Annotated in this window: 54 protein-coding genes and 1 pseudogene (2 of these 55 only partly in view); 16 read left to right on the forward strand and 39 right to left on the reverse strand. The window is 71.5% G+C overall.

The genetic code is table 11. The features are described 5' to 3' along the window. Both ACGFY5_RS09185 and ACGFY5_RS09190 read right to left on the reverse strand, forming a co-directional pair. Nucleotides 1-345 carry the 5' end (the start) of an FHA domain-containing protein gene (locus tag ACGFY5_RS09185; protein ID WP_392719068.1) on the reverse strand. 3,492 nt of this gene lie to the left of the window's left edge, so only the first 345 of its 3,837 coding nucleotides appear in the window; its start codon is at nt 343-345; its stop codon lies off the left edge, out of view. Beyond that, on the reverse strand, nt 345-770 hold the full coding sequence (locus ACGFY5_RS09190; RefSeq protein ID WP_392719069.1) for a CBS domain-containing protein: 426 nt from the start codon (nt 768-770) through the stop codon (nt 345-347). The genes ACGFY5_RS09185 and ACGFY5_RS09190 overlap by 1 nt, the downstream gene beginning before the upstream one ends. A 173-nt stretch (nt 771-943) precedes the next feature. Between ACGFY5_RS09190 and ACGFY5_RS09195 the strand changes: the two genes are divergently transcribed. Next, nucleotides 944-3,574, forward strand: a complete 2,631-nt coding sequence (locus ACGFY5_RS09195) for an Hsp70 family protein (protein ID WP_392719070.1) — start codon at nt 944-946, stop codon at nt 3,572-3,574. Nucleotides 3,575-3,648: 74 nt separating this feature from the next. Here the strand turns inward: ACGFY5_RS09195 and ACGFY5_RS09200 are convergent, their stop codons facing one another. Together ACGFY5_RS09200 and ACGFY5_RS09205 are read right to left on the reverse strand one after the other, a co-directional pair. After that, nucleotides 3,649-4,371 (reverse strand): TSUP family transporter, encoded by a 723-nt coding sequence (locus tag ACGFY5_RS09200; protein ID WP_392719071.1) that lies wholly within the window; start codon nt 4,369-4,371, stop codon nt 3,649-3,651. A gap of 9 nt (nt 4,372-4,380) precedes the next feature. Beyond that, nucleotides 4,381-4,806 (reverse strand): hypothetical protein, encoded by a 426-nt coding sequence (locus ACGFY5_RS09205; RefSeq protein WP_392719072.1) that lies wholly within the window; start codon nt 4,804-4,806, stop codon nt 4,381-4,383. A 155-nt stretch (nt 4,807-4,961) separates the two neighbouring features. On the opposite strand from ACGFY5_RS09205, the gene ACGFY5_RS09210 reads away from it, so the two are divergent. After that, nucleotides 4,962-6,608 (forward strand): dienelactone hydrolase family protein, encoded by a 1,647-nt coding sequence (locus tag ACGFY5_RS09210; protein ID WP_392719073.1) that lies wholly within the window; start codon nt 4,962-4,964, stop codon nt 6,606-6,608. A gap of 87 nt (nt 6,609-6,695) precedes the next feature. Here ACGFY5_RS09210 and ACGFY5_RS09215 read toward each other — a convergent pair whose 3' ends face one another. The 6 genes from ACGFY5_RS09215 to ACGFY5_RS09240 form a co-directional block, all read right to left on the reverse strand. Continuing rightward, the gene (locus ACGFY5_RS09215; RefSeq protein ID WP_392719075.1) at nt 6,696-6,890 is read right to left on the reverse strand and encodes a hypothetical protein; all 195 of its coding nucleotides are present in this window, start codon (nt 6,888-6,890) and stop codon (nt 6,696-6,698) included. Between the two features lie 39 nt (nt 6,891-6,929). Next, complete coding sequence (locus ACGFY5_RS09220; RefSeq protein ID WP_392719076.1) at nt 6,930-7,160, reverse strand: hypothetical protein; 231 nt, start codon at nt 7,158-7,160, stop codon at nt 6,930-6,932. A 98-nt stretch (nt 7,161-7,258) separates the two neighbouring features. Next, entirely contained in the window at nt 7,259-8,083 is an 825-nt protein-coding gene (locus tag ACGFY5_RS09225) for a hypothetical protein (RefSeq protein WP_392719077.1), read from the reverse strand. Between the two features lie 1,929 nt (nt 8,084-10,012). Further along, a complete protein-coding gene (locus ACGFY5_RS09230) occupies nt 10,013-10,954 on the reverse strand; it encodes a TAXI family TRAP transporter solute-binding subunit (protein WP_392719078.1) in 942 nt (313 codons plus the stop codon). Continuing rightward, complete coding sequence (locus ACGFY5_RS09235) at nt 10,951-12,312, reverse strand: sensor histidine kinase (protein ID WP_392719079.1); 1,362 nt, start codon at nt 12,310-12,312, stop codon at nt 10,951-10,953. Before ACGFY5_RS09235 ends, ACGFY5_RS09230 begins: the two co-directional genes overlap by 4 nt. Before the next feature lie 3 nt (nt 12,313-12,315). Then, complete coding sequence (locus tag ACGFY5_RS09240; RefSeq protein ID WP_392719081.1) at nt 12,316-12,969, reverse strand: response regulator transcription factor; 654 nt, start codon at nt 12,967-12,969, stop codon at nt 12,316-12,318. Between the two features lie 120 nt (nt 12,970-13,089). Between ACGFY5_RS09240 and ACGFY5_RS09245 the strand changes: the two genes are divergently transcribed. From ACGFY5_RS09245 to ACGFY5_RS09260, 4 genes are read left to right on the forward strand one after another with little or no spacing between them, the layout of a single operon-like run. Then, complete coding sequence (locus tag ACGFY5_RS09245; RefSeq protein ID WP_392719082.1) at nt 13,090-13,989, forward strand: DUF6282 family protein; 900 nt, start codon at nt 13,090-13,092, stop codon at nt 13,987-13,989. Then, nucleotides 13,986-14,855: an ABC transporter ATP-binding protein gene (locus ACGFY5_RS09250; protein ID WP_392719083.1), complete on the forward strand. Its 870-nt coding sequence runs from the start codon at nt 13,986-13,988 to the stop codon at nt 14,853-14,855. The genes ACGFY5_RS09245 and ACGFY5_RS09250 overlap by 4 nt, the downstream gene beginning before the upstream one ends. Continuing rightward, nucleotides 14,852-15,676 (forward strand): ABC transporter permease, encoded by an 825-nt coding sequence (locus ACGFY5_RS09255; RefSeq protein ID WP_392719084.1) that lies wholly within the window; start codon nt 14,852-14,854, stop codon nt 15,674-15,676. The genes ACGFY5_RS09250 and ACGFY5_RS09255 overlap by 4 nt, the downstream gene beginning before the upstream one ends. A 22-nt stretch (nt 15,677-15,698) precedes the next feature. Then, nucleotides 15,699-16,721 (forward strand): ABC transporter substrate-binding protein, encoded by a 1,023-nt coding sequence (locus ACGFY5_RS09260; RefSeq protein ID WP_392719085.1) that lies wholly within the window; start codon nt 15,699-15,701, stop codon nt 16,719-16,721. A gap of 41 nt (nt 16,722-16,762) precedes the next feature. Here ACGFY5_RS09260 and ACGFY5_RS09265 read toward each other — a convergent pair whose 3' ends face one another. After that, nucleotides 16,763-17,308 carry a TetR/AcrR family transcriptional regulator gene (locus ACGFY5_RS09265; protein ID WP_392719086.1) on the reverse strand — a complete coding sequence of 182 codons (546 nt, stop codon included), beginning with the start codon at nt 17,306-17,308 and terminating at the stop codon, nt 16,763-16,765. A gap of 70 nt (nt 17,309-17,378) precedes the next feature. Here ACGFY5_RS09265 and ACGFY5_RS09270 point away from each other — a divergent pair, with 70 nt between their 5' ends. Then, the gene (locus ACGFY5_RS09270) at nt 17,379-18,239 is read left to right on the forward strand and encodes a mycofactocin-coupled SDR family oxidoreductase (protein ID WP_392719087.1); all 861 of its coding nucleotides are present in this window, start codon (nt 17,379-17,381) and stop codon (nt 18,237-18,239) included. A 19-nt stretch (nt 18,240-18,258) separates the two neighbouring features. Beyond that, complete coding sequence (locus ACGFY5_RS09275; RefSeq protein ID WP_392719088.1) at nt 18,259-19,242, forward strand: LLM class flavin-dependent oxidoreductase; 984 nt, start codon at nt 18,259-18,261, stop codon at nt 19,240-19,242. Here ACGFY5_RS09275 and ACGFY5_RS09280 read toward each other — a convergent pair. The 7 genes from ACGFY5_RS09280 to ACGFY5_RS09310 form a co-directional block, all read right to left on the reverse strand. Next, on the reverse strand, nt 19,232-20,797 hold the full coding sequence (locus ACGFY5_RS09280) for a cellulose binding domain-containing protein (RefSeq protein ID WP_392719090.1): 1,566 nt from the start codon (nt 20,795-20,797) through the stop codon (nt 19,232-19,234). The two genes, ACGFY5_RS09275 and ACGFY5_RS09280, sit on opposite strands and share 11 nt — an antisense overlap. A gap of 129 nt (nt 20,798-20,926) precedes the next feature. Beyond that, nucleotides 20,927-22,099: an OmpA family protein gene (locus ACGFY5_RS09285; RefSeq protein WP_392719091.1), complete on the reverse strand. Its 1,173-nt coding sequence runs from the start codon at nt 22,097-22,099 to the stop codon at nt 20,927-20,929. Next, nucleotides 22,096-22,893: a hypothetical protein gene (locus ACGFY5_RS09290; RefSeq protein ID WP_392719093.1), complete on the reverse strand. Its 798-nt coding sequence runs from the start codon at nt 22,891-22,893 to the stop codon at nt 22,096-22,098. The genes ACGFY5_RS09285 and ACGFY5_RS09290 overlap by 4 nt, the downstream gene beginning before the upstream one ends. Further along, nucleotides 22,890-23,201, reverse strand: coding sequence for a hypothetical protein (locus ACGFY5_RS09295; RefSeq protein ID WP_392719094.1), 312 nt, complete (start codon nt 23,199-23,201; stop codon nt 22,890-22,892). The genes ACGFY5_RS09290 and ACGFY5_RS09295 overlap by 4 nt, the downstream gene beginning before the upstream one ends. Then, complete coding sequence (locus tag ACGFY5_RS09300; RefSeq protein WP_392719095.1) at nt 23,198-23,848, reverse strand: hypothetical protein; 651 nt, start codon at nt 23,846-23,848, stop codon at nt 23,198-23,200. Before ACGFY5_RS09300 ends, ACGFY5_RS09295 begins: the two co-directional genes overlap by 4 nt. Nucleotides 23,849-23,931: 83 nt before the next feature. After that, on the reverse strand, nt 23,932-24,570 hold the full coding sequence (locus tag ACGFY5_RS09305) for a response regulator (RefSeq protein ID WP_392719096.1): 639 nt from the start codon (nt 24,568-24,570) through the stop codon (nt 23,932-23,934). Beyond that, on the reverse strand, nt 24,567-25,649 hold the full coding sequence (locus ACGFY5_RS09310; RefSeq protein WP_392719097.1) for a sensor histidine kinase: 1,083 nt from the start codon (nt 25,647-25,649) through the stop codon (nt 24,567-24,569). The genes ACGFY5_RS09305 and ACGFY5_RS09310 overlap by 4 nt, the downstream gene beginning before the upstream one ends. A 142-nt stretch (nt 25,650-25,791) precedes the next feature. Between ACGFY5_RS09310 and ACGFY5_RS09315 the strand changes: the two genes are divergently transcribed. After that, complete coding sequence (locus ACGFY5_RS09315) at nt 25,792-27,873, forward strand: MMPL family transporter (RefSeq protein ID WP_392720446.1); 2,082 nt, start codon at nt 25,792-25,794, stop codon at nt 27,871-27,873. Between the two features lie 6 nt (nt 27,874-27,879). Here ACGFY5_RS09315 and ACGFY5_RS09320 read toward each other — a convergent pair. The 5 genes and pseudogenes from ACGFY5_RS09320 to ACGFY5_RS09340 form a co-directional block, all read right to left on the reverse strand. Then, nucleotides 27,880-28,713: pseudogene (locus ACGFY5_RS09320) on the reverse strand (polysaccharide deacetylase); the annotation flags it as partial. After that, a complete protein-coding gene (speB, locus tag ACGFY5_RS09325; RefSeq protein ID WP_392719098.1) occupies nt 28,710-29,675 on the reverse strand; it encodes an agmatinase in 966 nt (321 codons plus the stop codon). The pseudogene ACGFY5_RS09320 and the gene speB, both read right to left, overlap by 4 nt. Then, nucleotides 29,672-30,481 carry an SDR family NAD(P)-dependent oxidoreductase gene (locus tag ACGFY5_RS09330; RefSeq protein ID WP_392719099.1) on the reverse strand — a complete coding sequence of 270 codons (810 nt, stop codon included), beginning with the start codon at nt 30,479-30,481 and terminating at the stop codon, nt 29,672-29,674. The genes speB and ACGFY5_RS09330 overlap by 4 nt, the downstream gene beginning before the upstream one ends. Next, on the reverse strand, nt 30,482-31,174 hold the full coding sequence (locus tag ACGFY5_RS09335) for an SDR family NAD(P)-dependent oxidoreductase (protein WP_392719100.1): 693 nt from the start codon (nt 31,172-31,174) through the stop codon (nt 30,482-30,484). Beyond that, nucleotides 31,171-32,625 carry an amino acid permease gene (locus ACGFY5_RS09340; RefSeq protein WP_392719101.1) on the reverse strand — a complete coding sequence of 485 codons (1,455 nt, stop codon included), beginning with the start codon at nt 32,623-32,625 and terminating at the stop codon, nt 31,171-31,173. Before ACGFY5_RS09340 ends, ACGFY5_RS09335 begins: the two co-directional genes overlap by 4 nt. A gap of 131 nt (nt 32,626-32,756) precedes the next feature. Here ACGFY5_RS09340 and ACGFY5_RS09345 point away from each other — a divergent pair, with 131 nt between their 5' ends. After that, nucleotides 32,757-34,178, forward strand: a complete 1,422-nt coding sequence (locus ACGFY5_RS09345; RefSeq protein WP_392719102.1) for a PucR family transcriptional regulator — start codon at nt 32,757-32,759, stop codon at nt 34,176-34,178. On the opposite strand, the gene ACGFY5_RS09350 is transcribed toward ACGFY5_RS09345, so the two are convergent. Continuing rightward, nucleotides 34,175-35,014, reverse strand: coding sequence for a LysR family transcriptional regulator (locus ACGFY5_RS09350; protein WP_392719103.1), 840 nt, complete (start codon nt 35,012-35,014; stop codon nt 34,175-34,177). The two genes, ACGFY5_RS09345 and ACGFY5_RS09350, sit on opposite strands and share 4 nt — an antisense overlap. 87 nt (nt 35,015-35,101) lie before the next feature. Here ACGFY5_RS09350 and ACGFY5_RS09355 point away from each other — a divergent pair, with 87 nt between their 5' ends. Continuing rightward, nucleotides 35,102-36,460, forward strand: a complete 1,359-nt coding sequence (locus tag ACGFY5_RS09355; protein WP_392719104.1) for an MFS transporter — start codon at nt 35,102-35,104, stop codon at nt 36,458-36,460. On the opposite strand, the gene ACGFY5_RS09360 is transcribed toward ACGFY5_RS09355, so the two are convergent. Continuing rightward, complete coding sequence (locus ACGFY5_RS09360) at nt 36,396-37,439, reverse strand: Lrp/AsnC family transcriptional regulator (protein ID WP_392719105.1); 1,044 nt, start codon at nt 37,437-37,439, stop codon at nt 36,396-36,398. The genes ACGFY5_RS09355 and ACGFY5_RS09360 overlap by 65 nt on opposite strands. A gap of 70 nt (nt 37,440-37,509) precedes the next feature. Here ACGFY5_RS09360 and ACGFY5_RS09365 point away from each other — a divergent pair, with 70 nt between their 5' ends. Continuing rightward, entirely contained in the window at nt 37,510-38,157 is a 648-nt protein-coding gene (locus ACGFY5_RS09365) for an SDR family NAD(P)-dependent oxidoreductase (RefSeq protein ID WP_392719106.1), read from the forward strand. Between the two features lie 16 nt (nt 38,158-38,173). Next, nucleotides 38,174-38,803 (forward strand): LysE family translocator, encoded by a 630-nt coding sequence (locus tag ACGFY5_RS09370; RefSeq protein ID WP_392719107.1) that lies wholly within the window; start codon nt 38,174-38,176, stop codon nt 38,801-38,803. On the opposite strand, the gene ACGFY5_RS09375 is transcribed toward ACGFY5_RS09370, so the two are convergent. Next, entirely contained in the window at nt 38,800-39,765 is a 966-nt protein-coding gene (locus tag ACGFY5_RS09375) for a LysR family transcriptional regulator (RefSeq protein WP_392720447.1), read from the reverse strand. The genes ACGFY5_RS09370 and ACGFY5_RS09375 overlap by 4 nt on opposite strands. Nucleotides 39,766-39,837: 72 nt before the next feature. On the opposite strand from ACGFY5_RS09375, the gene ACGFY5_RS09380 reads away from it, so the two are divergent. Both ACGFY5_RS09380 and ACGFY5_RS09385 read left to right on the forward strand, forming a co-directional pair. Beyond that, nucleotides 39,838-40,884 carry a zinc-binding alcohol dehydrogenase family protein gene (locus ACGFY5_RS09380; protein ID WP_392719108.1) on the forward strand — a complete coding sequence of 349 codons (1,047 nt, stop codon included), beginning with the start codon at nt 39,838-39,840 and terminating at the stop codon, nt 40,882-40,884. 9 nt (nt 40,885-40,893) lie between these two features. Further along, nucleotides 40,894-41,385, forward strand: a complete 492-nt coding sequence (locus tag ACGFY5_RS09385; RefSeq protein ID WP_392719109.1) for a hemerythrin domain-containing protein — start codon at nt 40,894-40,896, stop codon at nt 41,383-41,385. Between the two features lie 3 nt (nt 41,386-41,388). Here the strand turns inward: ACGFY5_RS09385 and ACGFY5_RS09390 are convergent, their stop codons facing one another. The 7 genes from ACGFY5_RS09390 to ACGFY5_RS09420 form a co-directional block, all read right to left on the reverse strand. Next, nucleotides 41,389-42,366 carry an ABC transporter substrate-binding protein gene (locus tag ACGFY5_RS09390; protein WP_392719110.1) on the reverse strand — a complete coding sequence of 326 codons (978 nt, stop codon included), beginning with the start codon at nt 42,364-42,366 and terminating at the stop codon, nt 41,389-41,391. Nucleotides 42,367-42,546: 180 nt separating this feature from the next. Then, nucleotides 42,547-43,320, reverse strand: coding sequence for an ABC transporter ATP-binding protein (locus ACGFY5_RS09395; protein WP_392719112.1), 774 nt, complete (start codon nt 43,318-43,320; stop codon nt 42,547-42,549). Beyond that, nucleotides 43,317-44,132 (reverse strand): ABC transporter permease, encoded by an 816-nt coding sequence (locus ACGFY5_RS09400; protein ID WP_392719113.1) that lies wholly within the window; start codon nt 44,130-44,132, stop codon nt 43,317-43,319. Before ACGFY5_RS09400 ends, ACGFY5_RS09395 begins: the two co-directional genes overlap by 4 nt. A gap of 25 nt (nt 44,133-44,157) precedes the next feature. Continuing rightward, entirely contained in the window at nt 44,158-44,925 is a 768-nt protein-coding gene (locus ACGFY5_RS09405) for an ABC transporter permease (RefSeq protein ID WP_392719115.1), read from the reverse strand. 188 nt (nt 44,926-45,113) lie between these two features. Next, complete coding sequence (locus ACGFY5_RS09410; RefSeq protein ID WP_392719117.1) at nt 45,114-46,199, reverse strand: TauD/TfdA family dioxygenase; 1,086 nt, start codon at nt 46,197-46,199, stop codon at nt 45,114-45,116. 328 nt (nt 46,200-46,527) lie between these two features. After that, nucleotides 46,528-46,656: a hypothetical protein gene (locus tag ACGFY5_RS09415; RefSeq protein ID WP_392719119.1), complete on the reverse strand. Its 129-nt coding sequence runs from the start codon at nt 46,654-46,656 to the stop codon at nt 46,528-46,530. Nucleotides 46,657-46,971: 315 nt separating this feature from the next. Next, nucleotides 46,972-48,855 (reverse strand): AMP-binding protein, encoded by a 1,884-nt coding sequence (locus ACGFY5_RS09420; RefSeq protein ID WP_392719120.1) that lies wholly within the window; start codon nt 48,853-48,855, stop codon nt 46,972-46,974. 41 nt (nt 48,856-48,896) lie between these two features. Here ACGFY5_RS09420 and ACGFY5_RS09425 point away from each other — a divergent pair, with 41 nt between their 5' ends. After that, nucleotides 48,897-49,526 carry a TetR/AcrR family transcriptional regulator gene (locus ACGFY5_RS09425; protein ID WP_392719121.1) on the forward strand — a complete coding sequence of 210 codons (630 nt, stop codon included), beginning with the start codon at nt 48,897-48,899 and terminating at the stop codon, nt 49,524-49,526. A 4-nt stretch (nt 49,527-49,530) separates the two neighbouring features. On the opposite strand, the gene ACGFY5_RS09430 is transcribed toward ACGFY5_RS09425, so the two are convergent. The 6 genes in view from ACGFY5_RS09430 to ACGFY5_RS09455 are tightly spaced (at most 11 nt apart) and all read right to left on the reverse strand, a layout consistent with a single transcriptional unit that may run on beyond the window. Continuing rightward, on the reverse strand, nt 49,531-50,280 hold the full coding sequence (locus ACGFY5_RS09430; protein WP_392719122.1) for a CoA-transferase subunit beta: 750 nt from the start codon (nt 50,278-50,280) through the stop codon (nt 49,531-49,533). Next, nucleotides 50,277-51,164, reverse strand: a complete 888-nt coding sequence (locus ACGFY5_RS09435; protein ID WP_392719123.1) for a CoA transferase subunit A — start codon at nt 51,162-51,164, stop codon at nt 50,277-50,279. Before ACGFY5_RS09435 ends, ACGFY5_RS09430 begins: the two co-directional genes overlap by 4 nt. A gap of 11 nt (nt 51,165-51,175) precedes the next feature. Beyond that, on the reverse strand, nt 51,176-52,378 hold the full coding sequence (locus ACGFY5_RS09440) for an acyl-CoA dehydrogenase family protein (protein WP_392719124.1): 1,203 nt from the start codon (nt 52,376-52,378) through the stop codon (nt 51,176-51,178). 3 nt (nt 52,379-52,381) lie between these two features. Continuing rightward, nucleotides 52,382-53,344, reverse strand: coding sequence for an acyl-CoA dehydrogenase family protein (locus tag ACGFY5_RS09445; protein WP_392719125.1), 963 nt, complete (start codon nt 53,342-53,344; stop codon nt 52,382-52,384). Beyond that, nucleotides 53,341-54,561 carry an acyl-CoA dehydrogenase family protein gene (locus tag ACGFY5_RS09450; protein WP_392719126.1) on the reverse strand — a complete coding sequence of 407 codons (1,221 nt, stop codon included), beginning with the start codon at nt 54,559-54,561 and terminating at the stop codon, nt 53,341-53,343. Before ACGFY5_RS09450 ends, ACGFY5_RS09445 begins: the two co-directional genes overlap by 4 nt. After that, nucleotides 54,558-55,246 carry the 3' portion of an enoyl-CoA hydratase gene (locus tag ACGFY5_RS09455; protein WP_392719127.1) on the reverse strand. 196 nt of this gene lie beyond the right edge of the window, so 689 of the gene's 885 nt are visible here — the last part of the coding sequence; its start codon lies beyond the right edge, outside the window — the gene reads right to left on this strand; the stop codon is at nt 54,558-54,560. The genes ACGFY5_RS09450 and ACGFY5_RS09455 overlap by 4 nt, the downstream gene beginning before the upstream one ends.

Consider the following 55,246-nt stretch of genomic DNA (forward strand, 5'->3'; position numbering starts at 1 on the left):
CGTCATGCCCGCGCCGATGCGCGTCTCGTCGGTGAGCGCCTCCGGCGTCTCGACGAGCGTCCATTCGACGTTGCTCGAGCCGATGCCGAGGCGGTCGCCGGGGCGCAGCACGTGCGCGCGGATCCAGCTGCCGTTGACGAACGTGCCGTTCGAGCTGTCCAGGTCCGTGACGACCAGGTCGCCACCGTCGAGGTCCAGCCGCACGTGTCGGCGCGAAACCGACCGGTCGTCGAGCGCGACGTCGCTCTGCGTGGCGTCGCGCCCGACAGTGAGCGGCAGATCGCCGGTGTGCTCGGTGACCGCGCCGGTCCGCCGGTTCGTGAAGACCAACCGTAGGCGCGTCATCAGGCGTGGTAGATGACGGCGCGGCAGATGTCGGAGCGGGCTACCGTGCCGTGGAGTGTTCGTCCCTCGACGACCGGCAGGCGGCGGATCTGTTTCTCGGTCATCACGACAGCGGCGCGGGCGACGTCGTCGTCCGGCTGGAGCGTGATCGCGTTACGGACGACGAGTGGATCGATCGGTCGGTCGGCGAGGTCACGGGCCTTACGGCTCAGGTCGCCGAACGCGTCGTTCAGTGATCCCCCCGCGCGCAGGGCCTCGTCGTAGCTGGGCAGCACCGCGCGGATCAGGTCACCCTCGCTGAGCGCGCCGATGAACGCGTCGTCGTGGTCGAGGACCATCAGTTCGCTGATCTGGGAGACGCTGACGAGTTCGGCGGCGCGGCGGATGTCCGCTCCGAGATGGATACAGGCCGGAAATCTGGTCATGACGTCCCGCACCAGCACGTTTCCCCCTGGACGGCCCGGACTGTCGGGGTGTGGCCGGTCTAGCGTGGTACGTCGACCGCGCGTCGGCAAGCGGCCTTTCGGACGAGACCCGGCTGTTACTTGCCGTGGCGTCAGTGAAAGAAGTGCAGCGTGTAGTCGATAAGCTGCCCACTATGCCGTTATCCGGATACTTGATCGGAATCGACTTCGGAACGTCGAACACCGTCGGTGTTCTCCGATACCCCGACGGCCGAAGCGAATCCTTGCTGTTCGACGGATCGCCGATGTTGCTGTCGGGCGTCTGTCTGGACGAGAACGGCCACTTCCTGACCGGCCGGGACGCCGCGCACGTCGCGCGCACCCGGCCGGAGGCGTTCGAACCGAACCCGAAGCGGCGGATCGACGACGGCACGGTGCTGCTGGGTGGCCACGAGGTGCCGGTGCCGCAGCTGCTCGCCGCGGTGCTGTCGCGGGTAATGGCCGAGGCACGGCGGGCGAAGGGCCGCCAGCCCGAGCAGGTCGTGCTCACCCACCCGGTGGCATGGGGGCCGCGCCGGCTCGACCTGCTGCGGCAGGCCGCCGCGATCGCCGGGATCCCGTCGGCGCTGCTGGTGCCGGAGCCGGTCGCCGCGGCGTACAGCTTCGTCGCGCAGCCGCGGGTGTCAGTGGCCCCCGGGCAGAGCATGGTCGTCTACGACTTCGGTGGCGGCACGTTCGACGCCACTGTGGTGCGGCGTACGCCGATGGGGTTCGACGTCGTCGCCTACGGCGGGTTGGACGACGTCGGTGGGCTGGACGTCGACGCGGCGATCTTCGAGGCCGTGGGTGCGGCGCTCGGACCTGCCGGGGCGCAGGTCTGGGAGCGGCTGAAGATCCCGCAGACGGCGTCGGACCGGCGCGAGGCGCGACTGCTGTGGGAGGACGTCCGGCAGGCGAAGGAAACGCTGTCGCGGACGTCGACTGTGCACATCCACGTGCCCCTGCTCGACGACGACCTGTCGCTCGGGCGGGAGCAGCTCGAGGCCCTCGCGCGGCCACTGCTCAACCAGACCGTGGGGACCACGCTCGAGGCGTTGCGGAACGCGGCGACGCCGTCGGGTGGGTTGGCGGCGGTGTTGCTGGTGGGTGGATCCAGCCGCATCCCGTTGGTGTCGTCGTTGCTGCATCAGAACCTCGGGATCGCGCCGACGGTCGTCGAGAACCCCGAGCTCGTGGTCGCGCAGGGCGCGATCATCGTCGGCGCGGGGGCGCCGATGGCACCGCCCGTCTCACCGGGGGGCGCCGGCGAGCGCCCCGGCCGCATCTCCGATGCCCACAACATGGGCATGGGCCCCGGCGCGGTGCCCGGCCCGCAAAGCCCAGCCGCCCCGAGCCCACCGGGTCCCCGGCCGCCAGTGATCGCGAGGCCGCACGGCGCGGGCGCGCACGGCTCCGGGCCGCAGGGCGCGGGCGCGCACGGCGCTGCGGCGCACGGCTTCGGCGCGCAGGGCCACGGGGCGCCGGGGGCGGGAGCGCACAGCCCGGGGCCGCAGGGGCCGGGGGCGCACGGACCGGGGACCGGGCAGGGGACCGGGGCTCACGGGGTGGTCAGTGGGGCGGGGCCGGGGGCGGCGCCGCAGGTGGTGATGCCGCCGCGGAAGCGGGGCGCGGGCAAGATCGTCGCGATCATCGGCGGCGTGCTGGCCCTCGTGCTCCTGGCCTGCGGAGGACTGTTGATCCGCGGACTGCTCGCGGCCGACGAGTACGTCAGCGACGACGAGGCCGCCGCCCCGAGCTGCGCCGCACAGCTCGCGTTCGTCGGCGCCTCGACCGGCGAAGGCTCCGACCTGGGCACCCGCATCCGCAACGGCGTCGAACTCGCCGTCGCCGAACACAACGAGAAAACCACCGACTGCGACGTCACCCTCAACACCTTCGACACCGCAGGCAACGAGAAGAGCGCCGAGGAGTTCGCGGCGTCGGTCACCGACGACGTGACCACTGTGGGTGTGATCGGCCCCCTGCGCCCCGCGGAGCTGAACGCCGCCGCCAAGCTGTACGACGAGGCGGGCCTTGCCCAGATCACCCCGGTCGGCGACGCGAACGCGCTCGCCCAGTGGAAGACGTTCCACCAGGTCATCGGCGACGAGGACTCCCCGAACCTGGTCGCGCGCTCCTACCTGCTCGACACACTGAAGGCCACGAAGGTCTACCTCGCCGACGACGGGTCCGACCACGGACGCAAGCTCGCGACCTACATCCGGGAGGGTCTCGAGGAGGCCAAGGCGAGCGTCGGGAGCGAGAGCCTCACCGCGGAGAGGGTCCGCGAGTCCGCGATCACGATCGTGCGGTCCGAGGCGTCGGCGGTGCTTTACGTCGGTGCGCCGGACCTCGGCGGGAAGCTGCGGAAAGCGCTCACCGACGTCGGGGGGAACACGATCACGCTGGTGGGCACCGACGAGCTGGACAACCCCGCGTTCTTCCGCGAGGCCGGGGACTCGGCCGTGGGCACGAAGATCTTCGGACCGTACATGCCGATCAAGGAACTCCCCGCGGAGTTCCGGGCCGCGTACCAGGCGAAGTACGGCGAGGAGCCCGGGCGGTACGCCGCAGAGGCGTACGACGCGGCGAAGGTCGTTCTCGACGGCATCGCGGCCGGGAAGGTCGACCGCAAGTCCATGCTCGACTACGTCAACAAGTACGACGCCGACGGCGTCACCAAGCACCTCAAGTTCAACGAACTCGGCGACCTCGCAGTCCCGACCATGTGGCTCTACGAAGCCGGCAAGAACGCCTTCACCAGTACCACCAAGCTGACCGGTTGACGCCGTCAGCCCTACGCGCCGGGCCGGGCTGCGCGCCGCGCTGTGCCGCCGCGGGGCGGCGATGCTCCGCGGATTCAGCCGAGTAGGGCTCGGGTGAGGAGGAGGAGGGCTGCTGCGGCGGAGACGCCCAAGGTGGCTACGCGCTGGGTGGTTGGGGGGATGGCGTCGGGCGAGCGGTGGGCGGCGAACAGGCCCAGGGCGGCGCCCGGGATGAGGACGGGGAGCCAGCGAAGGGTGGAGAGGGCGGTGGGGTGGGCTATCGCGCCGCACGCCAGGGTGAGCGCGGTGAGTACGGCGCCGCTGGCCGCGACCGCCGCCCGGCGTCGGGCGGGGGGTTCGGCGCCCAGGGCCAAGGCGACCGGTGGGCCGGTCAGAGCCGTCGTGCTCGCCAGCAGCCCCGCGGCGAACCCCGCGACCCCGACGGTCGCAGGACGGGCGCGCACCACGGGTTCATGCACACTCAGCGCGACCGCCACGAGCACGAACACCCCTCCGCACACCGCGAGCGGTCGTGCGCCGATTATCGTCGATAAAAAGACGCCCAGAACGACGCCGGGGAGCCCGGTGACGGTGAGCAACCACAGCAGACGGCGGTCGAGGTGGCCCCGATCGGTGCGGGCGACCAGGGCCGACACCGCGCCGTTCACGACGAGCGCGGGCAACGGCACCACGTGCGGCGCTAGCAGCAGCGCGAACGGCACGAGCAGCAGGTTCAGCCCGAACCCGATCGACGCCTGCACATAGGCGCCGGCCGCGACCACCAGCGTGAGTCCGACCAGAAGGACGAACACCGTCATTTCCCCAACCTAGGGGGCGCGGCGCCACCCGGGGCGACGGATCTCGGGCTTCTCGCCGAACGTGCGCCACGCCGTGTTCACCAGCAGCGCCCCGGCGACCGCGCCGACCGCCGGGTCGCCGACCAGCAGACACACCACGGTGACGACCAGACCCGCCCAGACGACGATCCGGACCGCGACGTCCACCACCACCACCACCCCGGTCAGGTGACCCCGGGTCCAGTACGGCAACCACAGCGACGTCACCGCCAGGCACACCGCACCGAGCACGGCGAACAGGATGACGACCGCCTGTGGCCACCCGATGTGACTGCTGAACGCGTACAGACCGGAGAGCAGGCAGCCGAACCAGACCTTCGCGAACACCCAGCGTCCGGCGCGTCCCAGCAGGTCATCACCCCGAGATTCGGGGTCGGAACGTAATTCGGTGCTCATCGCACTCCTCGGCGCGACCGCCCGGGAGTACCGAGCCGTCCTCACCGATGGTGACAGGAGCGTCAAGCCCTGATCGTTGTCCAACGGCCCGTGGCGCCGTCGATCCGCTCGCGGATGTCCGTCCCTCCAGGTGCCGTGGGCTACGGTCGCTTCTCGTGCGGGTGCTCGTGATGCTGGTCGTGGTGGCGCTGGGCTTAGGTGTGTGGGTGTCCGCCTCCGGCGGGGGAGCTCGGCACGTCGTGGTGGACGGGGTTCCGCTGGACGAGGTGCATCCGGCTGGCGAGGGGAAGCGCCCGGGTGTGGTGGTGGCACACGGATTCGCCGGGTCGGCGCTGCTGATGAGGCAGTTCGGAGACACGCTGGCGGCGCGGGGATACGTGGTCGTACTGCTGGATTTTTCCGGGCACGGGGCGAATACGCAGGTGCGGGATCTGCAGAGTGATCTGGACGTGGCGATGGCGCACCTGCGTGGACTGCGTGACGTCGACGCCTCGCGGGTGGCGGTGGTGGGGCACTCGATGGGGGCGGGGGCTGCCGTGCGGTACGGAGCGACGCATCCCGATGTGACCGCGACGGTCGCGATCTCGCTCCCGTCCGCTGCCGATGTGCGGGCCGGGGCTCCGCGACGGTTGCTGTCGCTGGTCGGTTCCGCTGAGTTCGCCGGCTTTCGCGACGCCGCGGAGCGGGCCGCTGTGGTGAGCGGCGGGGAGGTGGTGCGGGTGCCGTGGGTGGAGCACGTGTCGATCCTGTGGGCGCCGCGGACGCATCGCGAGGTGGTGGATTGGCTCGATGCAGCGTTCGGGGTGCAGTCGGGGGCCGGAGATCCGCCGTCGCCGTTCCGGCGTTTGGTGGGGGCGGGGTTACTGCTGGTGGCCTTCGCACTGGGGTTCGTGCCACTGACGCGACTCGCCCTCGGCGGGGGTGCCGCGCGGGGTGCGCTCGGCGGGGCTGCCGGAACTGCGCCGGCGGGTGGGGCGCCGCGGGGCGGGGCACTTGGGGGTGTGGCGCGATGGCGCTTGCGGGTTCGTGGCGGGTGGCTGCCGACCGGGTTGGGGCGGGCGGTGGTGGTGGCCGGCGTGGCGTCGGTGGTGGCCGCGGTGATCGCGGCGGTGCTGCCGACGGGCATGGTTCCGCTGGCGATCGCGGGTTTCCTGATCGCGTTCACGACGCTGATCGGGCTCGCGCTGATCGGATTCGCCGCGTGGCGTGCTCGCCGAACCGCCGACGCGACAGCCGGGAAGCGCGATGCTGCAGAGCCGGCGCGCGGAGACGCGAGGGCGGCGCACGGAGACGTGGGGCCGGTCCGCGGCCTCGGGGCGGCGGCGGGAGGTGCGGGGCCGGTCCGCCGACCCGAGGCGGTGGTGCGCGGCGGCGTCGGTGGGACAGCGCGTCGTGTGAGCGTAACGATCGTGCTCGTGGCGTACGCGGGGGCGGCTATTGCGGTGCCGTTGCAGGTCGGGGTGACACACGCGGTGCCGGTCGGGGCGCGGTGGTGGGTGCTCGCGCTGATCTGGGCGGGGTTCACCGTGCTGGCCTACGGCGCCGGCCGCCTCACCGACGGCAGCGGCCTAGGGCTGCTCGCCGTGTCGGCGGTGACCGCGCTCGTGCTCACCGTCGCCGCGGTCACCGGCCTGACGAGCGGCTTCGTGCTCCTCGTCGTGCCCCTGCTCGCGGCGCTCATGGTCTGGCAATCGGCCTGGACCGAGGTGCTCCGCCGCCACGCGGCACCGCTCTGGCTCGCCGCCCCGGTCGGCGCGATCCTCGTCGCCTGGCCCGTGGCAGTGACGCTACCGCTGACCTGACACCATCCATCCACACTGGAACGTCGGAACTTCGGTGTCGCCAGGACAACACCAGAGTCCCGCGGTTCCACATCGGACCAAAGTGTGTCAGCTGACGTACTTGCCGATCGTGTCGCGGAGCTGCTTGGCCGTGGGCCTCGAAACCTGCTCCGCAAGCGCTTGCCCCCCGAACGTCGTGATGAACTCCGCGCACTTTCGCTCCGCGCCGTGGAACTGCGCCCGGCCGAGCGACCTCCCCGACTGTGCCTCCCGAATCTGAACGACGTACACGGTCTCGCGCAACCGCTGCGTGATCCGCTTCTTGCCGTCGTTGCTGGCCTCCTACTCGCTCAGGTCACCGAGGTAGTCGTCGGCCTCGGGGCCCTTCGACGAGATGTCGATGACCGCCCGGTGTGGCGCTGCGCCCCCGTACGGCTCCGCACCGGCGTAACTCGCGCCGGTGCAGACGTCGACAAAGCCGTAGGTGGAGTCCGGCAGCAGCGACGGGTACGGGATCGCCGGGGTCTCGAGCGCGGGGTCGCTGTAGACGGGCGGCAGCGGCGAGTCGATCACCGTCGTGTAGGTGCCCCACCCCCACGACGAGCGCGGCGACGCGGAGCGGGACCCGCAGGCGGTTCCGGAAGACGCTGCCCGGCGGTCCGAGTCCGGCCTCAGCGGCGGCGGCGAGTGCTCGTGGAGGCAGGCTGGGGCACATCGGCGGCTCCGAAGGCCGGTCCACTCAGGACCCGGATTCTAGTGGGATCCGGTGGCCCCACTGTGTCGGATTCCGGTCGGTCGCGCCGTGCGATTGACCGCCGGGATGACCATGAGGCATGGCTGAGTGGCTTTTCGTGATCGTCGTGATCGTCGCTGCGGCAGTGGTGGTGGCATTCGCCATCGAGATGGCCCGATCGTCGCACCAGGCTGCGCGGGATCTGGGCGAGCAGGTCGACGCGCAGACCAAGGCGATCGAGAAGCTCGACCAACGCGTCGAGGCCTACTCTCGCGAGGTCGAGCGGCTCCGGACTGAGCACGCACGCGCATCCGGTCCGCCGATCGCCGATCGGCTTGACGACGTTCTCAATCAGACGTCGGAGTGGTTGAGGGCTTTTTCGACGGCGCATCGGGGCGAGCTGGCCGCTGTTCAGCGCGAGGCCGTGGCCGCGCTGGAGCGGGTCGAGGCGGCCCGTGTTGGGGAGTCTCAGAGGCTGCAAGTGGAGTTGGCGGAGCTCACCAGGCTGGTCACCGATCTGCGCACCCAAGGTCCGCAGCCGCCCCCGGCGCGTCCACTGGTCGCCCCCGACGCCCCTCGCGGCTCCGACGAGGACCAGTCCACCGCCGACCAGTCCACCGCCGACCAGTCCGACGAGGACCGGCCCGCCGACGGCGATCCAGCCGACGAGCAGTCCGACGACGAGCAGTCCGACGACGGGTCGTCGGACTACGGGTCGTCCGACTACGAGCAGCGCGATGACGGGTCGTCGGATAGCGGCCATTCGGATGGCGGCTCGTCGAGTGGTGGCCGATCCAGCGGCGGGCCGTCCGTTGTCGGGCCGTCCGGTGGTGGCGAGCTCAAGAACGGGCCACTCAGCGCCGGCCGTCCCGGTGGTGGCGAGTCCGGCGGCGTGCGGTCGGATGACGTCCCATCCGGTGACGACGGATCGCGCAGCGGCCGCACGAGTGGTGGGGAGTCGGCCGGGCCGAAGGTGCAGCTGACCTTCGTCGAGGAGTTCCGCGTTCGTGGGACCGATGCGCCCGGGCGGGCGCGTTCGGACGCGCAGAGCTATGTCGTGCTGCGCGCGAGTCAGTTGGAGTTCCCCGACGAAGTGACGATGCGCGCCGAGATCCAGCGGATCGCTCCGACTGTGGGTGCGCTACCCAGCGTCCCGACGGACGAGGGAGTTCCGCTGTCCCGCGAGGCGGCGGACATCGTCTACCGCGCTGCGGCGATTTACACGGTGAATGCCACCTGGTCGGTCACCGGTGTATGGGTCACGCCGGTGTCGGCGGACCTCGCCGATGCCGCGCAAGGCGTCGCGGACCTGAGGAAGGCCCTCCACGAGTCGCTGTGGGGTGCACCGGTCGGGCTCGGTGGCCTGGATGCGGCCATCGCCGTCGCTCTCGCGGCCGCTCTTCCCACGCCGGGCGACGCCACGCTCAAGAACGTCAAGCGAGGCATCCTCTACCTCGGGATCGTAGCCGGTCTGGCATCGGGTCAGCCGCTGCTTCTCAACGCCTGTCTGAAGCTGCTCCTGCGTGACCTGCTCATAGACGCGCTGACCCATGCCTACCGCACCATCGTCGAGTCCCCCGGTCGCTCCGGGCCCTCCACGCCCCAACCCGACGGCGACGGGCCTCAGGGGCCCGGTCGTGGTGGGCCGCACGGGTCCCATGACGATGGACCTCGGGGCCCGGGTGACGCTGGGCCGCACGGGCCTGGTGACGCTGGGCCTCAGGGGCCTGGTGGTGCTGGGCCTCAGGGGCCTGGTGACGCTGGGCCGCACGGGCCTGGTGGTGCTGGGCCTCAGGGGCCTGGTGGTGCTGGGCCGCGCGGGCCTAACCGTGGTGGGCCGCGGGGCGCGAGTCGAGATGCGTCCGGAACGCCTGACCACGGCGCGGCGCGGGAGAGCGATCGCACAGCGGCCGCCCGGCCCCGGCATGCATCCCCGGAGCCCGGTCGAACCAGCGAGAGCGTCGGCCCTCCGGCACACCTCCGCGTCGATCGCGAACGAATCGGGGCGACAGAAGGCCCGGCCTCCGTCGGCCGTCCGACCGAGTCACTCGACCGCCGAGGCCGGACGGACGATCGTGACCATCGTTCTGTCAGCGGATCCTCACCGAGTAACCAGCCACCTGCCCGGCCCAGAGCACGCGTCGACGCTCCGGAGCGCGAGGCCGCGCACCGGACTGCCCGCAGCCGACCCGGCCGCCCGCCTCGACCCTCCGAGCCGGACGCACCGACCGCGTCCCCTCTGCCCGCGCCGGCCGCCCCGGGTCGGTCCGTGCCAGCCGTGTCGGGTTCGTCCTCGCGGGCGGTGTCTCCTCGGTCCGCGCCGGCGCGGGCCGACGATCATGAGCCGAGCGCTGCAGAGGGACCGACCGAGCCTGCCCGACGCAGGTCTGCGGCGGCGCGTCCCAGCAGGCAGTTCGAGAGCACTGCCGGTCGGCACACCCGCGGAGCGAGGTCGCGCCTCGAACGCGGGGAAGACACGTCGAGAGACGAGTCTTTCGATTACGGCGCGGTAAGGCCCGGCGGCAAGTCGGACAGAACCGCCCCCTCCGATGAGAGATCGGCGCGACCAGGCTCCAGCGAGAGCACGAGTCGGCCTGGCCGGGAGCTGGGGTCGGGCCAGCGCGACGAGCGTGAGCCATCGCAGCGCCGGGGCGTGGAAGGGCCGAGCCGCGGAGGAATGTTCGGCTAGGGCTTACCCGTGGCGGTCTCGGTAAGCGCTAATCGCGCCCGGATGCAGCGGCACGGTGCCCGTGTTGATCAGTGACCGGACGTCGAGGAACTGGGTACCCACCGCCTGCGCCGGGACCAGCGCACCGGCGCGCTCGGCCAGCACGTCGGTGACCAGCGCCGCCACCGACGCCGGCAGCGTCGGCGCGCAGAGCAGCAGGTTCGCCACGCCGACCGTGTCCACGTCCGACCCACCGTGGTAGGCACCGGGCGGTACCGGCACCGACTCGTACGCCGTCTGCCCCGGCGGACCCAGCAGCGACCGGTACTCACCGAGCGGCAGCAGCCGGATCCCGATCGCGGTGTCGAGTTCCGCCAGCACGGTGACCGGCACCCCACCCGACACCAGCATCGCGTCGATCGTCCCCCCGAGCATCCCTACCCGAGCCGCAAGCATCGGCAGGCGCAACACCCGCACCCCCCGCAACCCGACCCCCTCCAGCAACCGCGCCCCGAGCACCGCACCGCCGGACCCCCCGGCACCCACCGACACCGTCGCCCCGGCCAACTCCGTCACCGTCCGGATCGACGAATCGGCCCGCACCGCCAGCTGCAGATAGTTCTCGAACACCCGACCCAGCGCACACACCCGGGTGGCCCGCGCGAACGGCTCCGTGCCCAGGAACGACGCCTCCGCGATGTCCGCCAAACTCAATCCGACGTCCGCCGTCCCGGCACCCACCCTCCGCAGGTTGTCGACACTGCCCTCCGTCGGAATGGCCGTGCACCGCAACCCCGGCGCGGCAGCCTCCAGCTCACGCGCGAGCAGCCGCACGAACGGCAGGTACGACCCCGCCGGCTCACCCGCGGCGATCCGCAACGTCCGCACCGTGGCGGCCGGACCCGGCGGAGCATCCGCGCCCAGCACCCCGCAGACGGCCGCAGCCAGCAACGCCCGGCGCTTCACGGCAGCTCCACCCGCACGACCAGCCCGTGCGGCCGCGCGGACTCCAGCGTCAACACCCCACCGCGCCCCGCCACCAGCCGCTCGACGATCGCCAGCCCCAACCCCGTCCCCGGCATCCCGCTGTGCTGCGACGCCCGCCAGAACCGCTGCTGTGCCTGCCCCAGCTGCGCCTCGCTCAACCCCGGCCCGTCGTCTTCGACGACGAGAAGCCCGTCCGCGGTGGTGACCTCGACGTGCGCCCCGTTCCCGCCGTACTTCACCGCGTTCTCGAGAACTACGTCGAGCACCTGAGCGAGTTCGGCAGGGGTGCAGTGCAGGGACCCCGGGCCACCGCGGTGGGACACCGTCGCACCGGCGCGAGCGGCGACCGGCCCCCACAGCGCCACCTGCGCCTCCGCCACCGCGAACGCGTCACACCACACGTCCTCGTCCCCGTGGACGGCCAGCTCCCCGGCCCGGTGCTCAGCGCTGGCGAGCGTCAGCAGATCGTCGAGAAGGCTTTCGATCCGGTCCAACTCGGTGAGCGCGCCCGCATAGGGACGTTCGGCGGCGGGTGGCAAGTGGGGGTGTAGCGCGTCGACCCGCAGGCGCAGGGCCGTCATCGGGTTGCGCATCTGGTGCGACGTGTCGGCGACCAGCTGTTGCTGCTGCTCCAGCGCCGCGGTGACGGTCTCGGTCATCCGGTTGAACCCGGCTGTGAGCTGGCGGAGTTCCGGTGGTCCGGCGAGGCGCGGCGGTTCCGGTGGCAACCCGGCGGTGAGCCGGCCCACCGCGCGGTCCAGGCGGTGCAGCGGGCGCACCAGCCAGCGGGTCGCGGCGACGGCCACACCGACGCACGCCAGGCCCAGCAGCCCGGTGCCCCCGAGCACCGCGGTCCAGCTGCGACCGATCTCCGCCGCCGCGGGTGTGACCCGCATGCGCAGGACGACCGCGCCGGAGATCCGGGTCGCGGCGCCGGCCGGCCGGGCCAGCAGCACCGGTTCGCGCGACCACGGATGCACGGTGCCGCCCCAGCGCGTCGGCTGGTTGCGCAGCGCCGCCTCGATCACGTCGGCGACGTCCGGGTCGGCAGCGATCATGCCGCCGGTCTCCACCATCGGCGCGCGCCAGGACGTCACGACGACGATCGGTTCGCCGTAGACCGCCGTGTAGCGGGTGACCTCGGCGACGAGCGCGGACGGGTCGCCGCTGGTCACGGCCTGGTCGAGGAGTGCGGCGAAGTGGTCGAGGTCGGCCTCGCGTGCGAGCAGCAGCTGCTGGGTGCGTTCGCGGGCGGTGATGCTGAGCAGCGGCACCGCGAACCCGGCGGTCGCGAGCACGACGAACGCGAGCAGCACCGCGAAGATCCGGGTGCGCATCGCTCAGTCCCCGAGCCGGTAGCCGAAGCCGCGGATCGTCGTGAGGTTCTCGCGGCCGAGCTTGGCGCGCAGCTGCGTCAGGTGCACGTCCAGCGACCGCGACACCGCGAGATACGCGTCGCCCCACACCTCGTCCATCAGCTGCTCCCGGCTCACCGCGACGCCGGGTCGCTTGGCGAGGGCGGCCAGGACCGCGAACTCCTTGGTCGTGAGGTCGACCGCCCGGCCGCCGACGGTCACGCGCCGAGCGTCGAGATCGATCACCAGATCGCCGACGACGACGGGACCCGACACCGGGACCCCGGCCCCCGCACGTCGTGCCACCGCGTCGATGCGGGCCAGCAGTTCGAAGAGGCGGACGGGTTTCACCAGGTAGTCGTCGGCGCCGAGGCGTAACCCGCGCACGACCGACCGCTCGTCGCCGCGGGCGGTCAGCACGATCACCGGCAGCGGGGTGACCGCCCGGAGCTTGCGCAGGACCTCCAGGCCGTCGATGTCGGGCAGGCCCAGGTCGAGCAGGGCGAGGTCGCTGTCGTGGTGGGCGAGGAGCGCGTCGGCGCCGCGGTCGACGCGCAGCGGCCGGTGCCCGTGCTGGGTCAGCGAGTCCGACAGCGCGTCGGCCACCCCGTTGTCGTCTTCGACCAGGAGGATGCGCACCCCGGCAATGTAGGCCCTCTCCGGCCGCTATTTCCTAAGGGACTGTAAGGAACGGTTCGGGCATCTTGTCGGGGCGCGCGGCGGGCGGCGAGTGTGGCCTGCACAGCCAGAGGAGGCCCAATGCCGAGTCCCTTGGCCCGCGAACTGGTGCGCGGCGCCTACGACACGCACGTCCACGTCGCGCCCGACATCATGGAGCGGCGCATCGACGACGTCACGCTCGCCCGGCGCTTGCGTGACGTCGGCATGGCGGGTGTGGTGTTGAAGTCGCACTACGCGCCGACCGCGGAACGCGCGGAGGTGGTGCGCGGTGTCGTACGGGAGGTCGACACGGTCGGGGCGATCACGCTCAACGCCTCCGTCGGGGGGCTCAATCCGGTCGCCGTCGAGATCGCCGGCCGGCAGGGCGCGCGGGTCGTGTGGCTGCCCACCGTGGACAGCGCGAACCAGCGGTCGTGCCAGGCGCAAGCGCCGGAGGGTGCGATCCCGCCGATGTGGGCGCAGGTGCAGCAGGAGCTCGCCGACCAGGGCATTCTCGCTCCGGCAATCGCAGTGGTGGACTCGCGCGGCAAGGTCGTTCCGGAGCTGCTGAACGTGCTGTCGCTGGTCGCGAAACACGACATGGCGCTCGCGACCGGACACTTGTCCGGCGACGAGATCATCGCTGCCGTGGACGCCGCCGTCGATGCGGGTGTGCGCCGGATCGTCGTCACGCACCCCGAGTTCACGTCCCAGCGCATCCCGGTGGAGTCGCAGCGGCGGCTGGCCGCACGCGGCGCCCTGATGGAGCGCTGCTTCACGACGCCCCACACCGGCAAGGTGTCCTGGGAGACGTTCTTTTCGCACATCCGTGACGTGGGGCCGGAGCACTCGGTGCTCTCCAGCGACCTGGGGCAGCCGTTCAACCCGCCGGTGGAGGACGGTCTGGCGCTACTCGCCGATGGCTTGTTGGCCAACGGCTTCACCTCGGACGAGGTCCGTGTCATGGCCGTGACGAACTCGATTCGGCTCGTCCGATGACCGCGTGGGAGGTGCGGGGCGTCACCAAGCACTTCTCCAAGGGTGACGAGGACCTCGTCGCGTTGCGGGACGTGGATCTGGACGTGCCGCCGGGGCAGTTCCTGGTGTTGCTGGGGCGCAGTGGGTGCGGCAAATCGACGCTGCTGAATCTGTTGGCGGGGCTGCTCCCCCCGAACGGCGGTTCGATCTCGTACCGCGGTACGCCGGTGTCCGGGCCGCGGACCGAGGTGGGGTACCTGACCCAGCACGACACTCTGATGCCGTGGCGTGACGTCACCCGCAACGTCGAGATGCCCCGCGAGCTGCGGCACGAGGACCGGTCGACCCGGCGAGCGGCTGCTCTGGACCTCATCGAGCGGGTCGGGCTCAGCGGGTTCGAGAAGCACTACCCGCGTGAGCTGTCCGGTGGCATGCGGCGGCGCGCGAGCCTCGCGCGGATGCTCTGCGGCGAGCCCGAGACGCTGCTGATGGACGAGCCGTTCGGCGCCCTGGACGCGCAGCTGCGCACCGAGCTGCAGGGCGAGTTGCTGCGGCTCTGGCAGGGGAGCGGCCGCACGGTCGTGTTCGTCACGCACGACATCGAGGAGGCTCTGTTGCTTGCCGACCGCGTCGTCGTGCTCGGGCCGATCGGTCGGATCGTGCTCGATCTCGGGGTCGATCTGGCCCGTCCGCGCGATCCGGAGGAGATTCGGCTGCAGCCTCGCTTCGTCGAACTGCACAAACAATTGGCTGACGCCTTACGCGGCGCTTCGACCAGCGCGGACGGCGCTCCGAGCGGCGCGGACGGCGCTCCGAGCGGCGCTTCGGGCGGCGCGGGCGCGGCGTCGGCCGGCGCGTTTCCTGCGGCGGATGGGTCTCGCTCATGAGCGCCGGTGTCGTGGAGAGCGCCGGGCCGCTCCGGGTGCGGACCGGGGCGGGCGCTCGGCGCCGGCGGGTGCGGGCGGCGATCGTGTGGGGCTGGCGCGTCGCGCTGCTCGTCGTCGTACTGGTGCTGTGGCAGTTGCTTTCCGGCCCGGTGCTGGACCCGCAGTTCGTGAGCTCGCCGGCCGGGATCGTCGAACGCCTGCAGGAGTGGACGCAGGACGGCACCCTGTGGTCGAACACGTGGATCACGCTGCAGGAAATCGTGCTCGGCTTCCTGCTCGGCGCCGGCGCGGGCGCGCTGCTGGCGTACCTGATCGCGCCGATCCGGGTGGTCTGGGACATCCTCGACCCGTTCGTCATGGCGCTCTACTCGATCCCGAAGGTGGCGCTCGCGCCGCTGTTCATCGTCTGGTTCGGCATCGGCACCGACATGAAGGTGCTGCTGGCCGCCGTCACCGTGTTCTTCCTGGTGTTCCTCAACACCGCAGCCGGCGTGCACGAGGTCGACGCCGGACTCATCGACGCGGTGCGCCTGATGGGCGCCGGTCGCTGGGTCGTGGCCTGGAAAGTCGTCTTGCCGGCCTCGATGACCGGCCTGCTCACCGGCCTGCGCGTCTCGATCCCGTACGCGCTGATCGGCGCCGTGATCGGGGAGCTCGTCGCGTCCAACCGCGGCCTCGGCTACCTGATCAGCGACTCCTCGGCGAACTTCGACACCGACGGCGTCTTCGCGACGCTCGTCGTCCTCAGCGTGATCGCGGCGCTGCTCAACGCGCTCGTGAACCTGCTCGGCCGCCGGGCCAACCGGTGGAAGCCGCTCTGACTCGTTCGGTCAAAGGAGACCCATGCGTACGTATCGTTTCGTGATGGCGGTGGTGGCCCTGGTGGCGCTGCTGGCCGCCGGCTGCGCGAAGGACGACTCGTCGCCCGCGACGGGAGCCGACGCGATGACGCTCAACGTCGGTCAGACGAGCAATTCCGCCGCGTTCTTCCCGCTGTTCGTCGCGGAAACTCAAGGTTACTTCCGCGAAGAGGGCCTCACGCTCGGCGAACGACCGCGCCTGGGCACGGGCGCCAAGTCGGCCGCCGCGCTCCAGTCCGGCAGCATCGACATCGCGGCCGGCGTCATGACCGACGCGTTCAACCTCTACCGCGTCAACGACAAGGCCCGTGTGATCGGCACGCTCACCAACGAGTACTACATCGACATCATCGCGGGCCCGAAGATCCCGACCACTGTGGACGCAGCGCCGCTGGCGCAACGCGTCCAAGCGCTGAAGGGCACGACCATCGGGATCACCGGCCCGGGCAGCGGCACGGAGGCGCTGCTCAACTACCTGCTGGAGCAGCAGAAGCTGGACACCGAGAAGGACATCACGATGGTGAACCTCGGCTCGGACGTGTCCGCGGCGCTCGGGGCGCTGAAGACGGGGCGGGTCGACGCGCTGTCGTTCTTCCAGCCGGTCGGCCAGCAGGCCGCGGCGAACGGCATCGGGCGGATCCTCATCTCACCGCCGCGCGGTGACGTGCCGGCCCTCCGGGGCACGATGCACGGCGCGCTGTTCACCACCCAGAACGTCATCGACCGCAAGGGCAAGGCCGTCCAGGCGTTCTACCGGGCCATCGCAAAGGCCGAGAAGTTCATTCACGGCAACCCGGAGCAGGTGCGGGACCTGCTGCAAAAGTACCAGACCACGATGAACGTGAAGGCCGTCGAGGCGCTGGTGCCGGTGCTCCAGGCGGAGATTCCGCAGAGTCCGGCGCCGGACGAGGCGGCGTACGACAAGTCGGTCGCTTTCCACGAGGAGACGGGCTTGGTGAAGTCGGCCCCGGACTTCACGACGCTCGTACCTGACCTGGGCGCGTAGGTGCACACCGGCGCCCCGGACATTTGGTGGTCAGGGGGTGGTCAATCGGGTGTGTGGTGGCCCAGGGCGTCGACGCTGGTGGCTAGTACGTGGGCGCGCCAGGGAAGGGCCTTGCCGGCGCGGTGGGCGGCTAGGACGGTCATGGAGAGGGCGCCCAGTGCGCCCAGGACGCGGACCGTTCGTTCGGGGTCGCCGTCGACACCGAACGCCTCGAACACCGCGGCGTTGATGCGGTCGGCGCCCGAATCGGGGTCCGTGCCGGCGGAGCTGACCAGGTACGCCACCATCCCGGGCCGCGCGATCGCCTGGTCGACGAGCGCCTCGATCGCCCGCCGGTCGCGGGCCGGTCCGTGCGACTGCCCGGCCACCTCCGCGAGCACCTCGCGGGCCAGCGCCTCGCTCCGGGCGACGACCGCGTCGTGCAGTGCGTCTTTCGTCGGGAAGTAGTGCAGTAGGCCGGCCTTGGACATGCCGACCGCGTCGGCGACGGACTGCACCGACGTCTGCGAGATGCCGTACCGGGCGAACAGCGTCGCCGCGCGCTCGAGGATGCCTTCGTCGATCTGCTGCCGGAAAACTTTCGCCACTCCTGCATCTTACGGAGACCCAACCAGTGCGGTAGTTTTTTCGACCAGAATGGTCGGAAGGAGAAAGCACATGGCCGGGAGAATGGAAGGCAAGGTCGCCTTCGTCACGGGTGCGGCCCGCGGACAGGGGCGTAGCCACGCGGTGCGGTTAGCGCAGGAGGGCGCCGACATCATCGCGATCGACATCGCCGCGCAGATCGAGTCGGTGCCGTACGCGATGGCCACTGCCGCGGACCTCGCGGAGACCGCGCGGCTCGTCGAGGCGCTCGACCGCCGGATCGTGACCCGGGTCGTCGACGTGCGGGACCGGGCGCCGCTCGCCGCCGCCCTCGCCGAGGGTGTCGCCGAACTCGGCCACCTCGACGTCGTCGTTGCGAACGCGGGCATCGCCCCGACGACGCCGGACGTGCCGACCGTCGCGTGGTTCGACACTGTCTCAACCAACTTGGTCGGCGTGATCAACACGCTCGAGGCGGCGTTCGGGCACCTCGAGTCCGGTGCGTCGATCGTCGTCACCGGCTCGATGGCCGCGTTCATGCCCGGCTCGGTCGACAGCGCGGGCGCCGGTGGCGCCGGGTACTCGCACGCGAAGAGGGCCGTCGCGCGGCTCGTGCACGACCTGGCCGGCACGCTTGCGCCCCAGAACATCCGGGTCAACGCGGTGCACCCCGGCAACATCGCGACGCCGATGCTGCTCAACGACATGATGTACAAGGTCTTCCGCCCCGACCTCGAGAAGCCGACGTACGAGGACGCCGAGCCGGCGTTCGCGTCGATGCACAAGCTGCCGGTGGCGACGCTCGACCCGGTCGACATCAGCGAGGCGGTGCTGTACCTGGCGTCGGACGCAGCCCGGTACGTGACCGGTCAGCAGCTCAAGATCGACGCCGGTGCGCTGCTGCCCGTGTCGAACTCCGGCGCGCCTAGCTGAACATGGTATTCATGTCCAGGTGATCGATCTGTTCCTGCTCGCCGGTGTTCACGATGGCGACGACCACGGGCGGGCGCTGCGGAACACCGTCGATTACGCGGTCGCCGCGGAGGACGCCGGGTTCGACGGCGTCTGGCTCGCCGAACACCATTTCCTGACGTACGGCGCGTGCCCGTCCGCGGTCGCGCTGGCGTCGTACGTGCTCGGGCGCACCCGGCGGATCACGGTCGGCACGGCGGCGGCGATCCTCCCGGCGCGGCACCCGGTCGCGCTCGCGGAGGAGACCGCGCTGCTGGCCGCTGTGGCCGGCGACCGGTTCGAACTCGGTGTCGGGCGGGGCGGGCCGTGGGTGGACCTGGAGGTGCTCGGCACCGGGCTGGCCCGGTACGCCGACGGGTTCGGGGAGTCGCTCGACGTCCTCCTGGAGTGGCTCTCGGGCGCTCGAACGGTGGGCGCCGACGGTCAGCACCACCGGTTCCGGCCGGTCACCGTCGTGCCCCGGCCACGAACGCCGCCCCGCATCAGGGTCGCGGCGACGTCCAGAGCCTCGGCCGACCTCGCGGCCGCACGCGGCCTGCCGCTGCTGCTCGGTATGCACGCCGCACCGCAGGAACACCGGGTACTGCTCGACCGGTATGCGGAGTCGACCGGCGGTACGGTGCCGCCTCCCGCCGTCGCGCACCTCGCGTACGTCGCCGACACCGTCGAACAGGCCCGTGACGCCGTGCGCGGCCCACTGCTCGCCTGGCTCGGACGGACCGCGGAGTACGTCCGGATCGACGGTAGTGACAGCACCCACCGCGACCTGAACGCGTACGCGGACCGGCTTCTCGACCTGCACCCGGTCGGGGACGCCGACCTGTGCATCGAGCGGCTGCGGAATTCCACCGAGATCACGGGCGCCGGGCGGCTGCTGCTCGCGGTGGAGGCCACCGGCGACCGCGGACGCACGCTGGACTGCATCGCGCGCCTCGCGGACGAGGTCCTTCCGGCTATCCGGTGAAGGCCCAGGTGAAGTCGAAGGGCTCCTGATCGACGCTCGAACAGCTGGCGTCAGCGGTGGCCTTCGGCCCGCCGGGGCACGGAGCATCCCGCGTCGCCGACCACATCGCGTACCACGCGAGCCCCTTCTCCCGCGCGAACGCACCCACCGCGCGAGCGTCCTCGACGGTGAACACCTCGCTGGCGACGTCGTTCACCCCGATCATCGGCGTGAGCGCGAGCAGCCCCCACGCCTCCTCGTCGGAGAGGTCGAACACGCCTTTGACCTGCGCGTGCGCGGCGGTGACCGCGTCGATCGCGAAGCGACCCATCTGACCGTCGGGGTCCGGCGCCGCGGCGTCGCCGTAGTCCATCGCCATGAGGTTCACCGCGTCGAACGCAGACCCGGCGTCGCGGGCGTCGGCGAGCAGGTCGACGCCGCCCTGGGTGAGGCCCTGGGGGAGCGCGGGGAGCGTGATCGACACGTCCAGGGACGCGTTGTCGCGGCGCAGGATCTGGATCGCCTCCGTCCGTCGCCGGTTGGCCGCCTTGTCCGACAGTGCGGATCCCTCGACGTCGAAGTCGACGCGTGTCGCGTCGTAGGCGTCGATCGCGCGCTGGTAGGCGGCGGCGAGGGACTCGGGGCTGTCGCAGACGGTCGCGAGTTCGGTGCCGTTGGCGCCGCCGAACGAGATACGGACGTCACCGCCGGCGGCGCGAAGTTCGTCGACCCGCTCGGTGATGCCGGGGTCCTCGACCGGGAGCACCCCGCCCCAGGTGGGGGTGCAGCCGCCGGCGCCGACGACGAACGCGAGCGTGTACTGCTTCACGCCGGTCTGCTCGGCGTTGGCGGCGAGGTCGTAGGGCGGGTTGAGGAGCACGTCGACGTAGGGGGCGAACTCGGTGCCGTCGAGGGACGCCCGCTCCGAGGGCACGGGTGCGGCGTTGCCGCCGCGCGTGGCGCTCTCGGACGGGGTGGCGGTCTCTTTCGGTGTGGCGCTTTCGGCGCTCTCATCCGGCGTGCCTGTCGCCAACGGGCGAGTGGGTGTCGGCTTCGGCGCTTTCGAGACCGCTGACTCGGTCGGCGCCGGAGTCGTATCCGCGCAGTTCACACCATTGATCGTGCACCCGTCCGGCGCCTTCTGCGAACTCCCGGCAGCATCGGCCACGAACCCCACCACCACCGACTGCCGCGGGGCGAGCTCCGCGTTCCAGTCCTCGTTGTGCACCGTCACCTTCGTCCCGGCGACGTCCGCGCGACCGTTCCACAGGCTCGTGATCCGTGCCCCCGCCGGCAGGGTGAACGCCAACGACCAGCCGTCGACGGACTCCGCGCTGGTGTTCGTGAGCGTGTACGTGCCGGTGTACCCGCTGTCCCAGCGTGCCGTCTGGACGTAGTTCACCGAGAACCCGGCGGCCTGGGCCTGCCCGGCGGTGAGCGTCGCGACGGTCACCGCGGCGACGGTCGCGAGCACGCCCGCGGCGCCGAGGCGCTTGATCGGCCGACGCGACCGTCGCAGCCGGTGGCCACCACGGAATCCGGAGGGGCGCTGCTCACGCGCGGGGACGGACGGCACGATCGCGCCTCCTAGGGTCAGCCGGCAACTACCGCGACGCTAAGCCCCGGATGTTCACCCCGATCCGCGATCAAAGTACTGATCTGACTGGTTTAAGGCCTACTTAGGTGAGTGAATGCAATTCACGAATCACCCGCAGCTGAGCGTCGCGACCACCGTGCGGTTCTTCACCGCGAGCGCCGGCACCAGGTTCCCGCTGCTGTCGAGATCCTTGACGTGGTACGTCGACGTGGAGCCGACGCCCCGCGCCGTGATGCTGTCGGCCGGGACGCCGAGCGCGACCAACTCGGCACGCACCGCCTCCGCGCGTTTCGTCGAGAGCGTCAGTTGCGACGCCGAGTCGCCGGCCGTCGCGGTCGTGCCCTCCAGTGTCGTCCGCGTCCCCGGGCGCTTCGCGGCGGTGGCGAGTGCTCCGAGCGCCTCCCGGGCCCCCGCCGGGTCACGGAACCGAGCGGTGTCCGGCGTGAAGCCGACCCGGCTGCTGTCGGGCAGGACGGTGACACCGCAGGCCTCGACGGTCGGCGCGGCCGGAACCTTCACCGGCGTGACCGCGGGCAGCCCGGCGGCGGGCTGTCCCTGCAGCGGGTGCTGGTCCACGTCGACGCAGGCGCCGCCCGCTTCGGCGATCGCCGTCCACAGCGCGACGACGTTCGCGCGGTAGGCGTTGTCGAGGGTGGCCTGCGGCGCGGCGGTGTCACCGAGCCCGGCGAACACCACGGTCCGGCCGGTGAGGTCGGGGAGGAGCTGCCGCGCCTTCAAGGAGGCCACGACCTCGGCCGGGGAGGCCGCCAGGAGGTCGCCGCTCGCGAAGTCCAGCGGCGCCACCGTCTGGAGCCCGGAGTCCACCATCACGATCGTGCCGCCGGCGGCGGTGTCCCGCGCGGCCAGCGACAGCGCGGTCAGCGGGTCCGCCTCCGCCGTCTTGGCGGTGACCTGCGCGAACGCCACCGTGACGTCGGCCGCGTACTTCTCGGCGCGCTGCTGGAGCGCGGTCTTCGTCGGCGCTTCCTGGTCGAAGTGCCCGGTCCAGGCCCGGGTCGGTGCGCCGTCGACCCGGTAGAGCGAGATCGTCGACCGAGCCGCGGACGCCGTGACCAGGAGGGCCTGGGCCAGCGCCGGCAGCGATGGCTTGGCGCTGTTCGCCCGGCCGCCGACCAGGATCGCGAGGCTGCCGGCGCCCGCATCACAGGTGAACGACGTCGTGGCTGCCGCCTGCTGCGGAGCCGCGCCGGTGGTGGTGGCCGGGCCACTGCACGCGGCGAGCGCCAGCGTCAGCACGAGCGCACCGGGGACGAGCTTCATGACTGTTCCTTCGGCTGAAAGAGGGCCTGGGTGAGGGCCGGGTCCTCGCCGTGCTGGGCGATGAGCAGGCGGGCGTACTGCTTGAGCTGCTCACCGCGCTGGACCTGCGCGTCGACGTACCGGTCGCGGGTCTCCGCGGCGGCCTGCAGCAGACGCCCCTCGGACTCGCTGATCCGCCGCGCGACCTCCCGGAACCGGGCCGCGTCGGCGACCCGCTTGGCCGACGCCCGCCGGGCGAGCCCGCGACGGACGGCTCCCGGTGCGCGCCGGGGCAGGCCGTGGTGCAGGTAGGCCACCCACGCCGTCGCGACGCCGCTACCCAGGTACAGGCCGAAGAACAGGAGCCCCATCGGCAGGTGCTCGAGGTTCCACGGCGAGGCGGCCGGTGCGGCCGCGCCGTCGAGCACGATCGTGTCCGACGCGGCGAGCGGGTCGTAGAGCCGGATGACGAACGTGATGACCCCGATCGCCAGCCAGACGACGAGCAGCGTCACGACGGGCCACCGGCCGGCCGCGGGGCGACCGAGCCAGGCGGCCTTCAGGAGCGTGCCGAGGGCGTGCGCCAGGATCAGCACCACCGCGGTCAGCCCGATGACGATGAGGAACACGATCGCATCGCCGAACGGCAGCGAGATGCTGCCGAGGGCCAGCGCGACGACACCGTAGAAGCCGCCGATGTCGGCACCGGCCGCGAGCAGCAACCCAATCCAGTACACGGCCTGGTGCCACCGGCTCTGCTGGGCCGGCCGCTCCGCGGTCGGCTCGGACACCAGTGTCAGCGTGGGCGCGCTCATGCGGGGTTCTCCGTGGCGTACAGGTCGGCCAGCGCGGCGTGCTCAGCCGCGTGTGCGTGGGCGTCGAGGTTCGCGGTGGGGAGCGTAGCCACGTACTGCGCGTACTTGCGCTCGATCTGCTCGCACCGCTCCTTGGTGCGGTGGTCGATCAGCGCGTCGAGGACGGAACCGGTGCCCTCGTCGACGGCCTTCGGCGCGATCCGCGCGACCTGCTCGACGACCCAGGCGTAGTCGGTCGCCTCGTCGCTCACCGCGGGCTGGAACGGTGTACCGACCGGTGGTGTCGGTTTGCGTCGTCGCCACTTCATGCCGCCACCCACTCGGGCAGCTCGGGGGTTTCCGGCGCCAGCCGTCGGTTGAGCCGCACCCCGTCGGGATGCCGGCGGACCAGCTGGTTCCAGTAGGTGTCCAGCCGTCGACGGCTGTGCGCCCGCAACCGGTGCACCCGTGCGTCCTGCGCCGCAACCAGCCCGGCCAGCGCCGCTTCGGCGCGACGCAGGTCGGCGAGTAGCTGCTGCGCCATCGCGTCGAGCTCGTCGGCCTGGGCCTGCAGGGTCGCGCGGCGCTTCTCGTGCTCCCTGCGGCGGCGCTGACGGATCAGCGACTCGGGAAGCTCGGCCTCGGCGATCCGCCGGGTGACGAGCTCCGCCTCGGTGATCGCCGGCAGCTCCGCGAGCACGATGCGGGCGGTCGCCGCCCGCTGTGCGGCGTGGTCGTACTGCTCCGTGAGCGAGGTCACGGCTGCCCGGTGGGTGCTGAACACGGGCGCCGCGAGCGCTTCCTCGGTCGCGATCCGGTGTTCGCACCGCGACACGAGCGCTTCGCTGGTGGGCGTTCCGGTCGACGTGTCGCCGGGCAGGCCGTGCAAGCCGTCGCGCCAGCCGTTCCACATGTCGATCGCCCGGGTCCACGCCCAGTACCGCATCGTCGTCCCCACTCGTCCGTCGGCAGTCACGAGAGGGAAGAGCGGGCTACCGGCAGCGGTGATACGCCGGTGAGAGCGGCGTCACCCGCCGCCACCGTCATCGAGAACCGCCCTCAGCGCGGAACGAGCCCTGTCTCGTAGGCCAGCACGACCAGCCCGGCCCGGTCCCGGGCGCCGAGCTTGGCCAGCAACCGGCTGACGTACGTGCGCACGGTCGCCGGGCTCAGGAACAACACGGCCGCCACCTCGTCGTTGGAGGCCCCGGTCGCGACCTCGGCGAGCACCTCCCGTTCCCGTTCGGTGAGCGAGTCCAGCCGTGCGTCGGGCGCGGTGCGGTGAGAAGCCGCCGCAGCGATCACCCGCTGCGTCACCGCCGGCGACAACAACGCCTCACCGGCGGCCACCGTCCGCACCGCGTCACGCAGCGGCCCCGGCCGGATGTCCTTGAGCAGAAAACCTGACGCGCCCGCGCGCAGGGCGTCGAAAAGGTGTTCGTCGGTATCAAAAGTGGTGAGCATGACGACGCGCACGTCGGTGAGCTCCGCGGTGATCCGCGCGGTGGCGGCCACACCGTCGACGCCGGGCATCCGGATGTCCATCAGCACGACGTCCGGATGCAGACGGCGCACCAGTTCCACGCCGGACGCACCATCGGCGGCTTCACCGACGACCGACAGGTCGTCGTGGGTCAGCAGCGCACGCAGGCCGGCGCGCACCAGATCCTGGTCGTCGACCAGCACGATCCGGATCATCGCGGCAGCGCCACCCAGACCCGGAATCCGCCGTCGGACCGCGGTCCGATCTCCGCTCGCCCGCCGAGCAGCGCCACCCGCTCCCGCAGTCCCACCAGCCCCAACCCCGACCCACAGCCCGGGTCCACCGGAGTACCGTTCCCGCCGTCGCGGACCTCCACCTCCACAGTGGTGTCCGTTTCGGTCAGATCGACGCTAATCGGCGTACCACCGCCGTAGCGGCGGGCGTTGGTGACCGCTTCCTGGACGATTCTGAACACCGCAGCCTCGACAGTGGGCGGCAGCGGACCGATGCCCGGCGGCACGTCGACGCCGAGCGTGCGCAGCTCGTCGAGGCCGGGTGGCGTGGCGTCGCGGATCAGACCGAGCGTGCGGCGCAGTTCCGCGCTCGCGGTGTCGCAGGCTTCGCGGACGTTCTCCAGCGCGCGCCGGGTCGCGGCCGGGTCGTCGTCGACGGCTTCGAGGGCCACGTCGGTGTGCAGCGACACCACCGTGAGTGTGTGCCCGACCGCGTCGTGGACGTCACGGGCGACCTCGAGGCGCTCGGCCTGCAGCGCGCCGGACAGCTGTTGCTCGTGGACGCTGCGCTCGCGGGCCAGCCGGTCCCGCTGCTCGGCCTTGAGCAGACGACGCGACCGGATGCCGTCACCCAGCGCGATCATGGCGGCCATCGCGGTCACGGTGCCGCCGAACTCGAAGCCGAGGAGGTAGGCCACGTCCTCGTGTTCGAGGAGCCGGGCGCCGGTCGCGATCACGTTCAGCACCACGGTGACGCCGGCGGCCCAGCCGGCGCGGCCGGCTTCGGCGGCGGAGTACAGCGCACCGGCCATCGGCAGCGCCAGACCGATCGGTGGGTAGTCGCGGGTGTAGTAGCCGATGATGAGCGCGGCGCTGGCCAGGAGCACGAGCCGGGGGAAGCGGCGCCGGGCCAGGAGGACCGCGCCGAACCCCACGGCGACCAGGTAGGCGAACACGTCGGCCCGGCGGTGGCTGCCGACGTCCGCGATCACCGCGATCGTGACCGCGGTGGTGATGAAGGCCGCGAGGGCGACGTCCACCAGTCGTTCGCGCGGTGTCATTCGCCGAGCGTAACGGCGGTTCGGGGGGTGGCGGGAAAGTGTCGCTTCTCGACGTACGGTGGTACGCCGGTGGGCGATCGTTCCGCCGATCTCCGGGCGATGTGGTGCGGCCGGGCGGTTACCTAGCGTGGCCGCCGTGACTATGACAGTGGAATCCCGACTGTCCCGGTTCGCCGGATGGTCGTTGCGGCATCACTGGGCCGCACTCGTGGCGTGGGTGGTGGTCGTCGGCGCGCTGGCCGTGACCGCCGGGCAGGTCGGCAGTGCGTTCGCCGACGACACGACGTTGCCGGGCAGCGAGTCGCAACGCGTCGCGGACGCGCTGGCGTCGCAGGCCCCGGCGCGCGACTCCGTGACCGTCGTGGTCCACCGCGAGTCCGGGGCCGTGGACCGGACCGTCGTCGGGGACTTCCTGACGGACCTGGGAGCGACGGATCCCTTCGTGACGCCGGGGTCGGTGTCGGCGGACGAGCGGACGGTGCTGGCGACCGTGACGCTCGACCATCCGCCGGGCGAGACGCCGGTGTCGGAGGTGACCGAGCTGACCGACCGCGAGCTGGACGGCTACCAGGTCGAGTGGAGCGGCGATTCGGTGCGGGCGGCGAACGAGTCCGGCGGCCCCGCGGAGGGCATCGGGCTCCTCGCCGCGCTGATCATCCTCGTGCCGCTGTTCTCCTCGCTGCTCGCGGCGACGTTGCCGCTGATCACCGCACTGCTCGCCGTGGGCAGCGCGGTGAGCGCGGTGATCCTGCTGTCGCACTCGCTGACCGTGCCGAGCTACGCCACGGCGATGATGGCGCTGGTCGGGCTCGGCGTCGGGATCGACTACGCGCTGCTGGTGTTCGTGCGGTACCGGCACGAGATCCGGTCGGGGGCCGATCGCTCGGCGGCGACGTCTCGTGCGCTCGACACGGCGGGGCGCTCCGTGCTGCTCGCCGGCGGGACCGTGATCCTGGCGCTGCTCGGCATGCTGACGCTGCGGCTGGCCGCGTTCGACGCGCTGGCCGTGAGCGTGGCGCTGACCGTGTCGGCCACGATGCTGGCGTCGATCACGCTGCTCCCGGCGTTGCTGACCCTGTTCGGCCGCCGCCTGGAGTCCCGGATCCTCCGCCGCGGTGCGGGTGACCGCGGAGCGAGGAGCGGGCGCCGTTCGCGGGGGGCGCCCGCAGCGCCGGCAGACATGGCTGCGAACGGGCCGGATGCCGGCGGGAAGCGGTGGCGGGCCTTGGCTAGCGGTGTCCAGCGCTTTCCGATACCCGCGCTCGTGGGCGGGGTGTTGGTGCTGATCGTGCTCGCGCTGCCCGCGCTCGCGATGCGGCTCGGGTTCGCTGACGCGGGCACCGACGCTCCGGACTCGACGACACGCAAGGCGTACGACCTCGTGGCGTCGGCGTTCGGGCCGGGCACGAACGGGCCGCTGCTCGTACTGGCGGCGGACGAAGCGTCAGCGGAGGACGCCGCTACGGTGGCACGCTCGGTGAACGGCGTCGCCGCGGTGGTGCCGCACGCCCCGGTGCCGGAGGGTGTGCTGGTCACCCCGGAGTGGGGCCCGGCCGACGAACGCACAGCGGACCTCGTCCACCGGCTCCGGTCGGAACTCGGCGACGACTACTCGATCGGCGGCTCGGTGCCCGCCGCGATCGACTTCGCCCGGACCGTGTCCGACCGGCTGCCCTGGTTCATCGGCGCGGTCGTCGGCCTGTCCGCGCTCGTGCTGCTAGTCGTCTTCCGCTCGATCCTCGTGCCCATCCAGGCCGCGATCTCCAACCTGCTCAGCATCGGCGCGGCCCTCGGCGTCATGACCTTCGTTTACGGCGACGGGAACCTCGGCGCCCAGCCGGGTCCGATCGAGGCGTTCCTCCCGGTCATCGTCTTCGCCGTGGTGTTCGGCCTCTCGATGGACTACGAGGTGTTCCTCGTCAGCCGCGTCCACGAGGAATGGCGCCGCGGCATCGGCGCCGCCGCCGCGCTCCGCGAGGGCCTGGCCACGACCGGCGGCGTGATCACCGCCGCGGCCGCGATCATGGTCGTCGTCTTCGGCTCGTTCGTCTTCTCCGGTGACCGCATGCTCGGCCAGATGGGCCTGGGCCTGTCCGCCGCAGTCCTGGTGGACGCGGTGATGGTCCGCTGCCTGGTAGTCCCCGCGGTGTTCACCCTCGCAGGGGAACGCGCCTGGTGGTTCCCCCACGCGCTGCACCGCCTCCCCACCGTCCGCCTCCACTGAGAGCACGGGGCGCTCGATCGAGCGGGGGGTCAGGCCGAGGCTTCGGGTGTGGGTCGCGATCTCGCCCAACGGCGCGACCCACACGTCTGCGCACGAAAGCACGTGCTCCATCAGGTGGCCGAGTTCGCGGGCGCGGGACGGGCGGCCGGACAGGAACGGGTGGTTGGTGAGGACCCAGCAGCCGCCGACCTCGCGGAGCGCGTCGAATTCGGCTTGCCAGAGCTCGCGCGCCTTCGCGGGGGTCTCGATGAGGCCGCTGCCCGCGATGTCGGGCAGGTAGCAGTACTGCTCCCAGTCGTCCAGCGCCCACTGGATCGGGATCTCGACCAGCGACCCGCTCCCGACGCGGAGCTCGTACGGCGTGTCCGCGTCCATCAGGCTCGAGTCGTACCGGAAACCCCGCTCCGCGAGGAGCTCCGGCGTGTGCCACGACAGGTCCCACATGGGGGCGCGGTATCCGACCGGCCGCACGCCGGCCGTGCGCTCCAGTGCTTCCAGGCCCCGGTCGAGCGCCTCGACCTCCTGCTCGACCGTCAGCGCCGTAGGCTGCTCGTGCAGATACCCGTGATGGGCGACCTCGTGCCCGGCCGCGACGATCGCCCGCACCACCTGGGGATAGCGATCCGCGGTGTACCCCGGCACGAAGAACGTCGACCGGATGCGGTGGTGCTCCAGCAGGTCGAGCAGCCGCGGCACGCCCACCAGCGGCCCGTACGCCTGGTGGCTCATGACGCTCATCCGGGACGCGTTCCCCGGCGACCCCCACAGCACCGCCGACTCGGCGTCCACATCGAATGTGAATGCCGCCGCCGCGCGGTATCCCGACGGCCACAGGCTCACCTGCCGCTCCGCAGCGCCAGCAGCGTCACGAATTCGTACGCCAGGTTCGCGGCCGCCACCGCGGTGACCTCGGCGTGGTCGTACGCGGGCGACACCTCCACGATGTCGGCGCCCACCAGCCGCAGCGGCTCGAGGCCCCGGAGGATCGCGAGCAGTTCCCGGCTGGTCAGCCCCCCGGCTTCCGGCGTGCCCGTGGCCGGGGCGAACGCCGGGTCGAGCACGTCGATGTCGACCGACACGTACAGCGGTGCGTCCCCGACGCGGTCCAGCACCCGTTCGAGCACTCCGGCGACGCCGAGCCGGTCCATGTCGCGGGCGTGGATCGCGGTGAACCCCAGCTCTTCGTCGTCGACGAGGTCGCGCCGGTCGTACAGCGAGCTGCGGAGACCGACGTGCGCCGAGCGCCCCTTGACGATCAGCCCCTCCTCGGACGCCCGGCGGAACGGCGTCCCGTGGGTGTAGGGGGCGTCGAAGTAGGTGTCCCAGGTGTCGAGGTGCGCGTCGAAGTGCACGAGCGCGAGGGGGCCGTGCTCGGCGTGCAGCGCCCGGAGAATCGGCAGCGCGATCGTGTGGTCACCGCCGAGCATCACGGCGGAACGCCCGCCCCGCACCACTCCCGACACTCCGGCGCGGATCTGTTCGAGGGCGGCCGGAATGTCGAACGGGTTGCACGCGACGTCACCGGCGTCGACGACCTGCGCGAGCTCGAACGGCGCGGCCTCCAGCGCCGGGTTGTAGGGCCGCAGCAACCGGGACGCCTGCCGGATCGCGGACGGCCCGAACCGGGCGCCGGGCCGGTACGTGACACCGGCGTCGAACGGCACACCCAGCACGGCGACGTCGTACGAGTCCACGTCTTCGCGACGCGGAAGGCGGGCGAACGTCGTCAGCCCCGCGTACCGCGGAACCACGAGTCCGTCGACCGGGCCGACGACACCGTTCCCGTACTGCACGTGGCTCATGCGCGCGTCCTGATCTCTCCGCCGTTGACCTGCACGATCTGCCCCACCATCGCCTGCATCCGGAAGTCGGCCAGCAGCGACACCGCGGCCGCGACCTCGGCCGGCGCCCCGATCCGACCGAGCGGGATCGCCGTCGCGTAGCGGGCCGTGATGTCCGCGAGCGGCACTCCCGCCGCGTCGGCGTCCACCTGCAGCTGCGGTGTGTCGACGACGCCCGGCGCGATGCCGTTGACGATGACGCCGTCCGGGGCGAGTTCGCGGCCGAGTGTCTTGACCAGCGAGATCAGCCCCGCTTTCGAGGCGGCGTAGGCGGTGGCTCCCGGCCAGCCCGTCACGCCCCAGTAGCTGGTGATGACGACGACCCGGCCGCCGCCGCGGGCACGCATGCCGGGCACGGCGGAGCGGATCAGGTGGAACGTGCCGCCGAGGTTGGTGTCGACGACCTTCCACCAGTCGTCCGGGTCGTGATCGAGGAACGGCGCCATCGTCATGTACGCGTGGTTCGCGACCAGCACGTCGAGCCGGCCGAGGCGCTCCTCGATGCTGCTGACGAGCCCCGCCACGGCGTCCGGGTCGGACACGTCCGCCGCCATCGCGACGCCGCCCACGCGCGCGGCGACAGCGTCCAGCGCGTCACTGGCGACCCGGTCGTTGACCACCACAGTGGCCCCGTCCGCCGCCAACCGCTCGGCATGCGCCACCCCCATGCCCTGCGCCGCACCCGTGACCAGCGCGACGCGTCCGGAAAGGTCGCTAGGGCCGCGCCGCACCGCACCGGCGCCGGGCCCCGTATCCGTACGAACCATTCAGATCACCGCCCCCGCGTTGGGATTGAGAACCTCGCCGACGCAGAACGTGCCCTCGTCCAGGAGCCAGGCGACGCTCAGCGCTACCTCCTCGGGGGCGGTGAGGCGCCGCAGCGGCAGCGTCGCCAGATAGTCGGGCTCCCGCCACGGCGAATCCGGGGCGAGCAGAGGAGTGTCGGTGGGGCCAGGCGCCACGGCGTTCACCCGCACCCCGGCGGGTGCCACCTCCGCCGCGAGGCTCCGGACCACGCCGAGCACCGCGCCTTTCGCGGCGGCGTAGTGCGCATCCTCCGCCCCGCCGCCGATCGCGAGCTCACTGGCGATCGCGACGACCGAGCCCGACCCGCGCGCCACCATGCCGGGCAGCGTGGCCCGCACGAGGTTGGTCAGGCCGCCGAGGTGCACGGCCATCATCCGCTGCCATTTCGCGTCGCTTATCTCGTCGAGAGGGAGCATTTCGTAGTAACCGGCCACGGACACCGCGGCCTGCACGGGACCGAGCTTTTCGGACGCGTCAGCGACCGCGGACGCAACGGCGGAGGAGTCAGTCACGTCAACGCGCGCCGAGTGGGCACACCCCGGCGACTCCGTGAGATCCAGCCCCGCCACCGCCCACCCCCGCTCCGCCAGTTCCGCCGCCACCGCGGCTCCGATCCCACTCGCCGCCCCGGTCACCACCGCGACCGGACTCACGCGTCCACCGCCTCGTCAGCCGCTTCTTCCGCCTCGATCACCGACGCCGACACGATCGCACCCCGCACCGACCAAAAGATCGCCGCGCCGACCACGCCCAGCGCGACCACCGCGATCCACACCGACCAGTCCAGGTAGCGCGACGTGTTCACGGCCCGAGGCCACGAGATGTTGAGGAACTCGAACAGGGCCCACACCACCGCCACGGCGGTCACCGGCAGCGACCACCGCCCGAGCGAGTACGGCCCCGGCGTCCACCGGCCCCGCACCTGCACGACCAGTGCCCCGATCAGCGGGAACAGGAACGCGAGGAAGAAGCCACCGGCCGTGAAGTTGACCATCAGCAGGTACACATCTGGCGACAGGTTGCTCAGCAGGAACAGCGCCGCGCCGATCACTGTCGTCACGAGGATCGCGTTCACCGGCTGCTTCTGCCCCGCCGACAGCCGGGCCAGCATCCGGGGCGCCGGCAGCGCATTGTCCCGAGCGAACGCCCAGATCATCCGCGACCCCGACGTCTGCAACGCCAGGAAACTCGCCAGGAACCCGATCACGAACAGGATCTCTACCGGCCGCGCGATGCCGCTACCGAACGCCTCCGTCAGCGTGAAGTAGACCGGGTCGGCCACCTGCGCTGACGTCACCGCCTGCAGGTCGGGGATCGCGAGGATGATCGCGAGGCTCGAGTACGCCACCACGATCGCGATGAACGACAGCGAGAAGATCACCGCGCGCGGCAGGTTGCGCCGCGGCTCGTGCACCTCCTCGGCGATCGCGCCCGCGCTCTCGAACCCCACGAACGTGAAACCGATGAACGCCACCGCGACCAGGAACGGACCCGACAGCGCGAAGTACCCGTTCCCGAGCCCGTCCCCCACACCGTCGGTGAGCACGGACAGCGGCTGATTGCGGTGGAACAACAACAGCCACGTACCCAGCCCGATCGAGCCGATCACCTCCGCCACGATGCTCGCCGTCATGAAAAGCTTCAACGCTTTCCGTCCGACGAGATTGAGCGCGGTTCCCGCGAGCAGGATGACGAACGCGAACCAGGCCTTCTGCGTACCGGTGGGGGCCTCGATGCCGACGATGTTCGCGAGGAACCCGGCGGCGCCGAGCGCGACCGTCGCCATCGCGATGACCAGCGTCCACGCGTAGGCCCAGCCGGCGAACCAGCCGAAACCGTTGCCCATCAGCCGCCGCGACCACTGATAGATCGACCCCTCGAGCGGCCACCGCGACACCAGCTGCGCGAACACGAACGCGAGCAGCAACTGGCCGGCGAACACGACGAAGAAGCCGAACCAGAACGTGCCTCCGGCCGCTCCGATGGCCAGAGCGAAAATGCCGTACAGCGCGACGATCGGCGAGATGAACGCGAAGGCGAACGCGAACGACGACCAGAGCGAGAATTCTCTTTTCAGCACGTGGTCGGGGTTGAGGGTACTCATGGGGACCTCCGGGACGGCTTTCGGAGTCAAGATCGCGGTCCCTGGCTCACCGCACAAGGTTCGGGAGCGTTTCCGGTAGGAGAAGACCTCCTGGTTAGGCTGTCGTTGGACGATCCTCCAAGGCGGTTTACGTGACTTCATCGGCGGCGCAAACAGCGCGTTACAACACCACGCTCGCCGATCTCCTCGCCGAGCCGGCGCTGGACCTCCACTGCGCGTACGACGCCGGGCGCCGCGACGGCACCGTGCGCTGGGCGCACACCACCGAGCTGCTCGATCCGTCGCCGTACCTGACCGGCGGCGAGCTCGTCTGCACGGTCGGCACCGCGTTCACCGACGACGACGCCGTGCGGCGGTTCGTCGCGTCGGTCAGCGCGGTCGGTGCCTCCGGTATCTGCTTCGGCGCGGGCGACGTCCACGTGAGCGTTCCGGACGCACTGCTCGACGCGTGCCGCGAACACGCGTTGCCGCTGCTCGTGGCGCCGCTGGGGCGTCCGTTCATGGCGATCAGCGAGTGGGTCGCCGACCGGCGCGCGGGCGAGGCGCACGCCCGGACCGATGCCCTCACCGCCGAGCTGTTGGCCGGGTTGCGCCGCCACCAGCCCGTCGAAGTCCTGCTGGAAACCTGCACGACCCGCCTGGGCGGCGAGTTCACCCTGCACGAGGACGGGGCGGCGGCCCTCCCGGTCCCGCCCGGAGCCGCCCCAGTCGCGCCCCTGGCGGCCTGCGACGCCGCGGAGGTCGCGGCTGCTGCGGCGTCGGTGGAGGGCTTGACGCTCCGGTGGAATGGGCCGGGGCCCGCGCCGGAGGCGTCGTTCCTGACCACGCTCGTGCGCCTGATCGCCGTCGCGCGGCACGAACGCGACATCGAGACGGACCTGCGCCGCGAGCGCACCGGCGAGTTGGTGACGCTCGTCGCCGAGCGCCTCGCGGCCCCGATCGCGCTCTCGCCGCTGGTGCACGCCGCCGGACTCACGCCCGACGACCTGGTCTTCTCGATCTGGCCGTCGGGCGCCGTGCGGCTGCTCGCCGCGTCGCTCGGCTCCGAGACCGCCCTGCTCGGGGAGACCCCGACGACCGCGTTCGTCGTCACCTCGTCGGTGGCGCTCCTGCGCCGGGGCTCGGACGAGCTCGGCCTGCCGTGCGGCTACAGCCGGTCGGTGCCGCTCGCCGACTCGTCGCGCGCACTCACCGAGGCCCGGGCCGCGTTCGACCTGGCCCAGCGCCACGGGGGAGCGGTCGGCCCGGAAGGCCTCACCACGCTGGAGGGTCTGCTCGCGCAGCAGCCGCCCGACCGGCTCGCCCCGTTCGTCGACCGGCTGCTCGAACCGCTGCTGCGCTCCGACCGCGACCGCCGCACCCACTACGTGCCGACCCTCCGGGCGTTCCTCGCGCACAACGTGTCGCTGATCGAGACCGCGCGGGCGCAGTTCCTGCACGTCAACACCGTGCGGCACCGCCTGGAACGCATCCGTGAACTCACCGGCTGCGACCCGTTCCACGCCGGCGAACGCACCGACCTGGTCATCGCCCTCTGGGCCCACGACCACTAGACGCTCGCGGCGTAGAGCAGGTCACGCAGCCCGGGGAGGGACTCCCGGTCGGCGCGCCAGATCAGGCGCAACGCCAGGTCCGGGGCCGGGACGTCGAGCCGGGTGAGAGTTCCGGCGGCCAGCGAGTCCGCCACCGCGAACTCCGGCAGCAGCGCGATCCCGAGCCCCTGCTCGGCCCAGGCACGCATTACCGCGACGCCACCCGCCGCGATCGTCGGCCGTTCGTTCCCGAACAGCGCGGCGGCCGCCAGCCGAAAGGAACACCGCGGCACATTGACGAGCAGCGCGTCCGCGTGGTCTCCGGGGGCCGCCACCAGGGCCAGGGGGACGGTATCGACATCGAGGAAGGTGAGGGGCGCGGGCGGTACCGGGAAGCCGAGGTCGCCCACGGCGTCGCCGGTGTCGAGCACGAGCGCGGCGTCGAGGCGCGCGGCGACGACGTCGTCCAACAGTTCCTGGCGGTCGACCGCCGACCGCAACTCGACCGGGGCGCCGGGGCGGCGGCTCCGCAGCCGCTGCACGACGCCCGGCCCGTGGGTCGCCGCGATCGTCTCCAACGCGCCGAGCCGTAGCGCGCGGCCCTGCCCGCGCACGTCCGCGACCAGCTGATCAGCCTGGTCGAGCAGCCGGTGCGACCGGTCGACGAGACGCTCACCGGCGTCGGTGAGCCGCATGCCCCGTGCGGTACGGACGAACAGCACGACGCCCAACGAGGTCTCCAGCGCCCGCAACTGCGCGGACACCGACGAGGACGCCAATCCGAGCGCGGTCGCGGCGTCGGTCACCGTCCCGGTGCGCACTATCGCGAGGAACGTGCGGAGTTGGCGCAGCTCCATTTCACGCCTCCTGCGTTCGGAGATTCCGAACGCAGCGTACGGCCGCGCCGGTCGCTCGTGGACATTCGACGGCCGACGCTGTCCGGCATGACCCAGGCAATCCGGACCCGGGCGATACCCCTGCTGGGAATATCGCTCGGCTACTTCCTCGTCCTCCTCGACACGACCGTGCTGGCGGTCGCCGAGCCCGACCTCGCGGCCTCGCTCGGCGCGTCGGTGGCCGGACTCCAATGGGTGACGACCGGCTACACGGTGGCGTTCGCGGCGCTGCTGCTGTCGGCCGGCGCGGTGACCGACCGCTTCGGCGCGAGCCGGGTGTTCCGCGCCGGGGTGGTGGCGTTCTGCGCGCTGTCGCTGACGAGCGCGGTCGCGCCGAACCTCGGGGCGCTGATCGGCATCCGCGTGCTGCTGGGCGCGGCGGCAGCAGCGTGCGTGCCGTCCTCGCTCGCACTGCTGTCGGAGCTCTATCCGGAGCGGCCCGCGCACGCCCGCGCGATCGGGGTGTGGGCTGCGATCAGCGGCGCGGCGATCGCGGCCGGACCGCTGATCGGCGGAGCCCTCGTGGCCTGGCACGGCTGGCGCGCGGTGTTCCTGGTCAACGTGCCGATCGGCGTTCTGGTCGTCGCGACGACCTCCGCGCTTCGGTCCCCGCGCGGTGCCGCTCGCGTCAACTGGCTCGCCCAGGCCGCCGTCGCGGCCGCCCTCGCCCTCACGACCGACGCGCTCGTCGCAGCGGGCCGGCGGGCCTGGCTCCACGCGGCCTGCGCCGTCGTCGCCTCGCTCGCCGCCGCCGGCGTCTTCACCGCCGTGAACCGCGAGACTCGGCTTCCGGTCCTGGATCCGCGGGTGGTGGGGGACCGGCGGGTGCGGGCCGCGCTGCTGGCCGGTGGTGTCGTGAACTTCGCGCTCGCGGGGGTGTTGTTCGTGCTGCCGCTCGTTCTCGCACACCGCGGCTTCGGCCCGCTCGCCACCGGCCTGGGGCTGGCCCCGCTCACGGTGCCGTTCGTCGTGAACCCACCGTTCACCGCACGGCTCGTCGCCGCCCGCGGTCACCGCACCGCCATCCTGCTCGGCCTCGCCCTCCTGACCGTCGGAACCGCGGCCCTGGCCGTCACGGATCGGTACCTCGCGATGGTGCCCGGACTGCTCCTGGCCGGTCTGGGCGTCTCGTTCGTTCTGCCCGCGCTGGTCGGCGCGGTGCTCGCCGCCGCCCCACCGGGCTCGGCCGGCTCGGCGGGCGGGGTGCTCAACACGTCCCGTCAGACCGGCGCGGTGCTGGGCGTGGCCGTCCTGGGCGGCGCCTACACGGCGAGCGGCGCCACCCCGGCGCTCCTGGTAGCCGCCGCAGCAGCCGCCGCGGCGGGCGTCCGGTACGCCGTCGTCACCAGGGAGCGGAACCGGCGGCGACGAGACGGTCGCCGGACAGGCGCGTGCCCGCCTGCTTGACGTGGCGGAGCAGCGGCGACACCTCCACGCTCTGGACGCCCGACAGCGATCCGAGGCGGTCGGACGTGAACTCGAACAGTTCGTCGAGGTCCCGGCAGTGCGCGACCGTGTGCAGGTTGTACGGGCCGGTGACCGCGGTGGCGAACGCGATTTCGGGCTCGCGCGCCAGCGTGCGGCCGACGGCCTTGACCGCCGACGGGTGCACGCGGAGCCACAGGTTCGCCCCTGCGTGCAACCCCAGCGCCGTCGGGGCGAGCTCGACATCGATGTGGACGACCCGTCGCGCGATCAGCGTCTCCAGGCGGCGGGTGACGCGACCGGGCGTGAGGCCGGCGGCCGCGGCGAGGTCGACGAGGCCCGCGCGGCCGTCCGACGCGAGCACGTCCAGGAGCTTTTCGTCCGACGACGTGAGCTGCACCGGTTCCCGGGCGACGACCGGCGCCTCGACGAACGGCGAGCCCTCGCTGCCGAGCGCGGCCTCCTCGTCGGGGGTGAGGACGCCCCGCAGCGCGGCCCAGTAGTGGCCCCGACCCCCGACGAACTGGCGGAGCATCGCCGACGCATTGATGTCGAGCACGGCCGCGGTGCGGGGGAGCTTCGAGCCGAGCAGCTCGTCGCGTTCCTCGCGCGTGCGGGACCGGACCGCGCACGTGATCTCCGAGCCCGCGGCGCACAGGGCCACCCAGCTGACGTCGTCGCGTTTCGCCAGGGCGTCGGCGATAGCCGCAACGCCACCGGGCCGGCACCGCAACCGCACCAGCCACTTGCTCTGCCCCAGCGCGCCCGGGTCCACGATGCCGGCGACGCGGAGCACTCCGTCGGCGCGCAGTCGCCGGTAACGACGGCTCACCGAGGCTTCGGTCAGTCCGAGCACAGCCGCGATCGACGCGAACGAGGCTCGGGGCGCGATCTGAAGTGATCGTACGATTCGCACATCGTCGCCGCGTAGAACGTCGAATTCAGCTGATGGAGCGGTCATCACAACGGTGATTCTACGTTTCGCGGGTTTCAGCAAGCGCGCGGCGCGGAGCTGGGGAAAGACTACGGGCATGACTCGTACCGCTCTCATCGTCGGTGCGTCGCGTGGTCTCGGCCGCGCGATCGCGACCGATCTCGCCGCCCGGGGCTGGAACGTCATCGGCACCGTCCGGGGCTCGGAGACCATCGACGGCATCACCGTCGAGCATCTCGACGTCACCGAGCCCGCGCAGCTGGCGCCGCTCCGCGACCGGCTGCCGGAGCTCGACCTGCTGTTCGTGAACGCGGGCACCACGACCAGAGAGGACACCCCGATCGGCGAGGTTTCGACCGAGGAGTTCGTCCGGGTGATGGTGACGAACTCGCTCAGCCCGCTGCGGGTGATCGATGCGCTCGCGGAGCGGGTGGTGCCGGACGGGCTGATCGGTGTGATGTCGTCCGGGCAGGGCAGCATCACGAACAACACGAAGGGGCTGCGCGAGGTCTATCGGGGCAGCAAAGCGGCGCTGAACATGTTCATGCGCAGCTACGCGGCCCGGCAGCCGGAGCGGGCGCTGGTGATCATCGCGCCGGGGTGGATCCGCACGGAGCTGGGTGGCCCCGAGGCGCCGTTCACGATCGAGGAGAACGTGCCGAAGGTCGTGGACGTGCTCGAATCCCGCCTGGGGAAGGCCGGGCTGGAGTACCTCGACTATTCGGGTGCCACCGTGCCGTGGTGATTCCTAGGGTGGCGGCATGCCGCCGACCACCAATGTTCTCGCGTTCCTGCTGGCCTCGTTCGTCCTGATCCTCGTTCCCGGGCCGTCGGTGCTGTTCGTCGTCAGCCGCGCGTTGGCCTATGGACGACGGGTGGCGCTGGCGACGGTCGCGGGGAACGCGGTGGGGAGCCTCGTGCTGGCGGTTGCGGTGGCGCTCGGGATCGGCGTTCTCGTGCAGGCGTCGGCGGTGGCGTACACGGTGGTGAAGCTCGCCGGTGCTGCGTATCTGGTGTTTCTGGGCGTGCAGGCGGTCCGCCACCGGAGGGCGCTGGCCGGCGTGTTCGATGGTGCCGGGCCCAGCGGGCGCCCGTGGTTGCAGGGGTTCGTGGTCGGGGTGACGAATCCGAAGACCGCGGTGTTCTTCGCCGCGGTGCTCCCGCAGTTCGTGGACCGGTCGGCCGGGGCGGCCGGTGCGCAGATGGTGGTGCTGGGTGCGCTGTTCGCCGCGATGGCGCTGGGGTGCGACGCGGTGTGGGGACTGGCCGCGGGCGCGGCCCGGGAGTGGTTCGGCCGGTCGCGCCGGCGGATGGAGCTGATCGGCGGCGCGGCGGGGCTCACGATGGTGGGCCTGGGACTCGGTCTCGCGGTCGAGGGCCGCAAGTCCTAGCGCGCCGCCGCCCGAATGGCCGCCGCCACCGCGCTCAGGGCCGCGCTTCGGCTGGCCGGGCCTCCGCCGAGCGGTCGGCCGGCCGTGCTGCCCGAGTCGGTCGCGCTGCCCGTGCCGCTCTCGCCGGTCGCGTGCGGAGCGAAGGCTAGGACTGTGCGGCGGAGCTCCTCGGCCTCGCCGCGCACCGGTACGAACCGGACGCCGCTCGGCGCGGCCGGCGCCAGCGCGATCGGGGCTGTCGTCACGCCGCACCCCGCGGCCACGAGTTGCAGCTTCGCGAGCCAGTCGCGCGCGGTGTGCGCGATCACCGGCCGCTCGTCGAGCCCCGGCCACACGCCCATCCCGTCGCCGCCGATCCAGCGCTGACCCCGCAGATCGGCCCGGTCCACGGAGCCCCGGCCGGCCAGCGGATGATCGACCCCCACCGCCACGCACAGCGCCCGCTCGCTCAGCGTCTCCACCACGAACGCGGGCGATTCGGCGTCGAAAGGCCGGAACGGCGGAGCAGAAGCGAGCACGGCGAGATCGATCGTCGACGCGCGCAGCGCGCGTACCAGCGCCGGCGTCGTCCCTTCGCGGGTCGTCACCGTGATCGCGGGGTCCGACCGGCGCAGCGCCGCGATCGCCCGCGGCACCAGCGACGCCCCGGCGCTCGTGTACCACCCGAGCCGCACGGTGCCGGCGTGCACCGGCAACCCGGCGAGCTCCCGCTCGGTGGACGCGACCCGGTCGAGCACCGCCGACGCGTGGCGCAGCACGATCCGTCCGGCGCCGGTGAGCACCACCCCGTCGCGCCGGCGCTCCAGCAGTTCGACGCCTGCCGCGCGTTCCAGCACCGCGATCTGCCGCGACACCGCCGACTGCGTGTACCCCAGCGCACCCGCGGCTGCCGTGAGCGTGCCACGTGACACGACCTCCGCGAACACCCGCAGCGTGCCCATCGGTACCGATTCCAGGTCCATGCGTTCCAGGAATACCAGCACTGCGTAACTCTCGTTGGCCGCATGTCTGCGCCGCGCTTAGCGTCGAGAGGTATGAAGGCTTGGCGGTTGAACGGAAGCACTCTCACCTACGACGACGTCCCGGACCCGGAGCCCCGTGATGACGCGGTGGTGGTGCGGATCGAGGCGGCGCCGGTTCTGACGTATCTGCGTGACTACGTGGCGGGGAGGCTTCCGCACTACAGCCCGCCGCGGGGGCCGTTCACGCCTGGGACGAGCGGGGTGGGTGTGGTCGAGCGTGTCGGCCGGGGTGTGTTCACGCTCTGCCCCGGGCAGCGCGTCGTGGTCACCGGCAACTACACGTCGCCCGAGAATGTGCCGCAACCGGTCACGGCGCTGATCGGCCTGACCGCGGCGTCGCCCGACGTGCTCGACGTCTGGCCCGACGGCACGCTCGCCGAGAAGGTCGTGGCACCGGTCTCCACCGTGACCCCGATCCCTGACGAGCTCACCGACACCGACGTAGTCGCGGTAACCCGCTGCCTCGTGCCCTACGGCGGCCTACTCCGGGGTCGCCTGCAGCCCGGTGAGACCGTCGTCGTCAACGGCGCGACCGGCGCGTTCGGCTCGGCGGGCGTCCACGTCGCGCTGGCCCTCGGTGCGCGCCGGGTGGTCGCCGCCGGGCGCAACGAAGCCGTCCTGGAACGCCTGTCGGCCCTGGACCGGGTGGTACCGGTCCGATTGACCGGCGCCGTTACCGCTGATGCCGACGCTCTGCGGGCGGCCGCCGCAGGCCCGGTCGACCTCGCGCTGGACCTCGTCGGCAACGCGACGAGCCCGGACAGCACCCTCGCCGCGCTGGCTTCACTCAAGCGCACCGGCCGTCTCGTGCTGATGGGCAGCGCGACGGCCCCGCTGCCCCTCGACTACACCGCGCTGATGCTGACGGGCCGGGAGATCATCGGGAACTTCATGTATCCCGACGACGCCCCGGCGCGACTGCTGAACCTGGTCGCAACGGGCCTCCTGGACCTCACCGCCATGCCGTCCGCGCGCTTCGCGCTGGCGGACCTCGGGGCCGCTATGGACGCCGCAGCCACCGCCGGCGCGCCGTTGGTTGTGGTCCGCACCGATGGGTAAGAAACCGGGGTGGACATCACCGAACTGATCCTGAGCGACCACCACGAACAGCGCCGCATGTTCGCGATGCTGGACGACGTCGACCCGTCCGACACCGGCACGCTCTCCTCGCTCTGGACCCGGCTCGCGGCGATGCTCGAGGTGCACGCCCAGGCCGAGGAGCTCTTCTTCTACCCCGAACTGCTCAAGTTCGACGACGAGGAAGACGAGACCAAGGACGCGATCGGCGATCACAACGACATCCGGGACGGCATCCTCGAGGCCGGTAAGCACGAGGTCGGCTCCGACGGCTGGTGGGACGGCGTCAACAAGGCCCGTGAAGCCAACGACGAGCACATGGGCGAGGAAGAACACGAAGGGCTCGCCGACTTCCGCCGCCGCGCCGACCTCGAGACCCGCCACCGCATCGCGGTGACGTTCGCCGCCTACGAAGCAGCGAACGTCACCGGGGTGCCGATCGTCGACAAGGATCCGGACGAGTACGTCGACGAGAACTCGTGAGACCTACTTCGCGCGAGCGAACTCCGGCACGTTCTTCAGGACGTCGAACTCCGGCTTGAGCACCTCGAAGTCCTTGAGGACCTTCACCGAGTTGTCGAGCGCCGTCATGTTGATGTAGCCGGAGTAGTCGATCTCGGGGATGTCGGCGAGCGTCGCGGCCGGGGTCTTGCAGTACTTCGACAGGATCCCGAACTTCTCGGTGCCGGCGGTGTCCGCCTTCGCCGCGTCGGCCGCCTCCTGCATCGCCGTGACGAACGACTCGGCGGACTTCTGGTTCGCCTTGAGCCACTTACCGGACACCGCGTACAGGGCGTTCGGCGTCGCGCCGACCTTCTCGAACGTGGGGTTGCCGATCGTCTTGCCGCCGGCCGCGGTCATCTTCTGCACGTCCGCAGCGGTGACCGCACCGGCGTCGACCTTGCCGCCCGCGACGGCGGGCTGGATGTCGGCGAAGCCGAGCGCGACGAACTTCGTCTTCGACGGGTCGCCACCGGCGTCGCTGATCCACTCCTTGGTCAGCGACACGATCGTTCCGCCGAGGTCGTTGACCGCGACCGTCTTGCCCTCGAGGTCCTTCGCGCCGGTGACCTTCGAGTCCTTGCCGACGATGATGCCCTGGCTGTCGGCGGTGGTCTCGCCGCTGTCGGAGATGATCTGGAGGTCGATGCCCTCCTGGATCGCGGTGTAGAGCGCCTGCGGGCTGACGAACGCCACGTTCACCGAGCCGCCCTGCAGCGCCGCGATGCCGGCCGAGCCCGACTTCACGCTGACGACCTCGACGTCCAGGCCATTTTTCGTGAAGATGCCCTTGTCCAGCGCGTACAGCGACAGCTCGTTGCAGAGGCTCAGGCTCGTCATGCTGATCTTCGTCGTGCCGTCGGCGTTGGTGGCGGCGGTCTCGTCGGCCGACCCGCCGCACGCGGCCAGCGTGGCGACGAGCATCGCAGCGGCGGCAGACGCCGCCAGTCTCGTACGGAACATGAGGTGACTCCTCGGGGAGCGGGGGTGGGGTTGTCCGGGTAGGCGTGATCACCACCGCGTCTGCGGCGGGGGGCGGGGCCCCGCCGGGTGCGGCGGTCGTGTGTGCCCGCCGTTCGACGCGGCGGTCGTAGGGCCGCCGCGGCGCGGCGCGAGATGGCGTGGCCGCGTCGCGGCGGGGTTCTATGCGGCCGCGGGCCGCATGATCTGGCGGTAGATGCGGCCGCGGAGCTCCGCGAACAGCGGGTCGGCCTTCGTGGTGACCTGGTCACGAGGCCGGGGAAGTTCCACGCGGATGTCCTCGACGATCCGCCCGGGCTTGGCCTGCATCACCAGCACACGATCCCCGAGGTACACCGCCTCGTCGATGTCGTGCGTGACGATCACGACCGTCATCCCGTAGTCGTCGCGCACCCGCAGGACCAGGTCCTCGAGATCGGCGCGGGTCTGGGCGTCGACGGCGGCGAGCGGCTCGTCCATCAACATCACCTGCGGCCGCACGACGAGCGCCCGGGCGATCGCGACCCGCTGCTGCATCCCCCCGGACATCTGCCAGGGGTACGACTTCCCGACGTCACCGAGCCCGACCGCATGGAGCGCCTCTTCGACCCGCGATCGTGTGTCTTCCCGGGACAGCCGATAGGCGCTGGTCGCCAGTTCCAGGTTCTTCGCGACGCTCATCCACGGATACAGCGACCGGCTGTAGTCCTGGAACACGACGCCGACACCTTCGGGCGGGCCGGAAACCGCCGCCCCACCCAGCGAAATCGCCCCGGAAGACGGCGACAACAGCCCCGCCACCATCATCAGCAACGTCGACTTGCCACACCCGGAAGGCCCGACCACCGACACGAACTCGCCGGGTTCGACGGTGAGCGACACGTCCGACACCGCGGTGTGCGCCGGCGCCCGCTTCGGCGTGTACGTCTTCGAGACGTCCGAAAGAACGAGATTCATAATTCCCCCAGGCCGGCACGTCGCTGCCACCGCAGCACGCGCTTCTCGAGCAGGGCCGCGCCACCGTTGAGGACGAGACCGATCACGGCGATCAGCAGGAACGCCGACCACATCTGCAGGTACTTGAAGCTCTGCTGGTTGAGCAGCACCTCGTAGCCGAGCCCCGCCGTCGTGGCGTACAACTCGGAGATGATGACGAGGATCAATGCGACGCCGATGCTGACCCGGATGCCGGTCAGAATCCGGGGCATCGCCGCCGGCACGATGACGCGAAGGTACAGATCACGACGCCGGAGCCGCATGCTGGTCGCACTCCGCAGCCAGGCCTCGTCCACACCGGTCACCCCGTCTGCGGTGTTGACCATGATCAGCCACACCGTGCCGAAGAAGATCAGGAAGATGTTCAGGCTGTCGGAGATGCCGAACACCTGCAGCGCGATCGGCAGCAGCACCACCTTCGGCGTCGCCATCCAGAACCGGATCATCGGGTTGTACAGGTCGCGGATGATCGAGTTGCGCGCGACGAGCACGCCGCCGACGATCCCGACCACGGTCGCCAGGCCCCAGCCACGGATCAGCCGCCACATGCTCGGCACGACGGTGTCGTAGAAGTGCTCGGACAGGAACGCGTGTGACGCATCGACCGACAGCCAGTCGGTTCCGAACTGCGAAGCGATCCGGGAGAGTGGCGGGAAGAAAATCGTCGGGTTCGCTCGGGCGGCGAGTTCCCAGATGATCAGGATCGCAACCAGCAACCAGGCGTTGACCAGGAATCGGAACGGGCTCCGCCGTTTCAGCCGGGGTGTGGTCACCGTTGCGGGGGCATCCATCGCGGCGCTAGTCAACGGGTGCCCACTTCACCAGAGAACGCTCGACACGGACCAGCGCGCTGTACAGGAGAACTCCCAGCGCCCCGATGAGCAGCGTCCCGGCCAGCACCACGTCCGACTGCCCGGCCTGCTGGTACGACACGAGCACGGTGCCGACCCCGCCCCGCGCCCCCAGCAGTTCGGTACTGATCAGCACCACCAGCGCGGTGCCCGATGCGATCCGGATCCCCGTGAGAATCGACGGCAACGCGGTAGGCAGCGTCACGTGCCACTGCGTGCGCCACCACGACAGCCGCATCGACCGCGCCGCGTCCACCCGCATCGGCTCGACACCGAGCACGCCGTACGTCGTATTGATCAGGATCGGCCAGACGATCGCGTACGCAGCCACCGCCAGCTTCATCGGTGTACCGAGCCCGTACAGCAGGATCGCGATCGGGATCAGCGCCGTCGACGGCACCGACCGGAACGTGTCCACCGCCAACGCCACCGGCCCGCGCAGCGCCGGGATCACGCCGGCCACCAGCCCGATCACCACGCCCAGCCCCGACGCCACCAGCATCGTCAACACCCAGGCCGTCATCGTGTCGCCGAGCCCGGTGAGAAACGCCGTATCGCCGAGCAGATCCGGCAGACGCGCGGCCACCGCCCAGGGAGCGGGCAGACTCTCCGCGAGCCCCGTGGTGACCGTCCGCAGCAGGATCCACGCCACCACGACGGTCGCCACGCCGGTCAGCCCGAGCCCGCCGACGCGGGCTCTCCGTGCGAGGTCCATTCTGTCCCTTTCAAATACGATATTCAGCCGAACACCGCAGGATGAGCGCCGAGCCGAGGGCGAGCCCCCGACCCGGCGCCGAGGTGCCTAGTGGTCGTGGTCCGCGCCCGGGAAGCGGTCCCGATCAGCCCCGTCCCGGCGCACCCGAGCGGGACCGCTTCGGGGCGCGTAGCGGGGGCTTAGCCCGCTCACAGACCCCAGTCCCAGCGGGGGAGAGCGGCGAGCTTGATGCTGAAGCGGCCCTGGTCGTCGGAGGTGTCGGCGACCCGCGTCTCGCCGCGCGACTTCACGACGTGCCGCCCGAAACTCGGCGCCAACGGCCGCCCGACGTCCCGCTGCAACCACAACCGCAGCAGGTGCCGCTGCCGACCGGGCTCCGGATGGTCGACGAACGACGTCCGGGAGTGCAGCGCCGCATAGTTGAGCAGCCACTGGATGTCACCCGGCTGGAAGTCCATGTGCAACGCGATGCCGGGCTCCAACGCGATCGTGTCGAGCAGCCGCAGCACCTCGACCTGCGCCTCGGAGAGTCGAGGAATTTCCGGGTAGTCCTGGCTGGAGAAGATCATCGGGCTACCGGCGTAGATGCTGAACGTCTGGTCCACGAAGCTGACGATCGGCGACGTGTACGTCTTCTCCGGCGCGTCGTGGTCCTGCTTGTACCAGTCGAAGTGGAACGGCTCGAGCAGCAGCGGCGCCAGGTCGGGGCGCCGTCCGAGCACCTCGTTGTAGAGCGTCGCGCCGCTGACCAGTGCGGACGCGCCCCCCTCACGTGCCGTACGCAGGCACAGCAGCGCCACCACGTCCGAGCTGTCGGAGTGGAACCGCAACTCGTCGCGGATCTTCGACCCGAGCGCCGTCGGGTCGTCCTTCCGCGTCTTGTCCGAGGTCGCGACGATGTGGTCGAGCACGTCGCCGAGCTCGTTCTGCCGCATCGGCACGCCCAGGTGCAGGCCCAGTACGAAGAAGATCGCCGCGGACAGGGCGTCGGAGTAGTGCTCGACGCGCAGCCCGCGGACCAGCGCGAACCCCCGACCGGAGTCGAGGTCACGGCCCCACGCGGCGAGGGCGGCCGCGGTGACCGGCAGGGGATAGTCGGCGGCGGTGACGGTGCGCAGGTCGGGGTCGTCGTCGACGAACCGGCGGCCCACGGCCTCCAGCTCGATGCGTTCCTGAAGGCTCAGGACGTAGGTCCACTCCTCCGGGCGGGCGGCGAGGTCGTCGCCCCGCCAGGCGGCCGGACCGTCGATCCGGCCGAGCGTTGCAAGGGTCATCGGTGTGGTGCTCCCTGTCTGAATGCGCGTCTGCCAAGGTCATCGCGCACGCCGCCCCCTCCGCGCTCTCGTCCGCCGCCGCGAGCCGCTCGGCCGCAGGGCGGCCGACCCGCGGGGCGGGGGCTGCCGTCGGCGGGCGGGCTACCGGTGTATGGCGGCACGCCCCGACCGGCGCGGGGGGCGATCGAGCCACCCGCCGGATCGGTGGCGGGTGCTCGAGGGGAGAGTGCGAACTCTGGGGTAACGGCGTGCCGCGGGCTCGGAGCCGTCAGGAACTACGGCCGTGCCGAGCCGGCCCGCGCGTGGCGCGGGCTGCGGGGCAGGTCATTCAAAACAGGATCATGATGCCGCCGACGGCGGCACCGGTCCGGATCCCGTGGCGCTTGGGAGCGCGACGCGACCGACTGGGCGAGGAGTCGACGTTGATCGTCTCGCCGCCGGACGAAATCTCGATCATGCGGTACACACCTCCTCTCGACATCTCGTGATGTGAGAGGCCATCGTGCAAATCGCAACGGCGCGGTGTCAATAGGGGAAACGCAGAAGTTACTCCGCGGATTGGTTCGGGTGCAGTGGGCGCGATGGACCCCCGTTCCGGACGAGGACTGGCCCGACGTGGGCCAGGAGTCGCACGCGGTGGTCCGGGAGGCCGTGGACGCCGGCGTCCGGGTATTCAGCAGTCCTCGAGGTACCCACCCGCGACGAAGCCCTAGCCTGGGCCGCCAAGTCCGCCGCCACCCGCACGCGGTGACGCCGGCTCGAAGCGGTCCCGTCAGGGCGAGTCGGGGCTCGCCTCTCCGGGACCGCTCGGCGGGGACTCGGCGAGGACTCGCTTCAGCACCTTGCCGCCGGCATTCCGCGGCAACTCGGCAAGGAATGCCACCTCGCGCGGCACCTTGAAGTTCGCCAACCGCTCCCGGCAGAAAGCGATCAGCGCCTCGGGCGCTGGCGACGCACCCGGACGCGCGATCACGTAAGCGCGGCCCACGGCGCCGAGCCGCTCATCCGGTACACCGATCACGGCAGCCTCCACGACGTCGGCATGATCGGCGAGAACGCTCTCGACCTCGGCCGGGTACACATTGAACCCACCGACGATGAACATGTCCCTGATCCGGCCGGTGATCGTGACGCACCCGTGCTCGTCCATGCGCCCCTGGTCACCGGTGTGGAGCCACCCGTCGGGGTCGATCGCCGCACCGGTCGCCTCGGCGTCCTCGAAGTACCCGAGCATCACGTTCGCACCGCGGATCTGGATCTCACCGTCGGACCCGGCGGGTTGCTCCGTGCCGTCGGGGGCGACGATGCGGATTTCGAGCCCCGCGACCGCCGGTCCGGTCGTCTCGGCGAGGTGCGCGGGGTCCTCGTTCGGGCGGGACTGGGTCGCGACGACGCATTCGGTCAGCCCGTACGCCTGCGCGACCTGGTCGAACCCGAGGATCTCGCGCATGTCCGTGAACAGGTTCTCCGGGACAGACGCGGCACCGGCGATCGAGAAACGCAGGCTCGCGAGGTCGTAGGTCTCGCGTTTCGGATGGTTGATGAGCGTCGTGAAGATCGTGGGCGCGCCGGGGAGCACGGTGATGCGCTCGTGTTCGATCAGGGCGAGGACGGCTTCGGGGTCGAAGGTGGGTACCGGGTGGATCGTGGTGCCGCTGGTGATCGCGGCGATGAGCCCCGCTTTGTAGCCGAAGCTGTGGAAGAACGGGTTGACGACCGCGTACCGGTCGCCCGGGCCCAGCGACGCCCCGCGCGCCCACACCTCGGCGACGCTGAGCGTCTGCCGGTGGCTGCTCATGACGCCCTTCGGCGCACCGGTGGTTCCCGAGGTGAACAGCACGTCGCACACGGTCTCGGGCGTGACCGCGTCCGCCGCCGCCTCCACATCGGCCACGGAGGTCGCCTCGCCCGCCGCGAGGAACGCGTCCCACCCGGTGGCGCCCTCCGGCACCTCGTCCCCGAGCTCGACCACGACCCGTAGATGCGGAAGCCCCGGCACCGGCACCCTTCCACTCCGCGCCGCCGCAGCGCCTTCCCCGGCCGCCCGAGCCGCCATCGCCCCCGCAGCCACAGCCGCGGCCCCCCGCAGCCCACTCCCCGCCGGTCCGCCGCTCCCCTCGTCGGCCCTCGCCGCCTCCGCGCCGGCCACATCGCCACCGTTGCCTACAGAGCGTGTCGCTCCCGGTCCGCTGGCGGCTTCCCGGCCGGCTCCGCCATCGCGCGCCGATCCGCCCATACCCACGCTGTCGGTGGCGGGCGCTCCTCGGGGCGCATCGGGCGATGCGGCGGTTCGCAGCATGCCCAAATAGTCGGCTCCCAGGAACCCGTCGTCGACGATGAGCGCGACGGCGCGGGAGCGCCGCAGGATCTGGGCCGCCTCGTGCCCACGGAAACGTGTGTTCAGGGGCACCACCGCGACGCCGAGGTACTCAGCCCCCAGCAGCGCCACCGCGAACTCGGCCCGGTTCCGCGCCCAGATCGCGACCCGGTCCCCGGGTCGCACCCCCACCGCGAGATACGCTCGCGCCGCCCCTCGGACCCGCTCGAGCAGCTCGGCGTAACTCACCCGCGCCGGCCCGTCGGCGATCGCGGTCCCCGGCCCGAACCGGGCAGCGGCACCCCGCACCAGATCCGGCATCGTGTCGACGGCCGACATCACACCTCCCTGAGCAATTGCTTGTTCGGTACGCTCAACCCATGGCCACCACGGAGTCCGTCCCGCGCTCGAAGCGGCGTGCCACGTCGGGCAAGGGGCAGGGCCGCCGCGCGGAGCTGCTGGCGATCGCGGCCGAGCTGTTCGCCACCAAGGGCTACACCCAGACCACGGTGCGAGACATCGGCGACGCAGCCGGAATCCTGTCCGGCAGCCTGTATCACCACTTCGACTCCAAAGAAGCGATGCTGGACGAGATCCTGCGCGACTTCATGGGCGGACTGCACGCGTCGTTCGCGGAGATCGTCGCAGGCGGTGAGTCTCCGCGTGCGGTCCTCGAAGGACTCGTACGATCGTCGTTCGCCACGATTCACGAGAGCCCGCACGCCGTCGCGCTGTACCAGAACGAGTCGGCGCTGCTCGCGCACCTGCCCGACTTCTCGTACGTGGCGAAGACCAGTCAGGACATCACGACGCAGTGGCTCGACGTCCTCACGGCCGGCGTCGCGTCCGGCGACTTCCGCGACGACCTCGACCCTCGCGTCACCTACCGCTTCGTCCGCGACAGCGTGTGGGGCACTGTCGGCTGGTACAAGCCGCACGGCGAACTCGCCCACGAGTCCGTGGCCGACCAGTTCCTCTCGATGCTCTACGGCGGCCTACTTCCCCAGTAGCGGCTCACGCGGGGACCTCGCGGTCACGCCAACCGCGTGGGTCGAGGACCTCGCGGATGAGGTGGAGTTCCTCGTCGGTGGGAAGGCGGGTGGTGCCTTCCACCGGGCCCGCCAGCGGGAAGTTCGTGGCGGCGCGGACCTCGGCGGCGCTCACCCCGGGGTGCAGCGAGCGGATCTCGAGGCGGCCCTCGGCGTCGTAGCCGAGCACCGCGAGGTTCGTGACGACCACGCCGAGGTCGTGGAACCGCAGCGAGGAGGTGGGGTGTGCCCGCGCCCGGTCATGTCCGACACCACACACCACGTCGACCGCCTCGACGAAGATGCGGGACGAGTGCCGTGCCACCCAGTAGTCCGTCCGGTGGTTGACGGTGTTCCCCGGCGCGCCGCGCGCCCCGATGAGCTGGCGTTTCGGCCGCTCCCAGTCGCCGATGCGGGAGATGTTCTGGTTGCCGTAGCGGTCGATCTGGCTCGCGCCCATCATGCTGTGCCGGCGCCCGGCGTTCAGCACGTCGAACACCCGCGAGAACGGCAGCCAGCCCTCGCGCGTCGGCTCGTCGCTCCACGGATCGCTCAGCAGGAACGCCTCACCGTCGGTGAGCACGAGATCCGGCGAGTGCGTCAGCCGCGCGAGCCGCGCACTGATCGTCGGCACCGCACCGACCGCGTGCGCCAACACCTCACCCGCACCGCGCCAGGCATCCGAACACGCGACCACACAAACCTCAGCCCGCGTCACAGTCTCCGTGGACGTCACACCGATGCTCCTTCCGGCACGCGGCCCTCGCGGCGCGCAGTGAATGCGGCTACGGCGCGTTGGTAGTGGGCCTCGTCGCCCGCGAGGAACTCGGCTTCGAACGTGCGCCACGAATCGGCGCTCGCCGCGGCGTCCACATAGTGTTTCTGGAATGCCTCGTCGCGCGGATAGTCCGGCACGCACGACGTGAAGTGCGCGCCGTTCGGCGCCTCCACCACCCCGTTCACGAACATCCGGCTGAGCAGCAGCGTCTGCGGTGGTGCCGTCGCGGTCAACGCTTCCGTCGGAACGACCTTCTCGACGCTCACCACGCACCGGTCCGCAGCGGCGGCGAGGAGGTCGTCGAAGTACGGATCCGGACCGAGGTACTGCGCGTTCCCGACGGCGTCGGCGCGATTCAGGTGGATCAGCGCGAGATCCAGCCGGATCCCGGGCACCGCCACGTACACCTCGTCGTCGTACGGCGACGCCACCGTCCGCAGCTCCGGGTTCATCGCGAGCACGTCGCTGGCGAGCCCGGCCCGTGTCGGCAGGAACGACAAGCGACTCGCCCCCGCCCGCAGCCCCGCGACGAACATCCCCTCGTCGTACTCGGTCACGGCGAGTCCGCGCTGCTCACGGGCCGCGCGGAAGTGCGGGTCGAGTGCGATGCTGTCGAGCGAGACGAACCCGTACACGACGCGCTTCACCTTGCCGGCGGCGCACAGCAGACCGACGTCCGGGCCACCGAAACTCACCACCGTGAGATCGGTGACGTCGGAACGCAGCACCTGCCGCACCAGCGCCATCGGTTTGCGGCGCGAGCCCCACCCGCCGATGCCGATCGTCATGCCGTCGTGAAGCTCCGGAGTGAGGTCGCTGACCTGCATGGTCTTGTCGGTCATCAGTTCCTGTCTCAGACGTGGGCCAGCAGGCGACAGCGGTGCTCGCGCGACGCGCCGAACAGCTGCGCGGTGGCGTGGGCCCGCTTGAAGTAGAGGTGGGCGTCGTGTTCCCAGGTGATCGCGATACCGCCGTGCAGCTGGATGGTTTCGGCGGCGACGGCGTGGAACGCGTCGGAGCACCAGGCTTTGGCGAGGGCCGCTCGCAGCGGGAGTTCGGCCGGGTCGGCGCGGGCTGCCGCCCAGGACATCGAGCGGGCGCTCTCGACGGCGACGAACATCTCGGCCACGCGGTGCTTGAGCGCCTGGAACGAGCCCAGGGGGCGGCCGAACTGGACTCGTGTGCGGAGGTGCTCGACGGTTCGTTGCAGGCATTCTTCTGCCGCGCCGACCTGCAACGCGGTGACAGCGACCGCGGCGACGTCCGCCACGTGCGTGAGCACCGGGGCGGCGTCGAGGATGAGGGCGGTGGCCGGGGTCCGGTCGAACGTCAGGGTCGCGAAGCGGAGGGTCTGGTCGAGGGCTGCTGTCCGTTCGCGGGCGATCCCTTCGTGCACTTCGAACAGTCCGACGCCCTGCGCGGTGCACGCCGCAACGATGACGACGTCCGCGTCGACGCCGTCGAGCACGAGCGTCGCGGTGCCACTCAGGATCCACGCGGGCCGGTGAGCCTCCGGAGGCGCCGTCCGCGCGGCGGAGCTCGCGAGCGTCGGCGTAACACTTGCGGCGGCTGGGACCGTCGCTGGCCGAGCGGCGAGGGCGGCGGTCGGGGTGGCCGCTTCCGTGGGTGTGGCCACCACGTCGGAGGTGTCGGGGCACCAGTGGCCGGTGGTGTCGGCCCAGGCCAGGGCGGCGAGCGTGGTGCCGGCGGCGATGCCGGGGAGGAGGCGGGCGCAGGCTTCGTCGTCGGCGGAGGTGAGGATCGCCTGGGCGGCCAGGACGGCGGAGCCGAGCAGGGGAGAGGGCACGAGCTTGGCGCCCAGGCGTTCGAGGACGACGTGGGTTTCGGCGAGGGAGTAGCCCGCGCCGCCGTACTCCTCGGGGATTGCCAGGGCGGCCGCGCCGATCTGGTCGCACAGGGTGCGCCACAGCGTCTCGTCGTAGCCCCGGGGGGTTTCCAGGATCTCGCGGGGGTCGACGGTCTGGGCGCGCCGGGCGACCAGGCCGTCGACGGCCTCGGCGAGCGCGAGGTGTTCCTCGGTGGGGCGCGCGTCCATCGGTCAGCTCCCGACCAGGGAGTCGAGCACCCGCGCCCGGTGGTACGCGGGTGTGCCCCACGCGCCGATCAGCGCCCGGACCCGCAAGATCCACCGGCTCAGATCGAGTTCCTGCGTGTAGCCCACCGCGCCGTGCAGCTGCAGCGCCGTCCGGGCGGCCCGGTGCGCCGCCTGCGAAGCCAACACCTTCGCCGCCGAAACCTCCCGCCCCGCAACCCCGTGCGCGCTGGCGTTTACGGCATGAGCCGCGCCGTGGAGGAGGGGGCGCGCGAAGTCCAGGGCTACTTTCACGTCGGCCAACGCGTGTTTGACGGCCTGGAACTCGCCGATGGGGCGGCCGAACTGGCGGCGGGCCGTGACGTAGGTGACCGTGTCGTCGAGCAGGCGCTGACCGGCCCCGACCAGCCACGCCGCGGTGGCGAGCACCACCTCGTCGAGGGCCCGCTCGGACACCACCCCGACGATCTCGCCGGGCGCGAGCAACGCGAGCCGTCGCGTCGGATCCACCGACTCGACGGTGTGGTCCACCCGGGCGGCGAAGAGCGTCCGCCCGGTGAGCAGATACCGGTGCGTCGCCGTGGCCGCATCCACGGCGTAGGGGGAGTGCGGCGGCGCGGCGACGCTGACCCGCGCCGTGCCCTTCGCCAACTCGGTGAGCACCGCGGCGTCGACCGGCAAGGCGGGCGCGAGCGCCACCGACTCCAGGTACGGCCCGGGAACCCCGTGGTACCCGAGCCGCTCGCACGCCACGGCCAGATCGAGCGGCGTGCCATCGGTACCGCCGAACTCGTCGGGCACGCGTAACCCCGTGACGCCGAGCTCAGCCAGCCGCCCCCACAACCGGATCCCGTCCGACGTATCGCCCGAAGCCCACAGCCGGCACACCCCGGCGACGTCCGCCGACCCCAGCACCCCATCGATCGCCCCCGCGAACGACACCTGCTCCTCGGTGAGCGAGAACCTCATCCGCGAGCCCTCCGATCGTCACCCCGGGGCAGCCCGAGCACCCGCTCGGCCACGATCGTGCGCTGGATCTCGTTCGTGCCCGCGTAGATCGGACCGGCCAACGCGAACAGGTAGTCGTCGGTCCACGGACCGGTGACCTCCTGGTCCGGGCCGAGCACGTCGAGTGCCGTCTCGTGCAGCGCCACGTCCAGCTCGGACCAGAACAGCTTGTTGACGCTGCCCTGCGCGCCGGACACACCGCGCTCCACGGCGTCCCACGTGTAGTAGCGGTAGGCCTGGGCCCCGATCCACGCGTCGGCGACCCGATCACGCAGGTCCGGCGCGGATCCCCGTTCGTGCCACAGCCCCAGCAGCCGGTCGGCCGCGGCGAGGAACCGGCCGGGCGCCCGTAGCGAGAGCCCGCGCTCGTTTCCGGCCGTGCTCATCGCCACGCGCCAGCCGTCGCCGACCGCGCCCAGCACGTCGGCGTCGGGCACGAACACGTCGTCGAGGAAGATCTCGGCGAAACCGGGGTCGCCGTCGAGCTGCGGAATCGGACGCACGGTGACGCCCGGCGCGTCCAGCGGGAACAGGAAGTAGGTCAGGCCCCGATGCCGGGCGGCGGAAGCGTCCGTGCGGAACAGCCCGAACGCGTTGTCGGCGAACGGGGCCCGGGAACTCCACGTCTTCTGGCCGGTGAGCACCCACCCGCCGCGGACGTCGTCACGGGTCGCCCGGCTGCGGAGGCCGGCGAGGTCACTCCCGGCCTCCGGCTCCGACCACGCCTGCGCCCAGACCGTGGTGCCGTCGGCCATCGCCGGCAGCAGCCGGTGCTGCTGCTCGGGGGTGCCGTGCGTGAACAGGATCGGTGCGAGCAGCGAGATGCCGTTCTGGGAGATCCGCGTCGGCGCCCCCGCCGCGTAGTACTCCTCTTCGAACAGCACCCATTCGACGAGGGACGCGTCGCGTCCGCCGTATGCGTGCGGCCAGGCCACGACCGACCAGCGTGCCGCCGCCAGCTCGCGTTCCCAGGCGCGGTGGGCCCGGGCACCGTCAGGTGTGTCCATCGACGGCAGCCGCCCGGGCGAGTGCACCCGCAGCCATTCCCGCGCTTCCAGCCGGAACTCCTCCTCCGAATCCGTGAACTCGAGCCCCGCCACGTCACCGCGCAGGGGCGCCACCCGCCCGAAGTAGTCGGGGTCGCTCAACCCGTCGGGGTCCCCGAAGAACACGGTCATGAGTCCCTCGCGGCGGCCCTGTTGGTGGCGGCCATCGAGCGGGCGTCCAGGCCGGCCAGCGAGTCGGTGGAGACCTCGGCGTTGTGGGCGTGGGCGGCGTGGTGGAGGCCGAAGACGGAGTCCATGCCGACGCGCAGGCCCTGGGTGTCCTCGGCCTGGTTGACGGCCTTCTTCGCCAGCGCCAGCCCGAGTCGGGGCATCGTGGCGATCCGTTCGGCCATCGTGAACACGAATCCTTCGAGCTCGTCGCGCGGCACGACGTGGTTCACCATGCCGAGCGCGAGCGCCCGGGCGGCGGGGAACCGGTCCCCGGTGTAGAGGAACTCCTTCGCCGCCCGAGGGTTCATCTGCCACGGGTGCGCGAAGTACTCCACGCCCGGGATGTTCATCCGGACGACCGGATCGGCGAAGAACGCGTCTTCGGACGCGACGATGAAGTCGCACGACCACGCGAGCATCAACCCACCGGCGATGCACGCCCCCTGCACCATCGCGATCATCGGCTTGGGGATCTCCCGCCAGCGGCGGCACATCCCGAGGTAGACCTCCGACTCCCGCGCGTACCGGGAGTCGACGCCCTGCTTGTCGACGTGGTCCCACCAGATCACGGCGCGCCGGTCGAACGACTCGTCGATGTCGCGGCCCGGCGTGCCGATGTCGTGGCCGCCGCTGAAGTGTTTCCCGG

The organism is Cryptosporangium sp. NPDC048952, from assembly GCF_043197895.1.
GTDB lineage: Bacteria > Actinomycetota > Actinomycetes > Mycobacteriales > Cryptosporangiaceae > Cryptosporangium.

What these genes read in the sequence shown, in the direction of transcription:
- ACGFY5_RS09190 (WP_392719069.1), bottom strand. Translation starts at nt 770, where the DNA reads ATGACCAGATTTCCGGCCTGTATCCATCTCGGAGCGGACATCCGCCGC.
- ACGFY5_RS09195 (WP_392719070.1), top strand. Translation starts at nt 944, where the DNA reads ATGCCGTTATCCGGATACTTGATCGGAATCGACTTCGGAACGTCGAAC.
- ACGFY5_RS09200 (WP_392719071.1), bottom strand. Translation starts at nt 4,371, where the DNA reads ATGACGGTGTTCGTCCTTCTGGTCGGACTCACGCTGGTGGTCGCGGCC.
- ACGFY5_RS09205 (WP_392719072.1), bottom strand. Translation starts at nt 4,806, where the DNA reads ATGAGCACCGAATTACGTTCCGACCCCGAATCTCGGGGTGATGACCTG.
- ACGFY5_RS09225 (WP_392719077.1), bottom strand. Translation starts at nt 8,083, where the DNA reads ATGGCCGCTATCCGACGACCCGTCATCGCGCTGCTCGTAGTCGGACGA.
- ACGFY5_RS09235 (WP_392719079.1), bottom strand. Translation starts at nt 12,312, where the DNA reads ATGCGCACCCGGATCTTCGCGGTGCTGCTCGCGTTCGTCGTGCTCGCG.
- ACGFY5_RS09245 (WP_392719082.1), top strand. Translation starts at nt 13,090, where the DNA reads ATGCCGAGTCCCTTGGCCCGCGAACTGGTGCGCGGCGCCTACGACACG.
- ACGFY5_RS09250 (WP_392719083.1), top strand. Translation starts at nt 13,986, where the DNA reads ATGACCGCGTGGGAGGTGCGGGGCGTCACCAAGCACTTCTCCAAGGGT.
- ACGFY5_RS09255 (WP_392719084.1), top strand. Translation starts at nt 14,852, where the DNA reads ATGAGCGCCGGTGTCGTGGAGAGCGCCGGGCCGCTCCGGGTGCGGACC.
- ACGFY5_RS09260 (WP_392719085.1), top strand. Translation starts at nt 15,699, where the DNA reads ATGCGTACGTATCGTTTCGTGATGGCGGTGGTGGCCCTGGTGGCGCTG.
- ACGFY5_RS09270 (WP_392719087.1), top strand. Translation starts at nt 17,379, where the DNA reads ATGGCCGGGAGAATGGAAGGCAAGGTCGCCTTCGTCACGGGTGCGGCC.
- ACGFY5_RS09285 (WP_392719091.1), bottom strand. Translation starts at nt 22,099, where the DNA reads ATGAAGCTCGTCCCCGGTGCGCTCGTGCTGACGCTGGCGCTCGCCGCG.
- ACGFY5_RS09290 (WP_392719093.1), bottom strand. Translation starts at nt 22,893, where the DNA reads ATGAGCGCGCCCACGCTGACACTGGTGTCCGAGCCGACCGCGGAGCGG.
- ACGFY5_RS09295 (WP_392719094.1), bottom strand. Translation starts at nt 23,201, where the DNA reads ATGAAGTGGCGACGACGCAAACCGACACCACCGGTCGGTACACCGTTC.
- ACGFY5_RS09305 (WP_392719096.1), bottom strand. Translation starts at nt 24,570, where the DNA reads ATGATCCGGATCGTGCTGGTCGACGACCAGGATCTGGTGCGCGCCGGC.
- ACGFY5_RS09310 (WP_392719097.1), bottom strand. Translation starts at nt 25,649, where the DNA reads ATGACACCGCGCGAACGACTGGTGGACGTCGCCCTCGCGGCCTTCATC.
- ACGFY5_RS09315 (WP_392720446.1), top strand. Translation starts at nt 25,792, where the DNA reads ATGACAGTGGAATCCCGACTGTCCCGGTTCGCCGGATGGTCGTTGCGG.
- speB (WP_392719098.1), bottom strand. Translation starts at nt 29,675, where the DNA reads ATGAGCCACGTGCAGTACGGGAACGGTGTCGTCGGCCCGGTCGACGGA.
- ACGFY5_RS09330 (WP_392719099.1), bottom strand. Translation starts at nt 30,481, where the DNA reads ATGGTTCGTACGGATACGGGGCCCGGCGCCGGTGCGGTGCGGCGCGGC.
- ACGFY5_RS09340 (WP_392719101.1), bottom strand. Translation starts at nt 32,625, where the DNA reads ATGAGTACCCTCAACCCCGACCACGTGCTGAAAAGAGAATTCTCGCTC.
- ACGFY5_RS09350 (WP_392719103.1), bottom strand. Translation starts at nt 35,014, where the DNA reads ATGGAGCTGCGCCAACTCCGCACGTTCCTCGCGATAGTGCGCACCGGG.
- ACGFY5_RS09355 (WP_392719104.1), top strand. Translation starts at nt 35,102, where the DNA reads ATGACCCAGGCAATCCGGACCCGGGCGATACCCCTGCTGGGAATATCG.
- ACGFY5_RS09360 (WP_392719105.1), bottom strand. Translation starts at nt 37,439, where the DNA reads ATGACCGCTCCATCAGCTGAATTCGACGTTCTACGCGGCGACGATGTG.
- ACGFY5_RS09365 (WP_392719106.1), top strand. Translation starts at nt 37,510, where the DNA reads ATGACTCGTACCGCTCTCATCGTCGGTGCGTCGCGTGGTCTCGGCCGC.
- ACGFY5_RS09370 (WP_392719107.1), top strand. Translation starts at nt 38,174, where the DNA reads ATGCCGCCGACCACCAATGTTCTCGCGTTCCTGCTGGCCTCGTTCGTC.
- ACGFY5_RS09375 (WP_392720447.1), bottom strand. Translation starts at nt 39,765, where the DNA reads ATGGACCTGGAATCGGTACCGATGGGCACGCTGCGGGTGTTCGCGGAG.
- ACGFY5_RS09380 (WP_392719108.1), top strand. Translation starts at nt 39,838, where the DNA reads ATGAAGGCTTGGCGGTTGAACGGAAGCACTCTCACCTACGACGACGTC.
- ACGFY5_RS09390 (WP_392719110.1), bottom strand. Translation starts at nt 42,366, where the DNA reads ATGTTCCGTACGAGACTGGCGGCGTCTGCCGCCGCTGCGATGCTCGTC.
- ACGFY5_RS09395 (WP_392719112.1), bottom strand. Translation starts at nt 43,320, where the DNA reads ATGAATCTCGTTCTTTCGGACGTCTCGAAGACGTACACGCCGAAGCGG.
- ACGFY5_RS09405 (WP_392719115.1), bottom strand. Translation starts at nt 44,925, where the DNA reads ATGGACCTCGCACGGAGAGCCCGCGTCGGCGGGCTCGGGCTGACCGGC.
- ACGFY5_RS09410 (WP_392719117.1), bottom strand. Translation starts at nt 46,199, where the DNA reads ATGACCCTTGCAACGCTCGGCCGGATCGACGGTCCGGCCGCCTGGCGG.
- ACGFY5_RS09415 (WP_392719119.1), bottom strand. Translation starts at nt 46,656, where the DNA reads ATGATCGAGATTTCGTCCGGCGGCGAGACGATCAACGTCGACTCCTCG.
- ACGFY5_RS09420 (WP_392719120.1), bottom strand. Translation starts at nt 48,855, where the DNA reads ATGTCGGCCGTCGACACGATGCCGGATCTGGTGCGGGGTGCCGCTGCC.
- ACGFY5_RS09425 (WP_392719121.1), top strand. Translation starts at nt 48,897, where the DNA reads ATGGCCACCACGGAGTCCGTCCCGCGCTCGAAGCGGCGTGCCACGTCG.
- ACGFY5_RS09435 (WP_392719123.1), bottom strand. Translation starts at nt 51,164, where the DNA reads ATGACCGACAAGACCATGCAGGTCAGCGACCTCACTCCGGAGCTTCAC.
- ACGFY5_RS09440 (WP_392719124.1), bottom strand. Translation starts at nt 52,378, where the DNA reads ATGGACGCGCGCCCCACCGAGGAACACCTCGCGCTCGCCGAGGCCGTC.
- ACGFY5_RS09445 (WP_392719125.1), bottom strand. Translation starts at nt 53,344, where the DNA reads ATGAGGTTCTCGCTCACCGAGGAGCAGGTGTCGTTCGCGGGGGCGATC.
- ACGFY5_RS09450 (WP_392719126.1), bottom strand. Translation starts at nt 54,561, where the DNA reads ATGACCGTGTTCTTCGGGGACCCCGACGGGTTGAGCGACCCCGACTAC.